Annotated in this window: 55 protein-coding genes (1 of these 55 running past the window's edge); 52 read left to right on the plus strand and 3 right to left on the minus strand. The window is 48.0% G+C overall.

Going from position 1 to position 57,671, the window contains the following annotated elements; translation table 11 throughout:
- The first annotated feature begins 406 nt into the window (after positions 1–406).
- From J0X21_RS07305 to J0X21_RS07450, 30 genes are all read left to right on the plus strand, one after another.
- Positions 407–1,291, plus strand: a complete 885-nt coding sequence (locus J0X21_RS07305) for a branched-chain amino acid ABC transporter permease (RefSeq protein ID WP_206811538.1) — start codon at positions 407–409, stop codon at positions 1,289–1,291.
- On the plus strand, positions 1,278–2,324 hold the full coding sequence (locus J0X21_RS07310) for a branched-chain amino acid ABC transporter permease (RefSeq protein WP_206811539.1): 1,047 nt from the start codon (positions 1,278–1,280) through the stop codon (positions 2,322–2,324). Before J0X21_RS07305 ends, J0X21_RS07310 begins: the two co-directional genes overlap by 14 nt.
- Complete coding sequence (locus tag J0X21_RS07315) at positions 2,305–3,039, plus strand: ABC transporter ATP-binding protein (protein WP_206811540.1); 735 nt, start codon at positions 2,305–2,307, stop codon at positions 3,037–3,039. Before J0X21_RS07310 ends, J0X21_RS07315 begins: the two co-directional genes overlap by 20 nt.
- On the plus strand, positions 3,023–3,727 hold the full coding sequence (locus tag J0X21_RS07320) for an ABC transporter ATP-binding protein (protein ID WP_206811541.1): 705 nt from the start codon (positions 3,023–3,025) through the stop codon (positions 3,725–3,727). Before J0X21_RS07315 ends, J0X21_RS07320 begins: the two co-directional genes overlap by 17 nt.
- Positions 3,728–3,737: 10 nt before the next feature.
- A complete protein-coding gene (locus tag J0X21_RS07325; RefSeq protein WP_206811542.1) occupies positions 3,738–4,595 on the plus strand; it encodes an isocitrate lyase/PEP mutase family protein in 858 nt (285 codons plus the stop codon).
- 57 nt (positions 4,596–4,652) lie between these two features.
- Positions 4,653–5,912 (plus strand): 3-isopropylmalate dehydratase large subunit, encoded by a 1,260-nt coding sequence (locus J0X21_RS07330; RefSeq protein ID WP_206811543.1) that lies wholly within the window; start codon positions 4,653–4,655, stop codon positions 5,910–5,912.
- A gap of 5 nt (positions 5,913–5,917) precedes the next feature.
- Complete coding sequence (locus J0X21_RS07335) at positions 5,918–6,412, plus strand: 3-isopropylmalate dehydratase small subunit (RefSeq protein ID WP_206811544.1); 495 nt, start codon at positions 5,918–5,920, stop codon at positions 6,410–6,412.
- Positions 6,412–7,398 (plus strand): electron transfer flavoprotein subunit alpha/FixB family protein, encoded by a 987-nt coding sequence (locus tag J0X21_RS07340; RefSeq protein WP_206811545.1) that lies wholly within the window; start codon positions 6,412–6,414, stop codon positions 7,396–7,398. Before J0X21_RS07335 ends, J0X21_RS07340 begins: the two co-directional genes overlap by 1 nt.
- A complete protein-coding gene (locus J0X21_RS07345) occupies positions 7,376–8,269 on the plus strand; it encodes an electron transfer flavoprotein subunit beta/FixA family protein (RefSeq protein ID WP_206811546.1) in 894 nt (297 codons plus the stop codon). The genes J0X21_RS07340 and J0X21_RS07345 overlap by 23 nt, the downstream gene beginning before the upstream one ends.
- 114 nt (positions 8,270–8,383) lie before the next feature.
- Positions 8,384–9,745 carry an FAD-dependent oxidoreductase gene (locus J0X21_RS07350; protein ID WP_206811547.1) on the plus strand — a complete coding sequence of 454 codons (1,362 nt, stop codon included), beginning with the start codon at positions 8,384–8,386 and terminating at the stop codon, positions 9,743–9,745.
- Positions 9,746–9,840: 95 nt separating this feature from the next.
- Positions 9,841–10,530, plus strand: a complete 690-nt coding sequence (locus J0X21_RS07355) for an isochorismatase family protein (protein WP_206811548.1) — start codon at positions 9,841–9,843, stop codon at positions 10,528–10,530.
- A 20-nt stretch (positions 10,531–10,550) separates the two neighbouring features.
- Positions 10,551–11,924: a dihydroorotase gene (locus J0X21_RS07360; protein WP_206811549.1), complete on the plus strand. Its 1,374-nt coding sequence runs from the start codon at positions 10,551–10,553 to the stop codon at positions 11,922–11,924.
- Positions 11,925–11,979: 55 nt separating this feature from the next.
- Positions 11,980–13,935, plus strand: coding sequence for an oxidoreductase (locus J0X21_RS07365; RefSeq protein WP_206811550.1), 1,956 nt, complete (start codon positions 11,980–11,982; stop codon positions 13,933–13,935).
- 65 nt (positions 13,936–14,000) lie between these two features.
- Positions 14,001–14,318: a hypothetical protein gene (locus J0X21_RS07370; RefSeq protein ID WP_206811551.1), complete on the plus strand. Its 318-nt coding sequence runs from the start codon at positions 14,001–14,003 to the stop codon at positions 14,316–14,318.
- Positions 14,319–14,339: 21 nt separating this feature from the next.
- On the plus strand, positions 14,340–16,295 hold the full coding sequence (locus J0X21_RS07375; RefSeq protein ID WP_206811552.1) for a heterodisulfide reductase-related iron-sulfur binding cluster: 1,956 nt from the start codon (positions 14,340–14,342) through the stop codon (positions 16,293–16,295).
- Between the two features lie 189 nt (positions 16,296–16,484).
- Positions 16,485–16,670, plus strand: coding sequence for a hypothetical protein (locus J0X21_RS07380; RefSeq protein WP_206811553.1), 186 nt, complete (start codon positions 16,485–16,487; stop codon positions 16,668–16,670).
- A 166-nt stretch (positions 16,671–16,836) separates the two neighbouring features.
- Positions 16,837–18,015, plus strand: coding sequence for an MFS transporter (locus tag J0X21_RS07385; RefSeq protein ID WP_206811554.1), 1,179 nt, complete (start codon positions 16,837–16,839; stop codon positions 18,013–18,015).
- A gap of 60 nt (positions 18,016–18,075) precedes the next feature.
- Positions 18,076–18,561, plus strand: coding sequence for a type I glutamate--ammonia ligase (locus J0X21_RS07390; protein WP_206811555.1), 486 nt, complete (start codon positions 18,076–18,078; stop codon positions 18,559–18,561).
- Positions 18,497–19,036, plus strand: a complete 540-nt coding sequence (locus J0X21_RS07395) for an acetamidase/formamidase family protein (protein ID WP_268939357.1) — start codon at positions 18,497–18,499, stop codon at positions 19,034–19,036. Before J0X21_RS07390 ends, J0X21_RS07395 begins: the two co-directional genes overlap by 65 nt.
- Positions 19,037–19,309: 273 nt before the next feature.
- On the plus strand, positions 19,310–21,010 hold the full coding sequence (locus tag J0X21_RS16060) for an aldehyde ferredoxin oxidoreductase family protein (RefSeq protein WP_206811557.1): 1,701 nt from the start codon (positions 19,310–19,312) through the stop codon (positions 21,008–21,010).
- Positions 21,011–21,219: 209 nt separating this feature from the next.
- Complete coding sequence (locus tag J0X21_RS07405; RefSeq protein WP_206811558.1) at positions 21,220–22,002, plus strand: IclR family transcriptional regulator; 783 nt, start codon at positions 21,220–21,222, stop codon at positions 22,000–22,002.
- A 313-nt stretch (positions 22,003–22,315) separates the two neighbouring features.
- Positions 22,316–23,695 (plus strand): MFS transporter, encoded by a 1,380-nt coding sequence (locus J0X21_RS07410; RefSeq protein WP_206811559.1) that lies wholly within the window; start codon positions 22,316–22,318, stop codon positions 23,693–23,695.
- Between the two features lie 85 nt (positions 23,696–23,780).
- Complete coding sequence (locus tag J0X21_RS07415; protein ID WP_206811560.1) at positions 23,781–26,051, plus strand: pyruvate formate lyase family protein; 2,271 nt, start codon at positions 23,781–23,783, stop codon at positions 26,049–26,051.
- 23 nt (positions 26,052–26,074) lie between these two features.
- Positions 26,075–26,350: a glycine radical domain-containing protein gene (locus tag J0X21_RS07420; RefSeq protein WP_206811561.1), complete on the plus strand. Its 276-nt coding sequence runs from the start codon at positions 26,075–26,077 to the stop codon at positions 26,348–26,350.
- Positions 26,351–26,477: 127 nt separating this feature from the next.
- Positions 26,478–27,422 carry a glycyl-radical enzyme activating protein gene (locus tag J0X21_RS07425; protein WP_206811562.1) on the plus strand — a complete coding sequence of 315 codons (945 nt, stop codon included), beginning with the start codon at positions 26,478–26,480 and terminating at the stop codon, positions 27,420–27,422.
- Between the two features lie 37 nt (positions 27,423–27,459).
- The gene (locus tag J0X21_RS07430) at positions 27,460–28,692 is read left to right on the plus strand and encodes a CaiB/BaiF CoA transferase family protein (RefSeq protein ID WP_206811563.1); all 1,233 of its coding nucleotides are present in this window, start codon (positions 27,460–27,462) and stop codon (positions 28,690–28,692) included.
- 34 nt (positions 28,693–28,726) lie between these two features.
- A complete protein-coding gene (locus J0X21_RS07435; protein WP_206811564.1) occupies positions 28,727–29,515 on the plus strand; it encodes an enoyl-CoA hydratase/isomerase family protein in 789 nt (262 codons plus the stop codon).
- A gap of 549 nt (positions 29,516–30,064) precedes the next feature.
- Positions 30,065–31,081, plus strand: a complete 1,017-nt coding sequence (locus J0X21_RS07440) for a DctP family TRAP transporter solute-binding subunit (protein WP_206811565.1) — start codon at positions 30,065–30,067, stop codon at positions 31,079–31,081.
- A 96-nt stretch (positions 31,082–31,177) separates the two neighbouring features.
- Complete coding sequence (locus tag J0X21_RS07445) at positions 31,178–31,687, plus strand: TRAP transporter small permease (RefSeq protein ID WP_209011340.1); 510 nt, start codon at positions 31,178–31,180, stop codon at positions 31,685–31,687.
- Positions 31,688–31,691: 4 nt separating this feature from the next.
- Entirely contained in the window at positions 31,692–32,972 is a 1,281-nt protein-coding gene (locus tag J0X21_RS07450; RefSeq protein ID WP_206811566.1) for a TRAP transporter large permease, read from the plus strand.
- 56 nt (positions 32,973–33,028) lie between these two features.
- On the opposite strand, the gene J0X21_RS07455 is transcribed toward J0X21_RS07450, so the two are convergent.
- Positions 33,029–33,934 (minus strand): LysR family transcriptional regulator, encoded by a 906-nt coding sequence (locus J0X21_RS07455; RefSeq protein WP_206811567.1) that lies wholly within the window; start codon positions 33,932–33,934, stop codon positions 33,029–33,031.
- A gap of 231 nt (positions 33,935–34,165) precedes the next feature.
- Between J0X21_RS07455 and J0X21_RS07460 the strand changes: the two genes are divergently transcribed.
- The 4 genes from J0X21_RS07460 (at position 34,166) to J0X21_RS07475 (ending at position 37,929) form a co-directional block, all read left to right on the plus strand.
- On the plus strand, positions 34,166–35,008 hold the full coding sequence (locus J0X21_RS07460; protein WP_206811568.1) for a hypothetical protein: 843 nt from the start codon (positions 34,166–34,168) through the stop codon (positions 35,006–35,008).
- 26 nt (positions 35,009–35,034) lie between these two features.
- Entirely contained in the window at positions 35,035–35,925 is an 891-nt protein-coding gene (locus tag J0X21_RS07465) for a hypothetical protein (RefSeq protein ID WP_206811569.1), read from the plus strand.
- Between the two features lie 122 nt (positions 35,926–36,047).
- Positions 36,048–37,280 (plus strand): CaiB/BaiF CoA transferase family protein, encoded by a 1,233-nt coding sequence (locus J0X21_RS07470; RefSeq protein WP_206811570.1) that lies wholly within the window; start codon positions 36,048–36,050, stop codon positions 37,278–37,280.
- A gap of 208 nt (positions 37,281–37,488) precedes the next feature.
- Positions 37,489–37,929 (plus strand): hypothetical protein, encoded by a 441-nt coding sequence (locus J0X21_RS07475; protein ID WP_236006136.1) that lies wholly within the window; start codon positions 37,489–37,491, stop codon positions 37,927–37,929.
- Between the two features lie 236 nt (positions 37,930–38,165).
- Here the strand turns inward: J0X21_RS07475 and J0X21_RS07480 are convergent, their stop codons facing one another.
- The gene (locus J0X21_RS07480; protein WP_206811571.1) at positions 38,166–38,858 is read right to left on the minus strand and encodes a CPBP family intramembrane glutamic endopeptidase; all 693 of its coding nucleotides are present in this window, start codon (positions 38,856–38,858) and stop codon (positions 38,166–38,168) included.
- A 79-nt stretch (positions 38,859–38,937) separates the two neighbouring features.
- On the opposite strand from J0X21_RS07480, the gene J0X21_RS07485 reads away from it, so the two are divergent.
- On the plus strand, positions 38,938–39,177 hold the full coding sequence (locus J0X21_RS07485) for a hypothetical protein (RefSeq protein ID WP_206811572.1): 240 nt from the start codon (positions 38,938–38,940) through the stop codon (positions 39,175–39,177).
- Between the two features lie 2 nt (positions 39,178–39,179).
- On the opposite strand, the gene J0X21_RS07490 is transcribed toward J0X21_RS07485, so the two are convergent.
- The gene (locus tag J0X21_RS07490) at positions 39,180–39,842 is read right to left on the minus strand and encodes an HAD hydrolase-like protein (RefSeq protein WP_206811573.1); all 663 of its coding nucleotides are present in this window, start codon (positions 39,840–39,842) and stop codon (positions 39,180–39,182) included.
- A gap of 133 nt (positions 39,843–39,975) precedes the next feature.
- Here J0X21_RS07490 and J0X21_RS07495 point away from each other — a divergent pair, with 133 nt between their 5' ends.
- The 17 genes from J0X21_RS07495 to J0X21_RS07575 form a co-directional block, all read left to right on the plus strand.
- Positions 39,976–40,161 carry a hypothetical protein gene (locus J0X21_RS07495; RefSeq protein WP_206811574.1) on the plus strand — a complete coding sequence of 62 codons (186 nt, stop codon included), beginning with the start codon at positions 39,976–39,978 and terminating at the stop codon, positions 40,159–40,161.
- A gap of 177 nt (positions 40,162–40,338) precedes the next feature.
- Positions 40,339–41,421: a hydrogenase small subunit gene (locus J0X21_RS07500; RefSeq protein WP_407947634.1), complete on the plus strand. Its 1,083-nt coding sequence runs from the start codon at positions 40,339–40,341 to the stop codon at positions 41,419–41,421.
- 2 nt (positions 41,422–41,423) lie between these two features.
- Positions 41,424–43,136 carry a nickel-dependent hydrogenase large subunit gene (locus tag J0X21_RS07505; RefSeq protein WP_206811576.1) on the plus strand — a complete coding sequence of 571 codons (1,713 nt, stop codon included), beginning with the start codon at positions 41,424–41,426 and terminating at the stop codon, positions 43,134–43,136.
- A gap of 35 nt (positions 43,137–43,171) precedes the next feature.
- Positions 43,172–43,912, plus strand: a complete 741-nt coding sequence (gene cybH, locus J0X21_RS07510; protein ID WP_206811577.1) for a Ni/Fe-hydrogenase, b-type cytochrome subunit — start codon at positions 43,172–43,174, stop codon at positions 43,910–43,912.
- Positions 43,913–43,926: 14 nt separating this feature from the next.
- Complete coding sequence (locus tag J0X21_RS07515) at positions 43,927–44,442, plus strand: HyaD/HybD family hydrogenase maturation endopeptidase (protein ID WP_206811578.1); 516 nt, start codon at positions 43,927–43,929, stop codon at positions 44,440–44,442.
- 193 nt (positions 44,443–44,635) lie between these two features.
- Positions 44,636–45,295, plus strand: a complete 660-nt coding sequence (cmk, locus tag J0X21_RS07520; protein WP_206811579.1) for a (d)CMP kinase — start codon at positions 44,636–44,638, stop codon at positions 45,293–45,295.
- Positions 45,292–45,885, plus strand: a complete 594-nt coding sequence (locus J0X21_RS07525; RefSeq protein WP_206811580.1) for a lysophospholipid acyltransferase family protein — start codon at positions 45,292–45,294, stop codon at positions 45,883–45,885. Before cmk ends, J0X21_RS07525 begins: the two co-directional genes overlap by 4 nt.
- A 154-nt stretch (positions 45,886–46,039) precedes the next feature.
- A complete protein-coding gene (locus J0X21_RS07530; protein WP_206811581.1) occupies positions 46,040–48,094 on the plus strand; it encodes a bifunctional 4-hydroxy-3-methylbut-2-enyl diphosphate reductase/30S ribosomal protein S1 in 2,055 nt (684 codons plus the stop codon).
- A 186-nt stretch (positions 48,095–48,280) separates the two neighbouring features.
- The gene (gene ftsW / locus J0X21_RS07535; RefSeq protein WP_206811582.1) at positions 48,281–49,441 is read left to right on the plus strand and encodes a putative lipid II flippase FtsW; all 1,161 of its coding nucleotides are present in this window, start codon (positions 48,281–48,283) and stop codon (positions 49,439–49,441) included.
- 3 nt (positions 49,442–49,444) lie between these two features.
- Positions 49,445–50,038, plus strand: coding sequence for a hypothetical protein (locus J0X21_RS07540; protein ID WP_206811583.1), 594 nt, complete (start codon positions 49,445–49,447; stop codon positions 50,036–50,038).
- 40 nt (positions 50,039–50,078) lie between these two features.
- A complete protein-coding gene (locus J0X21_RS07545; protein WP_206811584.1) occupies positions 50,079–51,407 on the plus strand; it encodes a DUF512 domain-containing protein in 1,329 nt (442 codons plus the stop codon).
- Complete coding sequence (gene der, locus J0X21_RS07550) at positions 51,404–52,744, plus strand: ribosome biogenesis GTPase Der (RefSeq protein WP_206811585.1); 1,341 nt, start codon at positions 51,404–51,406, stop codon at positions 52,742–52,744. The genes J0X21_RS07545 and der overlap by 4 nt, the downstream gene beginning before the upstream one ends.
- The gene (plsY, locus tag J0X21_RS07555; protein WP_206811586.1) at positions 52,744–53,334 is read left to right on the plus strand and encodes a glycerol-3-phosphate 1-O-acyltransferase PlsY; all 591 of its coding nucleotides are present in this window, start codon (positions 52,744–52,746) and stop codon (positions 53,332–53,334) included. Before der ends, plsY begins: the two co-directional genes overlap by 1 nt.
- A gap of 12 nt (positions 53,335–53,346) precedes the next feature.
- The gene (locus J0X21_RS07560) at positions 53,347–54,366 is read left to right on the plus strand and encodes an NAD(P)H-dependent glycerol-3-phosphate dehydrogenase (protein ID WP_206811587.1); all 1,020 of its coding nucleotides are present in this window, start codon (positions 53,347–53,349) and stop codon (positions 54,364–54,366) included.
- A gap of 373 nt (positions 54,367–54,739) precedes the next feature.
- Positions 54,740–56,224, plus strand: coding sequence for a stage IV sporulation protein A (spoIVA, locus tag J0X21_RS07565; RefSeq protein ID WP_206811588.1), 1,485 nt, complete (start codon positions 54,740–54,742; stop codon positions 56,222–56,224).
- Positions 56,225–56,448: 224 nt separating this feature from the next.
- Complete coding sequence (locus J0X21_RS07570) at positions 56,449–57,138, plus strand: response regulator transcription factor (RefSeq protein WP_206811589.1); 690 nt, start codon at positions 56,449–56,451, stop codon at positions 57,136–57,138.
- Positions 57,135–57,671: the beginning of a HAMP domain-containing sensor histidine kinase gene (locus J0X21_RS07575; protein WP_328812506.1), read on the plus strand. It continues 996 nt past the right edge of the window; 537 of the gene's 1,533 nt are visible here — the first part of the coding sequence; it begins with the start codon at positions 57,135–57,137; its stop codon lies off the right edge, out of view. The genes J0X21_RS07570 and J0X21_RS07575 overlap by 4 nt, the downstream gene beginning before the upstream one ends.

The raw sequence follows: 57,671 nt of genomic DNA on the forward strand, positions 1-57,671 counted from the left end.
TAAACAGATTGTATGGCATAAAGCGAAGTAGCATTTTTAGACTTGGATATACTAAGCCGCATAGCAACAATCCCCTCCAATCCCTTACATTATAACACATTACGCAAAATTACGCACTAATAATTGAAGAGAATTTGACATTTTTCCAATAAAAAAAGCCCTGTTTTCAAGGCTTGTAGGGATTTCTATATAAACGCAAGTGTCAAAGACCCGAGAATATCAACGCCCAGGCAGTGCTGATCCAAATCCAAAACGGGAAGCAAGTAGTAGTTTACCCTGAAAAATATGCCCAAGCGAAGCTGATTTTCCCAATGAAGTAACACAATCAAATCCGGGAGCGGGTTGCATAGCCCGCTCCCGGATCCCACACTTAGCATAAAAAGAACAGAATGAACGGAGGGAAAAGATGAGTGGCGCGGCCATACTACAGGCAACTGCTGACGGGATTTTGATGGGTGGGGTGTATGCCGTTACGGCCATCGGATTAACACTAATCTTTGGCGTTATGGAAATTGTTAACTTTGCTCATGGAGCTTTAATGATGCTGGGGATGTATGTTACCTACTGGCTGTTTACGTTATTCGGAATTAACCCTTATTTAACAATTCCGGTAAGTATTGCAGTCATGTTTATAATAGGGTGGCTCATGCAGAGGTATTTATTAAATAAAATTATCAATGCACCTCAGCACAATCAGCTGCTCTTAACTTTAGGTGTCATGTTGTTTCTTGAGAATCTTGCCCTTTTTGTATGGTCTCCGGATTTCAGGAGCATCAATGTTCCGGGCCTTGATACCTCAATTCAGTTGGGGGTTGTGTCTATCAACAAGCCAAAACTACTGGCTTTCGCTTTCGCGCTTATTCTAACGGCGGTTTTATTTATCATTTTACAGAAAACCGTTTTAGGAAAATCTATCCGTGCCACTTCACAGGAACGAGACGGAGCAAGTCTAGTCGGGATTAAAGTAAAAAATATTAATGCGATTGCTTTTGGAATCGGTACGGCCTGCGCCGGAGTAGCAGGTTCATTGATTGTTCCGTTTTTCTTCACATCACCGGGAGCCGGTGCGGTATTTCTTCTCCGATCTTTTGTCGTGGCTATTCTAGGAGGCCTCGGTAACTTTTGGGGTGCACTGGTCGCCGGTCTGATTGTCGGGTTGGCAGAATCCCTCAGCGGGCTGTTTCTCTCAGGAAGTTGGAATGATTTAGTGATCTACGGCATTTTTGTGCTTGTACTTTTGTTAAGACCGACGGGTCTCTTCGGAGGGGGGCGTCTCAGTGGCTCGCACTAAAAAAGGCGGTTCTGTTGCTAAAAGCAAGGCGATGTTAGGCTGGGCTCTTCCCGTGATAATTATCTTATTGGTATTACCTTGGTTCGTAAACAGCTACTTGCTTAATCTTTTAATTATGGTAGCTTATGGTGCATATCTGTCCCAGTGTTGGAATGTAATGAGCGGGTACGCTGGGCAATTCTCTTTCGGGCACGCCGCTTTCTTCGGTTTAGGAGCCTACACTTCATCATTGCTCTTTGTAGATGCCGGGTTTTCCCCTTGGCTGGGGATGATCGCGGGGGCTCTGGTGGCCGGATTAATAGGGTTAATTATCGGCTACCTTTCTTTCCGCTATAAACTAAAAGGTCATTACTTCGCGCTTGCAACCTTAGCTTTCGCAGAAATACTACGGGCGATCTTTACCAATACTCCGTTCTTCAAGGGGGCTATGGGAATACTGATACCCATTTCTTCCAAGTCGACAATGTTTCAATTCAGTAAAAAAGTATATTACTTTTATGTAATTTTCGCCTTGCTTGTTTTGCTGACAGTTTTGCTGCGCTATATTTCCCGGACCCGTTTAGGCTTGTATTTTGTAGCCATTCGGGAGAATGAAGATGCGGCTGCAGCGCTGGGTGTGAATGTTTTCCGGTATAAACTGGCTGCTTTGGCCATTAGTGCCTCACTGACTGCACTGGCCGGAACATTTTATGCTCAATATTTTTCCTACATTGATCCTAATTTGGTCTTTGGATCCGAGGTTTCAATCAATGCGATTATTCCCGCCATTATTGGAGGGGTTGGCACAGTTTGGGGGCCTATTCTCGGTTCACTTGTCCTCACGCCGATTTCTGAGCTTACCGGCACCTTGCTCGCTAATTACAGCGGTATGAACTTGATGGTTTACGGCTTTATTTTAATCATCGTCATCATATTCCTTCCTGAAGGGGTAATGGGTTGGATTCAAAATAGACGTACCCAGTATAAGGTCAAGCAGGACAAATCCGCGCTGGCAAGGAAGGAAGGGAAAATTCATGAAACTCCTCTCAGCTAATCGCCTGACCAAAAAATTTCTGGGTCTGGTGGCTGTTAAAGAAGTTGATTTAATGATCAACCAGGGTGAAATCCTGGGCTTGATTGGGCCCAACGGAGCCGGCAAGACTACCCTTTTTAATATGCTTTCCGGTTACTACCGGGCCGACGGGGGGCAGGTACTGTTTAAGGGAGAAGATATTACAAACCTTGAGTCGCATCAAATATGTAAAAAAGGGTTGGCAAGAACCTTTCAGATCGTAAAACCTTTTGGCAAGCTTTCTGCTTTAGAAAACGTAATGGTCGGTGCTTTTAACCGCGCCAGAAATTACCCCGAAGCCGCTGAGATTGCTGCACATTATCTGGCATTTGTCGGGTTGGACCACAAAAAAGAAACTCAGGTCAAAGAACTGACGATTGGTGACCAGCGCAAGCTGGAAATGGCAAGAGCCTTGGCTACCGGTCCACAGCTGTTGCTTTTGGACGAGGTGATGGCCGGGCTGACTCCGACGGAAGTGAGCATGGTTATGGATTTGGTGCTAAAAGTACGGGAAAACGGGGTTACCGTTCTCATGATCGAGCATATTATGGCGGCTTTAATGAAACTATCTGACAGGGTTCTGGTCCTTCATCACGGTGAGAAACTGGCTGAAGGAACGCCTGCCGAGATTGTTAAAAATCCAAAGGTTGCGGAGGCCTACTTAGGGGAGGTGGAGATGCTTGCTAACTATCAATGACCTTTATGTAGGCTACGGTGATACTTTAGTCGTACAAGGTGTGTCGCTGGATGTAGCAGAAAGCGAACTGGTTTCCTTGGTTGGAGCCAACGGTGTAGGCAAAACCACTCTGCTCAAAACAATCTCCGGCTTGGTGCGAGCGAAATCAGGTGAAATTCTTTTTATGGGAGAAAACATTACCCGTTTGGCACCTGACGAAATTGTTGCCAGAGGTTTAATTCAGGTTGCGGAGGGCAGGAAGCTTTTTCCGGCCATGACAGTTTTGGAAAACTTAGAATTAGGTGCTTATACAAAAGAGGCTCATAAACAGAAAAAGCGAAACTTTGAACTGGTTTTTGAAATGCTCCCTGATCTTAAAACCAAGGCCCGTAACATGGCCGGCACCTTAAGCGGGGGGCAGCAGCAGATGCTGGCCATCGGAAGAGGACTCATGTCCGCCCCCAAGCTATTGATTCTGGATGAACCTTCAATCGGTTTATCTCCTTTATTAACACAAACAATGTTCGAGATTATCGGCAAAATCAAGGAGCAAGGGGTTACGTTGATGCTTGTAGAACAAAACGTGCATCACGCTTTGGGGATGGCGGACCGGGGGTATGTGATTGAACAAGGCCGGATTGTTCTCAGCGGCCCTGCTATGAAACTACTGCATGATGAACATCTAAAGAAAGCTTACTTAGGAATGTAAGGGGATACGTATGCGAACAACAACCCAACTGCGCCAATTGCTGCTAGCAGGCGAATTAATCGTAGCCCCTGGTGCTGCCGATGCACTTGTCGCCAGAATCATTGAGCAGGCCGGGTTTCCTGCCCTTTACTTGACGGGTGCAGGAGTTGCCTATACGACGGTGGGGCCGGATCTTGGCCTGCTCGGCATGAGCGAAATGGTGAACAGGCTGGAATATATCTGTGAGGCGGTCAGGGTGCCGGTTATTGCTGATGGAGACACCGGCTATGGCAATGCCCTTAATGTCATCCGCACAGTCAAGGCGTATGAAAAAGCCGGGGCGGCTGCTATTCAACTGGAAGACCAGGTAATGCCCAAAAAATGCGGCCATTTGGCAGGTAAACAACTTATCGAAGCAAGTGAAATGGTCCATAAGATAAAAGCTGCAGTCGATGCACGTCTCGACTCGGATTTCGTGATCGTGGCGCGAACGGATGCACGGGCGGTGCTGGGACTGAATGCGGCAATCGAGCGCGCCCAACTTTACCTAGAGGCCGGGGCGGATGTTATTTTTGTTGAGGCACCGGAGTCTATTGAGGAAATGAAAGAGATTAACTGCCGGCTCAATGCCCCGACTTTAGCCAATATGGTTGAGGGGGGCAAGACACCGCTGTTGCCTAATCAGAAGTTGAAGGAAATCGGGTACAACATCGTGATTTATCCGAATTCCGCGATTAGAGTGATGACGAAAGCAGTTAGCCGGCTTATGGACGCCTTAAAAGAATCCGGTACAACTCAGGGACAACTAGATCAAATGTTTTTATTTAATCAAGTAAATAACATTATAGGGTTAGACCGGTGGAAAGAACTGGAGAAGAAGTATCAATAATAACCGTAAGAGTCGAAGAAAAGTCAGGGTAATTAAATATGCAAAGGGGAAGGGAGAATGGGCTTAACAATAACGGAAAAAATCATGGCCCGGGCCAGCGGCAGGGAGACAGTACGTCCGGGTGAACTGGTCTGGGTTAATGTGGATATGGCCATGATGCAAGATTCCGGGGGGCCAAGGAGGATAGCCAATCATCTCGAGCACCTGAATGCATCGGTTTGGAATCCCGATAATATTACGATCGTCTCAGATCATTTCGTTCCGCCCAGTAACGAAACGGAGGCTCGTATTCAGGCCATAACCAGGGCATGGGTAAAAAAATACGGTATTAAGAAATTCCATGAGTTTGAAGGAATCTGTCATATTGTACCGATAGAAAAGGGTTATGTAAGGCCGGGAATTTTGATGGTGGGCGGAGACTCACATAGCTGCACCGGAGGAGCCATGGGCGCGATGGTGGTGGCTCTAGGTTCCACGGATATGCTGGGTGTTGTTGTAACCGGGAAAACTTGGCTGCGTGTTCCTGAAACAATCAAAATCGTATGGGAAGGCAAATTGCCTCCGGGGACATATGCCAAAGATATGGTTCTGGCCAATCTTAAGCAGCTCGGAACTGCCGGAGCAACCTACAAAGTGCTTGAATTTACCGGAGATACAGTTAGAAATCTGCCCCTTGATGAGAGAATTATTCTGACGAATATGTCGATCGAAATGGGTGCCAAGACCGGAATCATTGAGCCTGACGAGACAGTGCTCAAATATATGGAAGAAAAAAAAGTTGAGTTTAACCCGGTTTACAGCGATCCGGATGCGGAGTACAGTCGAATTCTTGTATGCGAGGCGGAAGAGCTTGAACCTTTGGTTGCCTGCCCTCATAGTCCGGATAATGTGGCGGCTGCGGCTTCACTCAGTGGAGTTTCTGTTGATCAAGCTTATATCGGAGGTTGCACCGGAGGCAAATATCACGATCTGGCGACGGCTGCAGGCATTCTCAAAGGGCAGAAGGTTGCGGCGGGCACAAGATTATTAGTCGCACCGGCTTCACAGAAAGTTTTGCAGCGGGCTTTAGCCGACGGAGTTCTGGAAACTCTGCTAAACGCCGGGGCAACCCTGTTGCCTCCTGCCTGCGGACCATGTGGGGGCCTAAGCATGGGTGTATTAAGCGACGGAGAGCGTTGTATTTCTTCAACAAACCGCAACTTCCGCGGACGGATGGGAAGCAGTGATTCCGAAGTCTACCTGGGATCAGCCGCTACAGTGGCTGCGTCTTCGGTGACTGGCCGTATTACTGATCCGAGGGAGTTCATAAGGAGCTGAACGAGATGGAGACAATTAGGGGCAGGGTCTGGAAATTTGGAGACGATGTCAATACGGATGTCATAGCTCCTGGAAAATATCTTAAATTGCCGAATGACGAGATGGCCAAGCATGTCTTTGAAGGAATCGATCCGGAACTGCCGGAAAAGATCAAACCCGGAGACATTGTTGTCGGAGGCGCAAATTTCGGCTCCGGATCAAGCCGGGAAAGTGCTCCGGCTGCAATTAAGTATGCCGGAGTGAGTGCCGTAGTAGCTGTGTTTTTTGCCCGAATTTTCTTCCGGAATGCCATTAATTTGGGGCTGCCCGTATTGGAATGCCCCGAGTCTGATAAGATCCAGCAGGGTGACGAATTAGAGATCGATTTGGTCAACGGGACTATCCGCAATCTTACCCGGGGTGAAGTTTACCAGGCAAGCCGCTTGCCCGAACACATTCAGGAGTTGATCAAAGTAGGCGGGCTAGTTCCGCACCTTGAACAAGAACTGGAGGATAGGTAATGCAGATCTGGGTTGTAGTAGAAGGGGATGACCATGGTCTGCGCGAAAGTTCACGAGAGGTTCTGACCGCAGCAACCACTGTTGCCGGAGGGGTTCTTGCAGCTGCTGTTGTACTGGCGCCGGATAAGGAAAATTTAGTTCAAGAAGTCATGGAATTTGGTCCGCAAACAATTTATCTTCACGAAGAGGGGTCACCCAGTGTGACAGGAGAAGATTATGCGGAGTTTCTAGGTGAATTGATTGAACGCGAAAGACCCGGGCTAGTGCTCGCGGCCGAAACTCAGTTTGGGAAGGGACTTCTATCTAGAACCGCCCTGCAATACCGGATGCCCATTTTTCCTGATTGCCTCGGTATTTCTCAAGGGCCGGAGAGCCTGCTCTTTGAACGTCTCTGGTATGGGGAACGCGTAAGTGCTTTGCTCACATCCGCAGCGGAACGACCGGTTTTGGCTACTTGGCGTGAAGGTATAGTAAATGTTAAGAAGTGTCCGGGGCTGAACAGTACGGTGCAGAAGGTACGTCCACAGGTTCAAACACTAAACTTAACTCGTTTTCTGGAAGAAGTAAAAGCTGATCCCCTAACGGTGGATCTGAGTGAAGCAGAAGTTATTGTTGCCGGTGGTGGGGGTATGGGTTCAGCAGCAGGTTTTCAGCTGATTCAAGAACTTGCTGAACTGATCGGCGCGGCTGTCGGTGGATCCAGGGTGGCCCGTGACAATGGTTGGATTCCCCTGAAGCGGCAGATCGGGCAAACCGGGAAGACTGTGGCTCCCAGGTTGATTATTTCCTGCGGAATCTCAGGTGCAACCCAACATACTTTCGGCATGCGCGATGCGAAGAAAATAATTGCTATCAATAAAGATAAGAATGCGCCCATATTCAAGATTGCCGATGCCGGGATCGTTGGGGATGTGCATGAGGTATTGCCGGAATTAATTAAGCGGATAAAGGAGGGCAAGCAGAATGCCAGGCCGGTGGGAGCATGATCTGGAAATCGCGGTCCCGGTCGGCTTCTGGCCGCACCGGGCAGGCCCCCTTACCATTGAAAATGGATGTCTCTCGGAAAAGACGGAAATCGTTTATGATTTAGGTCATTTAGACCACTATGCCTTGGAAGAGGCTCTTAAGTGGAAAGACCGATGGGGAGTAAAGGTTACGGTTGTGTCAGTCGGTCCTGAGACGCACGAAGAAGGGATGCGCCAGGCGCTAAGCCTGGGAGCCGATGAGGCTGTGCGCCTTTGGGATGAGAGTTTGGAAAGTTTTTTTCCGTCAGCAGCTGCCGTGAAAGCCCGGATGCTGGCGGCCTGGATTTCAGAGCGTGGTTGCCTGTTGGTTTTATGCGGGGACAAATCAAGTGGCAGCGGATCAGGAATGGTTGGGAGGTATCTGGCCCACTTTCTGGCCAGACCCAATTTGGTAAGCGTCATTCAAATAGACCCTTTGAGCGAATCCAAGTTAAAAGTAACGTGCAGAGGGGAAAAAGGCAGCAGGCTGATATACGAGTGCCCAATTCCCGTCGTGCTGTCTGTCGGCAGAGGTTCAGAAACGCGCTATCCCACCCTTCCGGGACGGTTGGCAGCCCGCCAAGCGGAAATTCCGGTTTTTAATTTAGCCCAGCTTCAGGTTGAACCGGCTGAGATTGGGGTGCTGGCTTCCTATGCACGCACAGCCCGCCTCGCACCGGCGCGCCTCAAACCGAAGAAAATCTTAACGCCGGACAGTTCGATGTCAGCTTCAGACAGAATGAAAATGATTCTCTCCGGCGGAGTTAAGAAAAAAAAGGGCAATGTGGCTGAAGGCAGCCAAGGTGGGGCAGCTCAAATCTACGATTTGCTTCGTCAAGAGGGGCTAGTATAGAGTTTTTTTAAGGCAGTGTTGAAAAATCAAGGGATGTTTCAGAACGTTGTTGCCATGGATGGAACGATTAGGATGAATTCCATTTGAAATCTTGAATGGATGGGAGGGAAGCTTATGAATTGGGACGCCGAGGTTGATATTGCAGTGGTGGGTGCCGGCGGCTGCGGCTTGGTAGCTGCATTGGCAGCTTCAGATCAGGGGGCTGAGGTTGTCATCTTAGAAAAAACGGAGCACGTGCTGGGCAATACCGCCAGCAGCGCGGGGATGATCCAAGCGGCCGGTACACGCTTCCAGCGAGAGCTCGGAATTGACGATTCTCCGGAGCAAATGGCGAAAGATATTTTTCATAAGAATGGACATGAGAGTGACCCGGAGTTGACCTTAGCAGTTTGCCGCGCCTCGGGGCCAATGGTGGAATGGATGGTCGACAAGCTGGGGATTGAACTTTCCCTGTTCACGGAATTCAAATGGCCGGGGCACTCCCATCACCGCATGCATGCACCCAAATCCAGAAGCGGGCTGGAATTGATCAACCAGCTGCGCCGTGAAGTGGCCAAGCGTGAAGATATTTACTTGATGCTTAAATCCCCGGTAACCCGGTTATTGACCGGGGGCGACGGGCAGATTATCGGGGTGGAAACCAGTACACCTGACGGTATTCAAAGGATTGGAGCCAAAAAGGTCATTTTGGCTAGCAATGGTTTTGGCGGTAATAAGGAGATGGTACAACAATATATTCCCGAAATGGCAGAAGTCCTGTACTTTGGGTATGAGGCAAATACTGGGGATGCTATTAAGTGGGGGCTCGAACTGGGAGCTCAAGTGGAAAATATGACTTGCTTTCAGGGGCATGCCTCAGTGGCTTCCAGCCACGGCATCCTCGTAACCTGGGGGGGAGTCATGAGCGGGGGGTTCCTGGTAAACCAATTGGGTAAGCGGTTTGGAGATGAAAGCGAGGGGTATTCCGAGTATGCCCTGGAGGTCATGAAGCAGCCGGGCAGGATTGCCAACTACATTATGGATGAGGAGATACACCAAAATCTCTTGAGTATTGAGGATTATAAAAACCTAGCCCAGCTTCATGGGCTAAAGATAGCCGATACGCCGGAGGGACTGGCGCAAAAGTTGGGACTGCCTGAAGCCGGCTTAGCAGCTACCATTGAGCAATTTAACCAAGCTGTTCAGGACGGACAGGACTCTTTTGGACGGACTTGGTTTCCGAAAAAGCTCAAACCTCCATTTTATGGGGTCAAGGTTGAGCCGGCTTTATTCCACACCCAAGGAGGTCTGAAAATCAACGTCAACGCCCAAGTGTTAAACACTAAAGGTGAGCCTATTCCAAATTTATACGCAGGTGGGGGTGCGGCCGTAGGAGTTTCAGGCCGTAAGCCTAAAGGATATATGTCAGGCAATGGACTGCTGGCAGCCTTAGGCTTCGGCTTCATCGCGGGACGGCATGCGGCAGAAAATCTTTAAGCAAACGTGATATAGGTTTGAATAGCTAAGCGGTATAGGCCTAAGAAATTGAGGCCATAAAAAACCAACTAAAACTGTCGAAGGAGGAAATGAAAATGGCAAGAGTTTGGGAAGATCTACTTACGGATGTGGACAGGTTGGTCATTGAAAAAGGCGGGTATGGCAAGAGCCGTGGTTTGGGTCAAAAACCCCTGCTCATGATTATTGATGTGCAGCCGAATTACGTGGGGGAAGATGTACCCATCGAACAGCAACTGGAACGCTGGCCTTCGGGCGGTGGCTCGGCTGCTTGGGCGGCCATCCGCAATATCCAGCGCGTGCGCGAGGCTGCCCGTGCCGCTGGAGTCCCGGTCTTTTACTCGCGCAATGTGCAAAAGAAAACCATTGCTTTTGACGGCTTTGCCACGAAAACCAACCGTGACCAGAGCAAATACCTCGACGGCCGTCCGGAGACTCAGATCGTGCCTGAGCTGGCTCCTGCGGACAATGAGCTTGTGATTGATAAGGCCTATGCCAGCGTGTTTTATGGCACCCCTTTGCAAAGCTACCTGGTGAAATTAAGGATAGATACCATTATTATTGTCGGCGGCTCCAGCAGCGGCTGCTGCCGGGCAACAGCGGTGGATGCGGTGACGCGCAACTACAATGTAGCCATGATTGAGGATGCCGTGTATGACCGGATTCAATTGTCCCATAAAGCGGCTTTGCTTGACCTGTGGATGAAGTATTGCGATGTCGTTGACAGTGATAACATTATTAACTACTTCCAAAGCCTGAAGAAATAAGCAGGAAGGAGAGTTTTGAGATGGATCTTCTAATCAAAGGTGCTCAGGTTGTATTTGCTGATAGAGTGGACATGGCCGACATCGGAGTTACGGACGGGAAAATTGCCGGTATTTTTTCGCCCGGCGCTGCCCCGCAAGCAGACCGCATCCTTGATGCCGCAGGGCTCCATGTTTTCCCCGGGGTGATTGACCCCCACATGCACCTGGGCATCTACAATAGTATGGCAACTGATTTTGCCGAGGATACCAAAGCCGCGGCCATCGGCGGTATCACCTCCATCGTCAATTATTATCGCGGCAAAGAATCATATAAGGAAAGTGTGCCTAACTTGATTGAAGTGGGAGAAAAAAATAGTCTGATAGACTTTGGTTTTAGCCTAGGCCTGCTGACGAAACAGCATGTGGCTGAAGTTGAAGAGTATGCCCGCGAGTTTGGGGTGACTTCTTACAAGTTCTATCGTAATTACCAGGATGATGTCAAAAGAATCTTTGGGGTAGAAGATCCTTTGACTTTGGATTCTGCTGATATGATGTTCATTCTGCGTGATTTTGCGAACAAGTCTCCTAAGCTTTCTTTATGTGTTCATTGTGAAGATATGGATTTGCAACGCAAAGTGGCTGCGGAAGTTAAAGCGGAGAATGCTCAAGACACCTTGGCCTTTTTCGCCCGCACCAGTCCGGATTACGCTGAAACGGTATCTGTAATGCAGGCACTCTATCTCAATCATTTAGTAAACGGCAATATGTATATTGTGCATTTGAGTGCCGGTTCAAGTGTGAATTTTATCGACACTGCCCCTGAACTAAGAGAAAAAGGAGTTACGGTGGAAACTTGTCCGCACTATCTGGTCTTAACGGAGGATTCCCCGGCGAATTTACTGGCCAAGGTTAACCCGCCGATCCACACGGCCCAGGACGCGGAGAAGTTATGGGAAGGCATACGCGCAGGACTTATTACAACACTGGGCTCTGATAACTGCCCAAGCAATCTGGATAAGAAGTACAGCAAGGGCAAGGATGTCTGGGGCACCTTGCCTGGATTCCCGGGTGCAGGCCTTATATTGCCGGTTCTGATCAGCGAAGGGTACCATAAACGGGGTATTTCACTGGAGACAGTAGCCAAGGTCAGCAGCCAAAATACGGCCCAAGCCCTGAACCTGCCGCAAAAAGGCGGGATTCGGGTCGGAGCGGATGCTGATTTTGCCATCGTTGACTTGGAATGGGAACGGGAAGTCACCCCTGAACTTTTCGGCAGCTGTGACTACACGGTTTATGAGGGCATGAAATTTAAAGGGTGGCCGCGTTACACCATCAGCCGGGGTGAAATCATTGCTCAGGATGGCAAGATTTCTGCTGAATCCGGGCGGGGCCGCTATTTAAGGCGCAGTCTTTAATTTGTGCGCCCTGAAAGTAAGGCTTTCTTGAGAGCCATGAAAAGGGGAAAAAGTGATGTCCAGTTTACCCAATCTATTTAACCCGCTTGCAATAGGCCCTGTTGTTATCCGCAACCGCATTGCCAGTTCCGCGCATGTTACTAATTTCGCGCTTGATGGTTTCCCCACGGAACGCCATGCGTACTACCTGGCGGAAAAGGCCAAGGGCGGGATCGGACTGATTATTATGGAAGCGATGTATGTGCATCCATCTACCCACGCCCGGCGTACGGCCATAGCGGGGTACGCTCCCGCGATCATTCCCGCTCTGAAACAGGTTACTGCCAAGGTGCACGAACACGGAGCCAAAATATTCGTCCAACTTTTGCATATGGGACGTCAGATGGTTAGTACGGAAAGCCGTCTGCCGATTATGGCTCCCTCGGCTATTCCCAGCCAGAGCAAGAAAGAAATTCCCCATGCTATGACCGAACGGGAAATCGAGGAGATCATTAAAGCTTTTGGCGAGAGTGCCAAAATAGCCAAAGATGCAGGCTTTGACGGAGTCGAAATCCATGGCGCCCACGGGTATTTAATCCAACAGTTTTTGTCTCCGCACACCAATAAGCGCACAGACCAGTGGGGAGGAAGTTTGGACAATCGTTTGCGCTTCGCCCTCCGGGTAATCGATAAGGTTAAGGAAGTTTGCGGCTCAGACATGGCGGTCGGGATACGGCTTAGCGGAGATGAGTTTACGGACGGCGGCCTTACCCTTGATGACATGCAGCAAATTGCGGTGCGCCTCGAAGCTACAGGCAAGCTTAACTTTATTAACGTAAGCCAGTGCAATTATGACGGACTGAGCTTTGCCACCATGATTCCGGATATGCATTTTCCGTTTGGCTCTTTTGTGTACCTTGCTGCCGGAATCAAAAGCGTAGTGGCGGATATTCCGGTATTTACGGTTGGACGTATTATTGACCCCAGTCATGCCGAGCAAATTCTGGCTGACAATCAGGCTGATGTCGTGTGTATGACCAGGGCCACTCTGTGCGACCCGGAACTGCCGAATAAAGCGAAAGAGGATCGTCTGGATGACATCCGTTACTGCATCGGCTGTAACCAGGGCTGTGTTGGCATGATGCATCGCGGTTTCCCCATTACTTGTACGCAGAATCCGACCGTGGGATTAGAACGGGAGTTGGGCAGCGGCACCCTTGCTCCGGTCCTGAGGCCCAAACGGGTCTTGGTGATTGGGGGCGGCCCGGCAGGAATGGAAGCGGCCCGGGTGGCAGCCATCCGCGGCCATCAGGTTACTTTATGGGAAAAACAAAGCGTTCTGGGCGGGAATGTGGTGTTGGCCAGTTCAATTCCGGCCCGGCAGGAACTGAGCGGGGTTGTGCGCTATCTGAGCCATGAACTGGAGCGGTTGGGAGTTCAGATTAGGCTTAACACTGAGGGAACAGCTCAGCTAATCGAGCAAGAGCAGCCTGATGCAGTAATTGTGGCCACAGGTGCCCGGCCGCTGCTGCCTGAGTTAGAGGCGGCGGAAGTAAAGAGTGTACCGGTTGAAGATGTGGTGCAAGGAAAGACCGAAGTAGGGCAGAGAGTGGTGCTGGTGGATGATGACGGCCATTACCGGGCCACCAGTGTGGCCGAGTATCTGGCTGAACAGGAAAAAGAGGTGACCTTGATTACCCCGCGTACTATCGAAGGCTCGGATATAGTGCAAATAAGCTGGATTACCCAGCATACCAGGCTTCGTTCGGCAGGGGTAACCATTATTACCGGAAGCGGTGTTAGCGGAACTGAGGGGCATTCGGTTTTAGTGGAAGATCTTTATTCCGGGGATGAGTCTGAGTTAGAGGATATCGACAGCATTGTCATTGCAGGAGTTCGTCAAGCCTGTGACGAGTTGTTCTCAGAATTGCAGGGGAAAGTTCCGGAAGTATATACCATCGGAGATGCCATGGCTCCGCGTTCAATTCTCGAAGCGGTGCGGGAAGGGCATATGCTCGCCCGCAAACTGTAGGAGCGTAGGAGGATAAGTGGTGGAAAAACGCTGCCGGGCGCAACACGATCCATCAAGCGCAAGGAATGGCAGTTGGCCTGGTTCCCTTGGTCGGGAAAGTTATCACGGAAATAGACGCACTTGCCAATTTGGCGGATGTAACATGTACGGTAATTGCCAAAGGCGGAATCGACGGAGCTGAAGGGGCGGCAACTATGGTCTTGGCCGGAGAATCGGCTGCTGTCGCTCAAGCCGCAGAGATAGTGAATCAAGTAAAAGGCAGCAGAGTCAGCGGGATGGCAGAGAGCCTGATTGAGTGCCAGCCGGGAGGCACAGGCTGCCGCAATCATAAAGGGTGTTTTTATAAAGCAGGAAAGCAGAAGTTTCAGATAGAGAACCTATAATGCTGCAGAGGAGGGAAAGTCGTGCCGGCGCGGGAAGTGTACTGGAATATAACAAACCATACTGTGATGTACCTCTTATTTGTGGTCACACTTGCCATCTTCCTCTACGGAGCAGGCAGACAAATTTTACCCATAATGAAGGGGAAAAAACAAGCCGGTTTCGGAACGGATTTATTAGCGAGGGTTAAAGTTTTATGGCTGGAGGGAATAAAGCAGAGACGTATTCGCCGGGATTCTCTAGCCGGTTTTACGCATCTTTTTCTCTTTTGGGGTTTTGCCGTTCTCTTTATCGGCACGTTGATTGTAGCCCTTCAGGCGGATTTTGGCATTCATGTTCTGATTGGCCGCTTTTATCTTTGGTTTTCTTTGGCCTTGGATTTGGCCGGTCTTGCGGCTTTGATCGGAGTCTTTGGCCTGATTTACCGGCGTGTTGTTGTCCGGCCCGCCGGGTTAACGAGCATAACTGAAGACTGGATTTTACTGGTCTTGGTTGCACTGATTCTCGTGAGCGGTTTTTTGGTGGAAGGAGTGCGTCAAGCTGCCACGGCTGATCCATGGGCAGTTTGGTCGCCGGTGGGTTTTGCTTTTTCCCTGATGCTTAGTTCCTTCGGTGTTAATTTAGGAGTATTACACAAATTTTTATGGTGGCTCCATTTAACATTAGGGATGGGTTTACTGGCATACCTCCCGTTTGGTAAATTTCGGCATGTACTATTTGCGCCCGTTAATATATTGTTGTCTGCAAACAGCGAAACGGGCAGGATTCTTGCCTTAGATGTAAACACCCCCAGCCCGGTGTTCGGAGCGGGCAAGCTTGAAGGTTTCACGCGCAGGCACCTCCTGGCAAGCCTTGCTTGTACCCGCTGCGGCCGGTGTGAGCAAGGTTGCCCGGCTTTCCTGACTCACAAGTCCCTGTCGCCGAAAGAAATAAATGTGTCGTTAAGGGATTTCCTTTCCGGTAAAGAAGGGAAAGGAGAGAAGATTTATGAGCCTCTAGGGCCGTTAGCGACGGAAACGATTTGGTCCTGTACAACCTGTGGTTATTGTGAAAATCAATGCCCGGTTTTAATTGAGCAAGTGAGCCGCACGGTGGAAATGCGACGGAGTTTGGTTTTAGAGGAAGGCAGAGTCCCGGTAGAGATGCGGCAGGTTTTACGCAATCTTGACAAGCAGGGAAATCCCTGGGGTGAATGGAGCGGCTCCCGAGGACAATGGGCTCAAGGATCCGGCGTTCCCCTGCTGAAAGATAAAGGGAAAGCGGATGTGCTCTATTGGGTTGGCTGTATGGGCTCATTTGATGAGCGCTCCCGGAAGATTTCGGAGTCAATGCTTAAACTGCTCAAAGCCAGTCAAGTTGATTTTGCCATCTTGGGTGATGAGGAGAACTGCTGCGGAGATGCGGTCAGGCGAGTCGGAGAAGAGTATCTCTTTCAACAACTGGCCCGGGAAAACATTAAGACTTTAGAAAAGTATGGGGTGAAGAAAATAATTACGGCTTGTCCCCATTGTTATAATACGCTTAAAAACGATTACAGTTCGGGAATGGGTGCTCAGTTTGAGGTTCAGCATCATTCCGAGTTTGTCTTAGAGCTTATCCGCACGGGTTCTTTACCGATCACTGGGGAGTTAAGCAAAGCGGCAACTTACCATGATCCTTGTTATCTTGGACGTTATAACGTTGTTTATGAACAGCCGCGCCAGGTGCTCAACTGCATTCCCGGCCTGGAATTAAATGAGATGGAACGTCACGAGGAAAAAAGCTTTTGCTGCGGGGCCGGGGGCGGGCATATGTGGATGGATGAAGGATCAGGCGAGCGTGCCAGCCACCTCCGCGCCCGGGAAGCTATGGCTGCGGGCGTCAATACCGTTGTAACAGCTTGTCCCTTTTGCTTAACGATGATGGAGGATGGTACCCGTTCCAACGCGGATGAGATCGAAGTTTTAGATTTAGCGGAATTAGTGGCGAAAGTAATTTAGTGTTCAGGGCCATTCCCCCGGGAAAAGAATATTCTTTGAAGGGATGTGGCCCAAATTTATTATTCTTGGTGCAACATCTGTACAGGTCGCATTGTTAGGATTTAGATCGGTTCGGAATAGGTAGAGTATCGGGGAAAGTAAACCTGATGTCCCAGACGACAGGTGCATCCGGGGTCAGAACAGTTACGGTTGTCGGTTGGCCCGAAACTCGCCGCCTCCCTAAGCCTTGCTTCCGCTTGGCCGAATGCCCTAGAAGGGGCAACTGTAAGAAACATTTACACGGGTCTGAGCAATCAATTAGGTTTACTGGCAACTGATTTAGCCAAGGCTGGAGTGACTGCTGCCCAAGGTGCTGTCGATTGTGTTTTTGGGTAGCGGCTTGGACGAGAAAGGTATATTGGAAGGAGTTGAAAAAATAGTATAAGTCACCATAAAGAATATTCGGGTAGTTAAATCTGTGGTAAGATTAAGATGGTCTTTTACTACTTTTACCCAAGATAGACAGTCTTGTTTATAATCAGTATTATAAGGTGAACAGCCAATGACTTATACCGATAAAATCTTTACCCGCAACTACATCCTTACTTTCTTAGCAACCTTGTTTGTGTTCGGTTCGATTAATTACCTCATCCCGATCTTGCCGGTATATTTTCAGAACTTGGGCTATAACAACTCTGAGATCGGTTTAATTGTTAGTTCGTACTCTTTTTCGGCCATTTTTCTCAGACCGTTGATTGGGAAGTATGCTTCACTTTACGGCAGCAAGAAATTAATGCTGGCAGGCACAGTTATATTAACCCTTGCCAGCCCATTGTATTTATTCGCCAAAGCCATGTTGGCCTTGATCATCGTAAGGATCTTAAACGGGGCGGGTACCGCCAGTTTTGCGACCTCGTCTTCAATATTTGTTTCATATATTGCTCCTAAGAGGCGGCTGGCTCAGGCAATCGGGATTTATGTTACTTCCATCAGTTTGGCGACAGGACTCGCACCTACCCTGGGTTCTTGGCTCATGCAGGAATATCCTATTAAGATTGTATTACTGATCCCTGCTGTGGCGGCTTTGGCTGCCGTGATTTTCACGACTAAGATCGATTATCAGTTCTCACCGGCTCAGGAAAGCAGTACGAAATCATTTAAGGAAATTATCAAAGACAAAAATGTCATCATACCAAGTGTTACCTGGATCACTGCTTCTTTTACCATAGGGGTTGTGATGGCTTTTTTGCCTTTATATGTGCTCACGGTTCCGGGTACGAATGCCCCGCTCTTCTTTGCGGTTTATTCAATGACGCTCATTTCTATAAGATTTATCGGCGGCGGGTTGTCTGACCGCTTCGGGCGGATGAAAGTTATTGTCCCGTCCATGATGCTAATCGTCTCAGGTATTTTAGGACTGGCTTTTATCAGGGGGCCGCTGTCCCTGGCAGTATGTGCTATTGTCTATGGGCTGGGGTTCGGGCTTGCTTACCCGAGCATGGCGGCATTGGTCGTCGACAATTCAGATACCGCCAGCAGGGGAATGGCCCTTGGAATTTTCTCAGCATCTGTTGATGCCGGGCAATTTCTGGGGCCCTTTTCAATGGGAATAGTGAGTCACCTGGCAGGGTTTGAAGTCATGTTCGCGCTTACGGCACTGGTGCCGTTGCTGGGAGTGGCGTTTTTTTGGGTAATGTATGGCTTGCTGCCGCAGATTAAACGCAAAAATAAAGAGGAATAGCCCGGCTCACGGAGAATTATAAAAGTGTGGGGTTCTGTAGGTGGGCAGGAGGAGAAAGTAATGTTGAAAGAAATCCTTCGCACTGTCGCGGACAACGATATACGTTATCTGCAACTGCGGTTTGTAGACACTTCGGGAATTCTGCGCACGAAAGTAGTGTTAAAGCCGGCTTTTGAGGCTGCATTAAAGTACGGAGTCAATTTTTCCAAAGCTATTATGAGCTTCACTGCACTTGACCGGCTTGTGGATGAACCCTACTACAATGCTGCGGATGGAGATTTTTGGGCTGTTCCGGATCTCGGATCGTTTGCCTTGTCTCCGCTGCAGGCGGATACGGCCTATGTGTATTGCAACCTGCTGGAGCCCGATGGTTCTCCTTTTCCCGGGTGTTACCGGACTTTGCTAAGTAAGCTCCTTGCTGAAGTGGAGTCTGCCTGGGGTGGTTCGGTTGTGGGGGCCTTTGAACCTGAGTTTATGGTGATTGACGCCGAGCCAGCGGTTCTGGGACAGGGGGCTCAAATCTTTTGGCACCGCTCCCCCGAATGAGGATATCCCCTGCGGCACTCCAGGCCGCCACGGAGGGAATATGGATACCCGGCATATTGGCCCGGGAAGCAGGCTGTACCTGCCGGTGTTCGTGTCGGGGGCGAATCTGGCCATGGGGGATCTCCATGCGGTAATGGGCGATGGTGAAGTCTCGATCTGCGGGGTTGAAATTGCCGGAGAAGTTACGGTAAAAGTGGATCTGATTAAAGGAAAACAGTCGAAATGGCCTGTACTGGAGACCGCGACCGATTGGTATCTCATTGCCTCAGGGCAAGATTTGGATGAAGCGGCCCTTTTTGCCATGGAAGAGGCGACTGCATTCTTAATGAGACGAACCCAACTGCCCCTCAATGACGTGGTGTCTTTGCTCAGTATTGCCGGGAATCTTGAGATCAGCCAAGTGGTTGATCCCTTAAAAACGGTGCGCATGCGGCTGCCGAAGAAGGTTTATGAGCCCTATCAGCTGGCCTTTTAGGAACTGGATTGTTAAAGCAAGTCCCGGGGAGGAAGTCTTTCCGGGGCTTGTTTTGTTTAGAAAAATATTTCTTTTTAAAATTTTTCTTCGAAATTTTGATCTAATTTGTTACAATAGATAAAGAACATGTTTTGGCTAATTCTAAAATAAGCGGTTGAGAGGTCATTAAATAATCACCCAATCTTTACAGACTGCGGTGTATAATGATAATGAGCCTTTGCGAAGCTATTGAATTTTAAGGCGGATGCAGCCGCCTGAAGGAGAGGGAAGAGAGTGAACAAGATACTAAGAATTAACATGGCCTCTTTGGAGCAAAAGCTGGAAGACGGGAACAAAGATTACGAATTGCTTGGAGGCCGGGCTTTTATCGCCAAGTTTTTACTCGATGAAGTGAAGCCGTCATGCGAACCTCTTGGACGCCATAACAAACTCATCTACACCCCTGGTTTATTGGGCGGAAGCAAAGTCTTTAGTTCGGGAAGAATTTCAATAGGAGCGAAAAGCCCGCTGACCGGCGGCATCAAGGAGAGCAACGGCGGCGGTGTCGTCGGGATTAAACTGGGCCGGTTAGGCTATAAGGCAATCGTTATTGAAGATCTCCCTCAAAATGATCAGAAGTATATTATCAAAATCAGTGCTGAGGGTGTAGAAATTCTGCCGGGTGAGGAATACTGGGGCTTAAAGGTCTATGAAACGGCGGCCAAGCTCAGGGAGCGCTTTGGCAACAAGGTTGCGGTTTCTTGCATCGGGCCGGCCGGAGAAATGAAGTTCTTCTCGGCCGGAATTGCGAATACCGATGCGGAAGGCGTACCGAGCCGCTACAGCGGCCGCGGAGGCTTAGGGGCGGTAATGGGTTCGAAAGGGATTAAAGCCTTGGTTATTGACGATTCCGGGGCTAAAATGCATGAGCCTGCCAACAGCGCGGAATTCAATGAAGTGATGAAAGAATACGCCAAGATCCTCAAAGAATCCCCGGTGGTTGAAGCTTACAACACCTATGGCACCTCAGCCATGGTGCAAGTGACCAATGCCGTAGGAGGCTTGCCGACCAGAAACTTTTCCGCCGGTAAATTTGAAGGCGCGGAGAAGATTGATGCTGAGCGCCTGTATGACACCATCACCAGCCGTAATGGGAATCCAACCCATGCCTGCATGCCCGGCTGTATGATTCGTTGCTCCAATGTCTATCCGGACGAACAAGGCAATACCGTCGTTTCACCTCTGGAGTATGAGACTATTGCCCTCATGGGTTCCAACTTGTCCATTGATAACCTGGATGTGATTGCCAAGCTGAATTACCTGTGCAATGACTACGGGATTGACACGATTGAGACTGGAGCTGCAATAGGAGTTGCTATGGAAGGCGGAGTGATTCCGTTTGGGGATGCTCAAGGTGCCATTGAATTAGTGCACGAGATTGGGAAAGGCTCCTTAATTGGCCGCGTCTTAGGGATGGGCGCTGCCATTACCGGCAAAGTCTTAGGGGTGACCAATGTTCCGGTCGTGAAGGGACAGTCCATGCCTGGTTACGAACCCAGAGGGATCAAAGGCTTAGGGGTAACCTATGCGACATCTCCCATGGGGGCGGACCATACGGCGGGTGCCACAGCCCGGGCAAAGGTTGACCATAATTCACGGGAAGGACAAGCTGCTTTATCGAAAAAAATGCAGTACACGATCCCGATCTATGATGACCTCGGCCTGTGTATGTTTGTCTCAGCAGCTCTCGGTGCTTACCCTGAGGTGCTGGCTAAATTGGTAAATACTCAGCTAGGGACCAATTATAGCTCGGATGATTTATTTAAACTTGCTCAAGATACAGTCCAGTGGGAGCGTGAATTCAACCGGCGGGCAGGCTTTACCAATGCGGATGACCGCCTGCCCGAGCATTTCTATGAAGAGCAAAATCTTTCCACCGGCACCGTGTTTGATGTCAGTGACGAAGAGTTGGATGAAGTGCACAAGCTGGGATAAGTTGCGGAGTAAGAGTTTGAAACCTCTAAAGGGAGACCTTTGGAGGTTTTCTTACATGTTCGCCGTTCGCTCTTAATAATATGCCGTTCACCCTTAAATAGATACCGTTTGGGTTAAATTTATACTTTTCGCAATTCTTTTATATTAATATGTTACTAGAAAGGAAACTAGGTTCCCTAGAAGTGAACAGCCTGAAAGGAAGACAGCGAATGAATGATGTTGACACTTCTACCCGTAACAGCGGTTGTATAGATAAAGTGGTTGAAATCTTAGGGTGTTTTTCCTATGAACAACCTGAGCTTGGTGTGACCGAAATTGCAACGAAGCTGGAGATGTATAAGAGTACCATATTCAGAATTCTCAAGAATATGGAAAGAAACGGCCTTGTCAGCCAAAATCAACATAACTTAAAATATCGCCTGGGATTTAAACTCTTAGAGTTAGGAAACATAGTCTTGTCTGGATTGCAAATCAGGCATATCGCCCTCCCCAAAATGCGAGAGCTTAATGAGTCAACGCGGGAAACGATTACACTGAATGTGGTTGAAAATAACATGCGCGTTTGTATTGAAAAGTTAGAGAGTCCTGAACCTGTCCGTAATTTCGACCAAAGCGTCGGCGGCAGAAATCCTTTGTACTTAGGAGCTGCGGGCAAGGTGCTCTTGGCATTTTTGCCTGATCAGCAAATCAATTTGATTCTAAAACAAAAAAACTTGGAAGCAACCATTCTGGGACTTGCAGTAACCCCTTCAATTCTGCGTGAACAAATAGCTCGAATCAGGCAGCAAGGATATGCGCATTTCTCAAATGAACGCAGTAAAGGAGCAGCTTCGGTTGCCGCGCCCATTCGCAATCATGAAGGGAATGTAGTTGCAGGAATAAGCCTTTCCGGTCCGGAATATCGTTTTGTAGGGGAACGGTTGGATAGTTTGATTCGAGATGTTATTAGCGGTGCCGAAGACATTTCCGCAAGACTGGGTTGGAGAAAATAGCTTTTTTTTTACCCATTGACGGGAACTGCGTTCACTCTAAAGCAACAGACTTAAGAGTCGGAAAATCTTGAAAAGAGAAATAAGGTTATATTTTTTAATCATTCAAGGGAACAGAGTTTCGCTAGAGGGAACGAGAATGATCCTCAAGTAAAAAACCTCAACAATGGACAAGGAGGTGAGTAGGTCCGAGAGCACGTTGTGGATTAACTGCTAAGGAGGTGAGGGCAAAATAAAATTCTCAAGTCCAGCCCATTAAAAAATCCCTTATAACATCCCATCCCATTATATTTTTTGGAAGGAGATGAATTGAATTATGGAAGCACAAGTCCAAGCTAATGTATCAGTCAAAAAACACGGAATTATACCTAAAGCTCCGGGAGTATCTTGGTGGGCCTTGCTTCTTTTGTGGGCAGTTTTCGGCATTAATGCCATTGGCCGTGAAATGATGAATCGGGTGACTCCGGCGATTGTCGCTGAATATCATATTGACGCAACCACGTGGGGGCTTATTGCCGCGTTAGTCATGATCGCAAATTCCGCGCTTGCCCTTCCGGGCGCAAGATGGTCTGATGCAGGTGGTCATGGCTGGGCCAGAAAATATAGACATTTACCAGTTGTAATCGGTTATACTTTATTTTGTGTATTAACTGGATTAAATGTTTTTACGGTTAGTCTTGGTGGATTCATTATTTTACAAATGTTAAAGAGTGGGTTTAGCGGTTGGGGTGAGTCAATCGAAGTTACTTCCGTCGCAGAATGGTGGCCGGAAGAGTACCGCGGATTTGCACAAGGAGCGCACCACGCAGGCTATCCTTGGGGTTCTCTTATCGGTGGTGCTTTAATTGCCTTGATTCTTGCCCAATATGGCGAGGAAAATTGGCGTTTAACTTTTCTGCTGATTCCTTTGCTGCAGATCCCAGTATTTGCAATTTATTGGATATTCGCAAATCCAAGGAATTTCAAAACATTCCAAGAAAAGTCCAGAAAGATGGGACTTACACCCACAATTCAAGAGGATGCCACCGAAGCAGTCGCTAAGCCCGGTGCTATGGGCAGAGCATTAAAAAATCCTAATATTGTCATGGCTGCTTTTGGCTCTTTCTTAGGGATCGTTTCTTATGCCGGTCTCGGTTTTTGGCTGGCTCCGTACCTTTCCTTCGTAGGTAAAATGAGTATTTCCGCAGCCGCAGGCTGGAGCGTTATCTTTACTATTACAGGCGGTATCGGTCAAATTTTCTGGGGAACCTTATCAGATAAAATCGGCCGTAAAGTAACTTTGATTATTACCTTCTTGTGGCTCGCTGTTGGCTTGTATCTCATGCAGTACACTGTAAACGGTTTAGGTTGGCTGATCGGAATTCAACTGTTTGCCGGCATGGCCACAAACGCCATTTTCCCGGTGCTCTATTCTTTGGCGACCGATTCTTCCGAACCGGGAGCTGCGGGAATCGCGAACTCGATCAACCTTTTTGGTCTCTATATCGGTGGTATCTCCCCGTTCGTCTTAGGCATATTTATTAATTTAGGCGGCGGCTGGAACACGCAAACGGGTTATGTCTATGGTCTTTGGTTCTTGTCCGCTTGCATGGTTATTGCAGCTTTGGCGATCCTGCTCTTCACCAGAGAAACCCGTGGTCCTTGGAAAGGCCGTGACTTTAGCTTAGTCAGTATGGAAAAATGCAACGTTAAATAGTTTTATAGGGAATTGCAATTTGTCCATGTGAAAAGTTGCAATTCCCTTGTATCAAACAGGATTTAGAAAGAGGGAGGTAGAATCAATGTCAGTGCAGGAAAAAGAAGTCGAGCAAATCAACGAAGTTGGCAGTAAATTAGGCATGCAATGGAGAGACGGCACCAGTGCTGAAGTTGGAAGCACCTACCGCATTCAGCAGTTGAACAAACTGCTGCACGCCAACAGGCCAAATTTGGAAATTCATCGGACCAGATGCTTTACCAAAGTCTTTCAAGAAACCGAAGGCCAGCCCTACCTTAGAAGACGATATTTAGCCAGTGCCGAAACTTACGCTACGCTCCCGGTGCAAATTTACAATCATGAGCGGATTGTCGGCTGGCAAGGCCGCAAACCCAGAAGCGAAAACTTTAATATCGAAATCCATGCGGATTGGCTGGGCAATGAAATTGACGAAATGCCTGAGCGCCGCTTTGACCCTTTCCAAATTAGTCCGGAAGATATTGAAGAATTAAAAACTGTTCACATTCCGTATTGGAAAGATAAAACATTGACTGCAGTATGGAAGCAGCAAGTCCCTAATCCTGATAAAATGTTCTTCTGCGGAGTCGCAGACTGCATTAATTACCTTTCCAATCCCGGGTCGCACTTTCTGCCGGATTATCAAGTTCTGATGAAGACAGGCTACAGAGGATATGCCCGGCTGGCGGAAGAATATTTAGCCAAAGTAGATGACAATAACCCGGAAGACATTGGGAAACGGGACTTTTATGAGGGGATCATTAAAGTTCTTGAAGCCGTACGCATTATGGCCAATAATTATGCGGTGAAAGCCGAAGAGCTGGCGGTCGCTGAAAGCGATCCGCAGCGCAAAGCGGAGTTGTTGGAAATAAGCGATGTTTGCCGTCATGTACCCTGGAATCCTCCCCGGACCTTTAGAGAAGCGGTTCAAACCGCGTGGTTCACCCAGATGCTCTTAAACATTGAAGGCGCCGGTCCTAGCATGTCCTACGGCCGTTTTGACCAGTACATGTATCCTTTCTACAAACGGGATCTTGAGGCCGGGATCCTGACTCCGGAAGGAGCTATGGAGTACCTTGAAGAACTCTATATTAAAACCACCAATATTCCTTGGTTCCAGCCGACTCAATTAGCCTATTATTTCGGCGGATATTATAAATTCCCACAGCTTGGGGTCGGCGGGTTAACCAAAGAAGGCCGGGACGCTTCCAACGAAGTTTCTTACCTCTGCCTGCGTGCAATGCGGCATGTGCGTACGACCGCACCGTCTGTGGCGTTATATTTGCATCAGAAAACACCGGAGTCTCTGTTAATTGAAGCATGTAAACTCAGTGCCGAAGGCATGGGCCATCCCTCATTTTTCAACGTGGATACCTACTCCAAAATGCTGGAATACCGCACAGGCGGGTTGAACGGAAAAAGTCCGTACACCATGGAACAAATCTTGGAAGGCGGCTGTCCCATCGGCTGTGTTGAGCCTGGGGTCATGGGACTGCAATATGGACATACTGATTCGGCCATTGTAAACTTGGGCGCAGTTGTAAGCCTCGTTATGACGAATGGGATAAAACCGGCCGCACTCCCTGGATGGGGTGCAGGTCAGCAGGTTGGCCCTCAAACCGGTGAGCCGCATGTCATGGAAACTTATGAGGACTTTAAGGCGGCTGTCAAAAAACAACTTGAATATCATATCAAGGAAGTCCATGCCCATATGATAGTGGCCGAGAAAATCATTGCTGAGCAACATCAAGTCCCTCTGTTCAGTGCACTTTCGCGCGGGGTTATTGAGAAGGGCAAAGACGTTAGCGGCGGCAGCGCTTATTGTAATGTGGGCCCGACGATTCAGGCAGTAGGTCTGGCGGATATGTCTAACTCGCTCGCAGCCGTTAAGAAATGCGTCTATGACGAAAAGACGGTAACCATGAACGAGCTGTGCCAGGCGCTGGATGCAAATTTCGAAGGGTACGAAGATCTGCGGCTCAAACTGCGCAATGCTCCGAAGTACGGCAATGACGATGATTATGTTGACGACATTGCCGCCGAGATGTTCCAATTCTTCTCGGATACAGTCCGCTCCTTGAAATGCTATCGGGGCAACTATTCCGATCCGGCGGTGCAAATGGTTCAGGCGCACGTCGGATTTGGTGAAATGACCTGGGCACTGCCCAATGGCCGCCTGGCCATGAAACCGTTGGCCGATACCATGTCGGCTGAACAACAGACAGATGTTTACGGTCCGACAGCAGCTGCCAAAAGTTATGGCAAACTGAATTTCCCGGCTTTTACCAACGGAACACTGTTAAACATGTGGATCAGCCGCTCTGAGTTAGTAAAGTAAGACTCTTAAGGAGGTAATGAGCGATGTCTAAAAAAAATCAATCAACTTATCAGGAACCTGAATATAAAGACGCCGGACTAAGGAATTTCGCTAACCTTATCCGTACCACCCTAAACGATTACGGAGTCGAGCATATCCAGTTTAATACGATTAATAAAGAAACTTTGCTCGATGCCCAAAAACATCCGGAGAAATATCCAACCTTGATGGTGCGGGTCGCGGGTTATAGTGTCTACTTTACCGACCTCAGTAAACGGGTTCAGGATGATGTTATATCCAGAACGGAGCACAGATTCTAGACCTTTGAAAAAGCGGGCGTACGGTGAATTCTCTTTCCCCTGCGCCTTCTTTTCTTCCTATAACAAGACACCCGTTATTTCTTCTAAATGCCTAGTTATCCATTATCCCAGTGCCGGAGGGAAACTTATGCCAATAAAACAAAACGCCTTAGTATTCGATATATCCAGATATCGAATTGAAGACGGCCCCGGCATTAGAACCGCCGTGTTTTATAAAGGGTGTCCTCTTCGGTGTAAGTGGTGCTCCAATCCTTTTGGTTTTCAAACAAAACCGGAACTTGCATATAACAAAAACAAGTGTGTTTCCTGCCTGACCTGTGTCCATGTCTGCTCGCGCCAGGCCATCAAGGTGATCGATGGGAAACCGGTTATTAACAGAAATGAGTGCGATGCTTGCGGATTATGTGCTACTGCCTGTCCCAACAAAGCCCTGGCCATTGTCGGCCAGCTCTATACGCCCGCTGAACTATTTCGCCAGATTCAAAGGGACCGGATGTTTTACCGACGCAATGAGGGTGGAATCACTTTGACGGGTGGGGAGGTTTTACTTCAGGCTCAAGCAGCTGCTGAACTTTTGCGCCAATGCCGTTCAGAAATGATGCACACAGCGATCGAGACTTCGGGGTATGGCCGATGGGAAGACCTCGAAAAACTACTCTCTTTAAGTAATTTGGTTTTTATGGACATTAAGCATATGGATTCTGAGATTCACCGGGAGCTAACCGGTGTTCCCAATGAACTTATTTTTGACAATATTAAGCATGCGGTGGAATATAGCCTTAAATACGGAACGCCTAAAATTATTCTTCGAGTTCCCATTATCATGGGACTGAATGACCAGGAAGATAACTTATTAAAAACCGGTGCGTTTTTTCATTCACTTTCGGACAAGTTGGAAATCAATATTTTGCCCTATCACCGGTTGGGTTCGGGAAAATACGAAATGATTGGTTTAGAGTATCTACTGCCGGAGCTTGAGGTTCCTTCTAAAGAACGGATGGAAGAATATCGGAGGTTGATTGAGCAGACTGGTATTAAATGTACAGTTGGGGGCAGTGAAATTGAAGCCTGACCATGAGATATAACAAATGAAAAGGGGAGTGTAGTTTATGACCAAGCCTTTGGAAGGAATTACGATCTTAGATGCAACAACATTCTTGTCAGGTCCTTATGCTACTCTCTTATTAGCCGGGATGGGCGCGCGCGTTATCAAAGTTGAGCAGCCCAAATCAGGAGATCCGTCCAGAATCAGTCCGCCTTTTGCCGGAAAGAACGGGGCGGCTGCCAAACCACTGGATAAGGAAGATTTGTCTTTTGGCATGTTGAAACGAGGCCGCAACAAAGAGAGCATTACCTTAAACCTTAAGCATGAAAAAGGCAAAGAGATTTTCAGGGAACTAGCTAAACGGGTGGACGTGGTTGTAGAGAACTTCCGTCCCGGAACCATGGATAAACTGGGCGTAGGGTACGATGTCCTTAAAGTGCTTAACCCTGGCCTGATTTATTGTTCTCTGAGTGGATTCGGGCTCTCGGGCAGTTACCGGGATCTTCCGGCCTTTGATATTGTGGTGCAGGCCATGAGTGGGCTGATGTCCATCAACGGCATGCCGGATTCTGCGCCCGTTAAAACCGGTGTCATCATGGGTGATTTGGCCGGGGGTATGTTCTCCGCCCTCGGAATTCTGGGTGCTCTGCGATACCGTGACCTGACAGGGAAAGGCCAACTGGTCGAGACCTCGATGCTGGATGCACTGCTTGCTTTAATTCTGGACGAAGCTCCCGACTTTTGGGCCTCAGAAGGACATTCCGTGCGTATGGGCAACCGCTTGCTGCGATTGACTCCGTTTAATTCCTATCCTACATTGGATGGCTACATTGTGATTGCCAGCGGCAATGACCAGCATTGGGAACGGCTGCTGAAAGCAATGGAGCGGGAAGATTTGATGGGGGACTCCCGGTTTAACAACCAGCCGCAGCGCACTGCGAACGCCGATGGGGTAGATGCGATCATTAGTGCTTGGAGCAGTACGATGACTACTCAGGATGCAGTAAACATCTTAATTCAATATGAGGTGCCCAGTGGCCCGGTTCGTGATGTAATCGATGTCCTAAAGGATCAGGAGCTGATCAAACGGGGAACGTTGGTTGACATTCAGCATCCCACAGCCGGTACCATCAAAGGCTTTAAGGCCTGGGGTTATCCGATCAAGTTTTCGGAAGCGGAGGCAGGCTTTGACCAACTGGCGCCGTTTTTAGGAGCGAATAACAAGGAAGTGTACCGGGATTTATTGGGACTAACAGATGCAGAAATCGAAGAACTGAGGGCTAACAAGGTTATTTGATGCTGCTGCACTATAAGAGAAAGGATAAAAGTCTATGGATGTTAACAACTCCATAATTCTTGAAAGATCAGGCCGGATCTGCACCCTCTACCTGAATAAACCGAATACGAGAAACGCTCTGGATTTTCATATGAGAGAAGAGTTATCGGAAGCGCTTGACTCCATCGCAACTGATCCGTCGATCAGGGTTTTGATTTTATCAGGAAAAGGTTCCGCCTTCTGCGCGGGCGGGGATTTGCGCTCGATGGATCACAAATTCAATCCCTTTGAAGGCCGTCAGCGTTTGAAGACCACGCAGCATACCTGGTTAAAAAAACTAATTGAGTTAGAGATTCCGGTTATTGCTGCCGTAAACGGGGTTGCAGCGGGAGCAGGTTTTAATTTGGCCATAGCCTGTGATCTGGTGGTGGCGGCTGAAGAAGCCAAATTCATTCAATCGTTTATCAAGGTTGGATTAGTTCCTGATGCCGGAGGTCTTTACTATTTGCCGAGATTGGTAGGACTTCATAAGGCAAAGGAGCTAATGTTCAGCGGGGGGATTATTGAAGCCCGCGAGGCAGAACGACTCGGCATCGTTAATACAGTGGTTCCGGGAAATGAACTTATGGCCTACGCCCAGGAAAAAGCAGCTGAGTTGTCTCAGCTGCCGATGAATGCTTTGGCCTTAATCAAAAAGATGTTAAACCTTAGCCTTGAGTCCAATTTAGACACGATGTTGGAATTGGAAGCAATGGCTCAAGATTTGTGTTTTGCGTCAGAGGATTTCGTTGAAGGACGGAAAGCCTTTTTCGATAAGAGAAAGCCTAAGTTCAAAAATAACTAATATACCTCAATACAACTGGGCCGGACTTGGCGAAACCTTACAGGGTGTTAGCCAAAGTCGGCCCAGTTTATTTTTCTTAAGAAGTTATTCAGCTCTTCTGACAATCTATAGCTTGAGACATGATATCAAGGACACGTCTTCTTTCACCTAAATTGTAAAGTGCAAGCCAAACTCCGTTTAGAAAATTCAAATGAAAATTTTTAATTATTGAAATCTCCAATAATTATATTAGGAAACAGAAATATTATTAATCGGATTTATGTTAATATAAAAATAAATTTAAGGACGAGTTATGTATAGAATTTTCTAAACACTAAGAATTTTGTGAAGAGGTTAGGTTTTTTAAGAAAACTCAAAGGAAGATTGCCAGACATGTTAGCAGTTAACGGAAATGTTAATAAATCATGAGAGGTGGTATAAGTCAATCTAAAAAAACATCCTCCAATTCAATCAATCAACAGTAAAACACTTGGTTAATTTATGGAATGTTTGTTCAAACCGATTCACTAAAAATTGAAAGGGCCAATCTATTTCAAGGAGGGTCATTGAATGAAAAAAACAGTGTCGATTTTATTAGTTTTGAGCTTGTTACTTACCTTAGTTATATCTGGTTGCGGAAGCTCAACAAATACTAGCGGAACGGATAATAAGCCGATAATAATTAAATTTTCTCATGTAGTCGCTGAAAGCACTCCTAAACATCAAGCAGCTCTAAAATTTAAGGAGCTCCTTGAAAAAAACTCAAACGGAAAATTCCAGGTACAAGTTTTTCCTTCTAGCCAACTTTATGGCGATAAAGAGGAAATGGAGGCTTTACAGGCTAATAATGTTCAGTTTATTGCTCCGTTGTCAAACAAAGTAGTAAGTTTCTCAAAATCATTCCAAATCAGTGATCTTCCTTTCTTGTTTCAAGACGAGAAATCCGCTTATAGTTTCTATATCGGTGAGAATGGCCAAAAATTATTGAAATCGCTGGAACCGAAAGGAATTTTAGGAGTAGCTTGGTGGTTGAACGCCCAAAAAGTCTTTACAAACTCCAAACGGCCGATTACTAAGCCGGAAGATTTCAAAGGGTTAAAGTTCCGGACTCAAAGCGGCGGGCTACTCGATGATCAGTTCAAGGCCTTGGGAGCTGGGTCGCAAACCATTGCATGGGGCGACACGTACCAGGCTCTACAAAACGGAACCGTAGACGGCCAGGAAAATACCCTGAATAATATTGATACCGCGAAACTAGACGAAGTCCAAAAATACTTAACTATTTCTAACCATGGCCGAAATGACTATGTTGTCTTAACAAACTCGAAGTTTTGGAACAGTCTGTCGCCTGAAGACCAAAAGCTTATCAACGATGCTATGAAACAGGCTACCGATTATGAAATAAAATTAGCGGGTGAGCTTGACCGGAAGAGTTTAGAGAATTTACAAAACCGCGGTAAGATAAAAATCAACACCCTTTCAGACAGTCAAAAAGAAGAGTTTAAGAAAGTGCTACAACCTGTCTATGACAAGTATGTTGATCTAATCGGAAAAGAATATATCGAAGCTGCTAAAAATAGCAAGTAACATAATGAGCGGGGGACATGTATTGGTAACGCCATTACTGTCCCCTCATTACACTACATTATTCTGAAGCTATCTAAAGGGGAGGTTGTCAGCCGAATGATTAAACGATTAGGCCGGTCTTATAAGGCATTTGAGGATTACTTTTGCGGTGGCTTAGTTTTTATTGGCTTATCGCTGATAATGCTTAATGTAATACTACGGTATTTTTTTAATCAATCCAGATCTATTTTGGATGAATTTAGCACTTATTTTATGATTTGGGGAACTCTTGCTGGAACAGCAGTGGCTTTACGCGATGACCATCATATTAAGGTTGATATGCTGTTTATCCGTTTACCGATTAAGCTACAGCGTTGGGTCAGTGTTATTGCTCATATAATCGGGATTTTCTTCGGCTTGTTTTATACTTTTTATGGATCTCAATTAGTTGGACGTTATTATACTTCCGGACAAGTATCCACAGATAGCAGCTTCCCTCTCTGGATAGTTTATCTTATCATGCCGGTCAGCGGATTGATGTTTATTTTCAGGATACTGACAAAACTCTACCTGCTCTTTAAAAACGGCGGTGCTGACTGGCATAGAGCTAACAGCGGGGAGGTTTAAGTTCATGGAAACAGCTATTTTATTTACTCTATTCATTGTTCTTTTTCTGATAAATGTGCCTATTGCTATAAGCTTGGCCCTAGCTGCTATTATCGTTCTTGGAATCGATGGCCAATTCACGATGTATATGGTTGCGCAACGGATGTTTGCTTCACTGCTTTCTAATACGCTTATGGCTATACCAGCGTTTGTTTTCGCAGGAGTGCTCATGTCCTATGGTGGTATATCTAAATATCTTATAGCGGCACTCAAGGCATGGTTTGGGCATTTACCGGGTGGACTAGCAGTAGTAACAATAATGGCTTGTGCCATTTTTGCAGCTATATCCGGATCGAGTCCCGCCACCGCAGCAGCAATTGGTTCGATCATGATGCCTACTTTAATCGAGGGCGGATATGATAAAAAATATGCGATGGGGTTAATTGCGGCAGCCGGTACCTTGGGAATTCTAATTCCCCCGAGTGTCCCAATGGTTGTCTTCGGAGTTACAGCCGAAGAATCCATTGGCAAATTATTCATGGCCGGTTTGCTTCCTGGTCTTTTCTTGACATTAATTCTCATCGTAACTTCCGTGGTATATGCAAAGGCTAAAGGATTCGGCAGAAGTGAGCGTGCATCATGGAACACACGCTGGCGTACAACCATTAAAGCTCTGCCCGGCGCTTTTCTCCCGGTCTTTATTTTAGGAACAATCTACTTAGGCGTAGTTACTCCGACTGAGGCAGCCACTCTTTCCGTATTTTACACGCTTATTGTATCCACTCTAATATATAAAGAGTTTAAATTAAAAGATGTAAGAACAGTATTTAGAGAGTCGATAAATATTTCGTCCATGATCTTTTTGATCATTGCTGCGGCCCAAGTTTTTGCTCTCTTTCTCACCGCCAATCAAGTACCGAATCAAATTTCAATGTGGATTGCTGATCATCATCTTAGTAAGTATGCATTCTTTTTTGCCACAAACTTAATGTTTTTCGTTATGGGTACGTTCTTGGAAGCTGTCTCCATAATTCTCATTACTCTGCCTTTGTTGTTGCCGATAATCCATGCCCTGCATATTGATCTAATTCATTTTGCTGTGGTTATGACAGTGAACATGGAATTGGCAATGATTACACCGCCGGTGGGGTTAAATTTATTCGTAGTCAGTGCAATGGCAAAAGAGCGGGTGGAGAGTGTTGTAAAAGGTGTGGCCCCGTTTTTAGTAATCATGATTCTTGGGTTAATCACGTTTATTTTCTGGCCAGGTATTTCTCTGTACATTCCAAGAGTATTAATGCAGTAAACAAAATTTAAAGGCCTCAGGGTAAAAACCCTGGGGTCTTTATCTATATTGTCCGATCAGTGACAAGAGACGGTTTGTTTGCATATAAAGTTTTTAAAATTTTGTAAAGCTCCGGTTAAAATTAAGTCTTTTCTATGAATAAAAGTGGAATAACGTTTTATGGGCTCACAGTCAATAATCGGCAATGTAATTAAGGTTTTGTCTTTAATCTCGTCTTGGACTGCGATGGAGGGTAAAAAAGCGATACCCATGCCCCGTTTTACCATTATTTTTACTGAATGAATATCATTTAACTCCATAATAACATTTGGTTCTAAACCATAACGTTGAAAAGAACTTTGTATCTGGGACCAAAAATTAGTTTTGACAGCAAATGCGATCAATTTTTCTGTACTAATGTCCTTCAAGCTTACATTTTCTAATTTTCTAATTCTATGCTCCGGGGAGGCAACCAAGATAGATTCATCGGAATGAACAATTTTCGATACAAATCTGCGGTCACTAAAGCTTGGGGAGGGCAATCTGATTATTGCAAAATGGGCCTCTTGTTTTAAGAGCATTTCTATACCATATGGAGAGAAATCGGTATTTAATATTATCTTTACCATTGGGTATTGCTGGTTAAATTTATGAATAATGTCGGGTAAGAGCCAGTTACAGATAGTATGGGTCGAAACAATACTGATTGTACCATGAAAGCCCTCTTTATAATCAGCAACGTTTTTTTTAGCCTCATCAACTAAGGCAAGAATCTGATCTGTGTATTGTAAAAAAACCTGGCCTATCGGTGAAACTTCAACACGTGTTTTTTTACGTATAAATAAGTCTATACCTAATTCGTTTTCTAATGTTTTAATGTGAGTGCTGAGAGTAGGTTGTGAAAGGTACAAGTCACGTGAGGCTAGAGAGTAACTCTTTACGGCTGCAATTTTCTGAAATATTCTTAGATGTTTTAGCTCCAAATTATTTCACCTACCCTGATGTTATCGATATTTTCAATAAATATATCACTAATCCAAAATATTTTCAATAAATTTAATGTTAAAATTTATTTAACAAGATAAAAACCAAGTATTTTGTTGTCTATCAAGATTAAAAGAGGGAGGTTACGGTTTAGCTTTTGAAAGAGTAGTTTAATTAAGTTGCGAAATAATCAATGTTAAGGACTAATCAATAACAAGGAGGATACAAGAATGGGAATAAAAGAGGAACTTCAAAAACTGGCCGAAGCAAATGAGATGGAGTACTTCGGCGTTTCCCCTGCTGAGAGATTAACGAACTTACCTGAAGGCCATCGTCCTACAGACCTATTACCAGGTGCAAAGTCCGTAATTGTATTGGGAAAGAAAATACCACAGGGAGCAATTACGGCTCACAAACAGGCTTTTGCCGGTGAGAGACATCAGTACTTCTCATATACGATTTATGGCTACCTTAAAGTCAACGATATGCTCAATAATGCTGCTTTTCGAGTAGTTAGATATATCGAAAAAAACTATAAAAGGGTAGCATATCCTATACCTTCGAGTCAACCACGTGATGAGTATCTATACATGGGGGCTATGTCGAACCGGTACGCCGCTGTTTGTGCTGGTCTGGGAGAGTTTACTTGGAGCGGCTTTGTTGCGACGCCCAAAGATGGTCCTCGTGTGCGTTGGGTTTCCGTTATCACTGACGCAGAAATCGAGCCTGACAGTCTTTACACAGGTTCTAAGCTTTGCGATCACACAAAATGCAATTTATGTGTTGAAATTTGTCCGGTAGGTGCTCTAAGTGAGGATCAGGCTGTTGAAGTACAAATTGGCGACTTCCGTACTAGCTATTCCCTGCGTCAGAAGGCACTTTGCCGCTGTGCGACAACAGGGTTGGTCAAAGGTACTCCCGGACGTTTGCAAGCCGATATCCCTGCTCAAATGAAAAGCATGGACGACTGGTTCGAGATGAACAAAAAGGATGATCCATGGCAAAGAATGGAGTTTAATCACGGCAATTATTGTCATCGCTGCATGATTGAGTGTCCAATTGGAACGAATTAGACCAGGCGAAAGGGAGAAGGATGCACATGAATCTGAAAGAAGATCTGCGAAAGATGGCATTGGACAATGGTATGGATTACTTCGGTGTCGGATCAGTTGATCGTTGGGCTAATGCACCTGTAGGGCATCGTCCAAATGATCTCCTGCCAGAAGCCAAATCAGTGATTGTCATGGGTGTGCGCGTTCCAGAAGGTTGTACGCAATCTAATCATAGAGCGTATGAGGGCATGAGACACGGTATTTTTACCTACATGCTTTTTGGTTATAACTTGATTAATAGCTACATGGAGGATGTTGCACTGAAACTTGCTGAATATCTGAACGAGGCTGGTTCGAAGGTATTTCTGCCACCTTCTAGTGTGGGGCGTGACGAATACTTAATGCGAGGAGTAATCTCAAACAGGCATTCAGCTGTATGTGCTGGTCTGGCGGAGTTTGGATGGAATGGTTTAGCCCTCACTCCTGACGCAGGCCCCAGAGTTCGCTGGGTGGTTATCGTCACTGAAGCAGAGTTGGAGGCAGATCCTTTATACAGCGGGCCTCCATTATGCAAAAAGTGCAAAAAGTGCGTCAAAGAATGTCCAACTGAAGCACTTAGCGAAACAGAGAGTGTTGACTTAAATATTAGTGACAGAACCTACATCTATGGTAAGCTGATTAAACCGATCTGCAGAAGCGGTGTAACCGGCCTAGCGGCTGGTACGGCCGGCAGATTGCAGGCCCAGAATGTACAACAAACGGTTACTAAGGTGGAGGACTGGTTTAAGCTTGCAAAATCGGACAACAGATGGAACCGGTTAGAGCGGGTTGCCGCAATGTGTGGACGATGCATGATATTGTGCCCTGTGGGACGGAATCAAATAGGTGAGAATGCGTCTGCCCCTACCGACCTTACCCAGACAAAGTCATTCGCCTAATTAATTAGCTATGATATCGAGATTTTGATCTCCCGAGGCTGCTGATAAAAAGTCTATCTCGAAGAGCGTCATATTAATGGCTTAGAGATTAGGATGCGACAGGGAAAAGGAGAGTGAAGTTCGTGACCAAGCCTTTAGAAGGAATTGCAATTTTAGACGTTACATCATTTCTGTCCGGTCCTTATGCTACCCTCTTATTAGCTGGGATGGGCGCAAAAGTAATTAAAGTGGAGCAGCCTAAAGTGGGAGATCCGGCCAGGATAAGTCCACCCTTTGCTGGGAAGAATGGGGTTGCAGCTAAACCTCTGGATGAGCAAGATTTATCATTCGGTATCTTAAAACGGGGTCGGAATAAACAGAGTATTACCTTAAACCTTAAGCATGCTAAAGGTAAAGAAATCTTTAAGGACTTAGCAACACATGTTGACGTAGTAGTTGAAAACTTTCGGCCCGGTACAATGGATAAATTAGGGGTAGGCTATAATGAGTTAAAAAAGCTTAATCCGGGTTTGATTTATTCTTCGATTTCCGGATTCGGGCTTTCTGGGAAATATCGTGATCTTCCAGCCTTCGATATCGTTGTACAGGCAATGAGCGGACTAATGTCTATTAATGGGATGCCTGATTCACCACCGGTTAAAACTGGAGTTCTGTTAGGTGATTTAGCCTCTGGGATGTTCGCGTCGATCGGGATCCTGGGCGCATTGCATTTCCGTGAAGTTACAGGAAAAGGACAACTGATTGAGACTTCTATGTTGGATGCTTTACTTGCACTAATGATGGACGATTCGCTTGATTTCTGGGCGTCACAAGGGCATTCGGTGCGTATGGGCAATCGATTATTAAGGCTCACCCCCTTCAACTCCTATCCGGCAAAAGACGGATATATTGTAATTGCCAGCGGCAGCGACCAGCATTGGGAGCGGCTACTCAAGGCGATGAATCGGGCAGAGCTAATTGGCGATCCCCGGTATAGCAGCCAGTCTCAACGCACTGCTAACGCCGATGAGGTTGACGCGCTCATTGCTGCCTGGAGCCGACCCATGACTACTCAGGAAGCAGTAGATATCTTAATTAAATGTGAGGTGCCTAGTGGCCCAGTTCACAATTTCTTAGATATATTGCAGGATGAGGAACTTGCCGAACGGGGAACTTTAGTTGATATTCAACATCCAACAGCAGGAATTATTCAAGGCTTTAAGTCCTGGGGTTATCCGATCAAGTTTTCGGAAGCGGAGGCAGGCTTTGATCAACCGGCGCCGTTTTTAGGAGCGAATAATAAGGAAGTGTACCGAGATTTATTGGGATTAACTGATGCAGAAATACAGGAACTGAAAACAATGAATGTTATATAATCTCGAAAGGAAAAAGGCAATTGAGTTCAAATAACTAAATATAATCTGTAACTGGGTCGGAGTTCGCGCGTATAAAATGGGGCGGTCGAAGTCCGCCCAGTTCATTTTTTTTCTGTTCCAAAGCATAAAGCCTCCTCTTTTTTCCAAATACAACCAATATGTATATTGTGTACGTTGTGTACATAGTATATAATTGGAGGTGAAGAATATGGCGTTAGCTAAGGAGAGTGTAATTATGCGTGAGGTGATGAATGCCACAGACGTTAGGAAGGAATGGGGCAATTTTATCGACAGTGTAGTTCGGTATAAACCATCTGTAATTAAAAGAAATAGAGATTACATGGCGGCCATGTCTCTTGAACAGCTGGATTTTGTTCTATCACCTTACCGGTTTAATTTAGCATATGAAAAAGAGGCTGATGGCAGTTATAGCGGCTCATTGAGAGAGCTTGACTTATTGGCCAATGCATCTAATTTAGAGGAATTAAAAACGGAAATCATTGAAGAACTAGTTGAATATGCTAACGAGTATATGAATGAATTCCAGAAATACTATAATGCTCCCAATAGAAAGTCGCATTTTCCCTATGTCATGCGAGTGGTTATTCAGAAAGATAAAGAAGCATTAAGAGGTCTGATCGATGCCTAGCTGGAGAGAGTTAAAACGTTTCTGCGAACGAGACGGATGGGAGCTTTTTAAGGATACAGATCATTATTTCTACAGGAAAATGATGCCTGATGGGAGTATAAAACGTACAAAGGTGTCTAAAGGAACAGGTGAAATACCCAAGCGACTATGGAAAGATATTTTGAAAAGGCAATTACAGGTCGAGGAAGCGTATTTCAATAAAATGATTTGAGCTTGAATTTGCTCGTAAAATTGTTTTACATCGACAACCCTGCTAAGAGCGCAGTTGCCACAAAATTGTTCAAAGCGTGCAAGGCCATGGAAGGGTAAAGTGAGCGGTTCTTTTCGTACATGTGGGCTAAAATCAGCCCTAACATAAAGCGCGGCAAAAACCCGTAAGCTTGGAAGTGAAGCAGGGAAAACAACGCGGAGCTGATGGCGGCGGCCGTCCACTTGCCGAGATAGGTGTGCAGGCTGCCAAAGATCACTCCCCGAAACAGGGTTTCCTCCGTGAGCGGGGCCAGAATACTGGCGAGCAGGAAGTTGAGGAGAAAGGTTAGAAGCGTCGCTTGTCCGAAAAGCTGGGAGTACACATCTGTTTCCGGCGGGGTAAATCCGCGGCTGAGTAAGAACAAGCCGTACATGAAATTAATAGACCATGCAAAGATATACAACCCGATAATACTGGGCCAGACTTGGCGGAACTTTACCGGACGCCAGCCAAAGTCGGCCCAGTTCCATTTTCTGAAGGTTTTTATAACCCAAATTAAAAAGAGGAAAGCAAGCTGGGTGAGAAATCCATTTAAGTATAAAAGCAGTTGTTCATGGGGCCAGCGGGCGGCAGCCCATTTGGTGGCAAGCACCAGTAGCACAAACAGTACCCCGATCCCAAGCACGGCAGCTATGAGGTCAACCCAGTTGAGGGTTTTTACAGGTTTAATTTCTTCCATTATAAACTCCTAATTTTAATAACGTACGATGGATAAAGATGTGGTCGTACTTCCACACTAGTTTTAGGAGGGATGATCTTTGATTACTTTACAAGTCTACCATCAGCGTTATAAAGTGCCTTTGCGGGAATATCTGGATACAGTCCAGGAATTTTCGGATCCCTGGGATGAACGGGCCTATCAATATTATACTATTAAGCAGCTTGAACAAGTCAATGATCATGGAATCGTAGGTATGGTCCGGCAGGAGCATGATCATGAGTATGTATATCTTGATGCTGCTGTCCGTTATCCGGTGGCGGAAGAAGAACAAGGTTAAATTTATTTATCCTCGAATAGAATGGTTCGTAGCTCAGTCAGGCCTTTAGCAATATAATCCGGTTTATTTTCTTCCAACTCATGCATCGTGCCGTACCCGTACGCCACGGAGATTACATCCAAACCATTGCGCCTGGCCCCTTCAATGTCGAAGCGCCGGTCTCCGATCATGACCGTCTGTTTCCAGGATATGTCCTGTGGCAGCCGGCGCAGGATTTCCTGGATTAAATCCCCTTTATCTACCAGTTCTCCGTTTAAATTGCTGCCCATGATGAGGTGAAAATGCCGGCTCAAGTTAAAGTGCCTGAGGATTTCTTCAGCAAACGGCTTTGGTTTTGAAGTGGCCAGAACATTCAAGCAGCCTGCTTCTTTTAAGTCTTGAAGGAGCTCCGGGATTCCAGGATAGATTTTATTTTCGTACATCCCTTTTTCTCGGTAGCGCTCCCGGTAGAACTCCAAAGCCTTGGAAACAAGTGTTTCGTCCGTGCTTTTTAGAAGGATCTCGAAACTTTTGCTTAAGGCCGGACCGATGACCCATTCAAGCTCATCTTGGGTTGGAACAGGCGCATTCAATTTTTCCAGAGCATATTGGACGGATTTTGTAATCCCTTCTTTAGGGTCCGTTAGTGTTCCATCTAAATCCCATAGTACTACCTGATATTTCATAAATTCAGTCCCCTCTTATCTAAAGTGTTTAAATAAACAATTAAATAATGGATGTCTCAAAATGAATTCCCCTTTTTCCCAGGAGTAATTTTTGCTGTTTTGACAGATTCTAACCATAAAAGGGGGAGTTAAAATGTTTAGGATGAACCGTCGGCGTCAACAAAATCGGAGCTGGCTTTGGAGCATGATTGGATTAACGGGGGCGTTCCTGGTCGGAAGGGAAGCAGGTAAACGCATGGGTCCCAATCCGCACCATGAACATCATCAACACCGTCATCGCTCGTCTTGGAACCATGAACAAGGTATAGGTCAGGAATAATAGCTGTTAAGCCTTCGGGGAATTCCCGGGGCTTTCTTTTTTATTTTCAAGATAAATTAAGATTACCTTCTCCAACTTTATAGTGGATGAAGAGGAAGGTCAAGAGCGTTCATGAATAAATGTGGGCTATCCACTAAACAATAAGGATGATAAATGGGAAAGCAAGGAGGGGTTAAGTTGCCTTCATCCGATAGTTTTTACCGTTGGGCCCGCAGTAAAGGCGTAACTCGCCGGGACTTTCTGAAGTTTTGCACCTTGGCGGCAGCCATGCTGGGGTTGGATGCTGCGGCGGTGCCCAAAATCGTTCAAGCCCTGGAGACAAAGCCGCGCATGCCGGTGATATATCTTAATTTGCAGGAATGCACCTGTTGCGGAGAATCCTTTCTGCGCTCAGCCCATCCTTTGGTGGCTGATTTGATACTCAATATGATTTCACTTGATTACATGGAGCCGCTTATGGCTGCGGCCGGGGAGCAGGCCGAGGCCGCTAAAGCCAAAACCATGAAAGATTACAACGGTAAATATCTCTTGGTGGTTGAAGGCAGTCCAACCCTGGGGGACGGCGGGATTTACTGCACCATCGGCGGGAAAACAGCGACCAGTATCCTTGAAGAAGCGGCCGCAGGAGCGGCGGCGGTGATTGCTTATGGATCCTGTGCCACCAATGCCTGTGTCCAAGGAGCCTATCCCAATCCAACCCAAGCCGTGCCCGTACGCCGGGTTGTCACCACTAAACCGGTGATTGATGTTCCCGGCTGCCCGCCGATAGCCGAGGTGATCACCGGAACGATTGTCCATTACCTGACCTTCGATAAAATTCCTGAGCTGACCAATCAAGGGCGCCCGAGGGCTTTCTATGAGCACCGGGTGCACGACGGCTGCAACCGGCGCGCCTTCTTTGACGCCGGCCAGTTCGTGGAGAGTTTTGACGATGAGGGAGCCAAACAAGGCTGGTGTCTCTATAAAATGGGGTGCAAAGGTCCAACCACCTATAATGCGTGTGCGGTCACCCAGTGGAATGACGGGGTGAGTTACCCGATTAAATCCGGTCACCCCTGCATCGGCTGTTCCGAAAATAATTTCTTCGACAATACCCCTTTCTACACGCATTTAGCTGACATCCCCAATGGGGCGATTGGGTTTAATCCGGATAAAGTAGGGGTAGGAGCCCTCGGCGTAGCCGGAGTAGGGGTGCTGGCCCATGCGGCCGCCACCGGAGCGATTAAAGGCAGAGAGAAAGAAGAGAAGAAAGGATCTTGATTATGCCAACAAGAATCGTAGTCGATCCGATAACCCGGATTGAAGGACATTTGCGGATTGAAGTGGTTTTGGAAGGGAACAAGATTACGGACGCGTTAAGCTCGGGTACCCTATTTCGTGGGATTGAAAAGATTGTGGAAAACCGTGATCCCCGGGATGTATGGGCTTTTGTGCAGCGGATCTGCGGGGTCTGCACCCACATCCATGCCATCGCCTCCGTGCGTGCAGTGGAAGACGCACTTGATTACCGTATCCCCAAGAATGCCAACTATATCCGCAACATCATGACTTTAACCCAGTTTGTTCAGGACCATGTGATTCATTTTTATCACTTGCACGGCTTTGACTGGATCGATGTCGTGAGCGCGCTTAAGGCTGACCCCGCGCAAACCAGCGCTCTGGCCCAATCCATCTCCGGTTGGCCGCTTTCTTCCGCCGGATATTTCCGGGATGTGCAAACTAAGGTGAAGACCCTGGTTGAAAGCGGGCAGCTCGGGATTTTTGCCAACGCTTACTGGGGACACCCGGCCTACCGGCTCCCGCCCGAGGCCAATTTAATGGGCGTGGCGCACTATCTGGAAGCGCTCAATTGGCAAAAAGAAATTGCCAAAGTGCATGCCGTCTTTGGAGGCAAGAATCCTCACCCTAATTATTTAGTGGGCGGGATGGCTTCCGCCATTAACATCAATGGCAACAACACGATTAATATAGAGCGCTTGAACCTGGTCAAAACGAAAATCGAGGAAGCTCAAACGTTTGTTGACCAGGTGTTAATGCCGGATATTCTGGCCATCGCCAACTTCTATAAAAAAGATCTTTACGGCGGCGGGGTCCGGAATTACCTGGCATATGGCGGCGTACCCACAGTCGATGTCAGAAACCCGGACAGCTACCTGTTTCCTGGCGGAATTGTCTTGGACCGGGATTTAAGTAAAGTATATGACATTGATCTCAAAGATCCCAAACATATTCAAGAATTTGTCACTCATTCCTGGTACCGCTATGACGATCCCCAGGCCGGACTTCATCCCTGGCAGGGGCGGACGGAAGCCCAGTATGACGGACCCAAACCGCCCTACGAAAATCTGGATGAAAACAAGCGCTACAGTTGGATCAAGACGCCGCGCTGGCAGGGGAAACCGATGGAGGTCGGACCGCTGGCTCGTTTTATTATTGGGTACGCGCGCGGCAATCAGAGAATGCGTACTCTGGTCGATGATGCTTTGAAAAAATTAGATCTGCCGCTGAGTGCGCTCTTTTCCACCTTGGGCCGGACGTTGGCCCGGGCTTTAGAAACAAAATACTCGGTAGATCACTTAGCCGGTTTTCACGCAGACCTGGTTGCGAATATCAAGGCCGGAGACAGCGCGGTATTCAATCCTGACAAGTGGGATCCTAGCACCTGGCCGGCCACAGCCCAGGGAGTCGGGTATTGCGAAGCCCCGCGAGGTGCCTTGGCCCATTGGATTAAAATCAACAAGGGAAAAGTTGAATCCTATCAGGCCGTGGTCCCAACAACTTGGAATGCGTCCCCCCGCGATGCCCAAGGACAAATTGGTCCTTATGAAGCATCCCTGCTTGATACCCCTTTGGCTAACCCAGACCAGCCGCTGGAACTCCTGCGCACCATTCATTCCTTTGACCCTTGTTTAGCCTGCGCGACTCATCTGCTTAACCGCGAGGGAGAAGAGATGCTGAATCTTCGCGTTATTTAGCTGTTTTAAGAACAAAGAAGGGGGGCTTATGGGTTATGAATGATTCATCCGTTTCCCGGTCCGAACATCAAGCCTTGAGAAAGCAGGTCTACGTATGGCAGTTTCCGGTCCGGCTGTTTCATTGGATTAATGCGTTGGCGATTACTATCCTGTTTCTTACCGGAATCTATATCGGGAATCCCATCCTGACTCCGAGGGGTGAAGCTTATCAAAATTTTATCATGGGGCAAATCCGGGCCTGGCACGGGATTTTTGCCTTCATTTTCATCGCCAATTTGCTCTTCCGTTTGTACTGGTTCTGGGCCGGGAACGAGTACTCAAAGCTGCGTTTATGGCGCAAAGAGTTTTGGGGGGACTTGGTTGCAACGTTCAAATATTATACCTTTATGACCCGTGAGCATACCCTCCACTTAGGGCACAATGCCTTGGCCCAGTTAATGTACTTTCTGTTTATCTGGCTGGCCGGTGCCCTCATGATTCTTACCGGATTGGCGATGCGCAGCGGCGAGGATCCCGGGGGCGTGCTCTACTCCATTTTTGGCTGGGTAATTCCGGGTTTCCGAGGGGAGTATCAAGTGCGTAATCTCCACCACCTTTTTGCCTGGAGTTATCCCTTGTTTTTGCTGGGGCATCTCTATATGGTGTTCCGCCAGGATATTCTCGATGACGATGGAACGGTATCATCCATGATCAACGGGTATAAGTTTGAACTGGTCGGGAGCGGGGAAAGCGATAACTCAAGTCTACCCGAAGACATGCTTTCAACAGCAAAGTAAGGAGAAGTGTCTCAATGTACCAAAATGACCAAATCGGAATCCTGGCTGTAGGCAACCTCCTGCGGCGCGACGAAGGAGTCGGCCTCCATCTCTTGGAATTACTTAAAGACAGGGTTCCTCCGGAAGTAGAGCTTTTGGACGGGGGGACGTCCGGCCTGTCTCTGCTCAGCTTTATCGAAAGCAAGAAGCATCTCATCATCTTGGACGCCGTCGATGACGGGCGCGCCCCCGGAGAAGTCGTGGTGTGGCAGGGGGATGACGTACCGAAATACACGAAGGGCAAGTTATCTCTTCATGACATGAGTTTTGCTGAAGTTCTATACTGGGCACATTTTACGGGCAACATGCCGAAAGAGATCGTGGTGGTCGGAATCCAGCCGGAAAAACTCGATTGGGGGACAGAGTTGAGTGAAGCGGCCCATCAAAGCCTGCCCGAGGCCGTGGCAAAAGTCATAAAGTATTTAGAACAATGGCAGCCAGACAATAGCGGGTACCGGTATAATGACGGGCATGATACGATGAAAGCTTAGGTATGTGGGGAATGAAATGAAGGGAATGAAAGCCTTAGAATAGTAAAAGAATGAAGTGAATGAAGCTAAGGTGAATGAAGCTAATGAAGCTAATGAAGCAGCAAAGAATGTACGTTACCCGTAAAGTTTGCTATAATGTACTTTGTATTTACTGATTCCTGACTACTCTAATACTTAAAGGAGCCTCTAAAAAATGCAAATTGCCATCGACGGCCCGGCCGGTGCGGGAAAAAGTACGGTTGCCAAAGCGGTAGCCAAGCGCTTGGGGCTTTTTTACCTTGATACCGGGGCGATGTACCGGGTAGTGGCGTATAAGGCCTTAAATAATAAGGTAAACATTCAGGCGGAAGAAGAGGTTGAGCGCTTAGCGGCAGAGACCACGGTTCGCTTTAATCATGCCCAGGGGGACAGGGTTTGGTGTGACGGAGAGGATGTGACGGAAAAAATCCGGACTCCGGAGGTTAGCCGGGCGGTTTCGGTGATCGCAGCTTATTCCAAAGTGCGCGAGCGCCTGGTAGCCTGGCAGCGGGAGGAAGCAAAGCAGGGTGATGTCGTCATGGATGGCCGGGATATCGGAACCCAGGTGCTTCCTCAGGCAGAGCTGAAGATTTTTCTCACAGCGTCTGCTGAAGAGCGGGCCCAGCGGCGTTGGCTGGAATTAAAGGCCGCGGGACAAGAAATACCCCTCATAGAGATTGCGAAGGACATGGAGCGGCGGGATCGTCAGGATCGCGAACGGGCCGTGTCCCCTCTCAAACCGGCACCGGATGCCGTGATTCTGGATACGACCGGGCTCACGGTTGAACAAGTAATCTCTAAGATAGTAACTATGGCTCAGGAGGAACGAAGATGACCTTTTATGATTTTGCTAAAGCCGTGATGTCGCTTCCTTTTCGCATCATGGGTTGGAAAATTAAAGGGATAGAAAACCTTCCGACCGAGGGACCGGTAATCCTTGCCTCCAATCATGTGAGCCTCTGGGATCCGGTTCTGATTGGCTGCAGCGTCCCCCGCCAGGTTTGTTATATCGCGAAAGATGAACTTTTTCACGTACCTTTATTTGGCTGGGTGTTAAGACATCTGGGTGCTTTTCCGGTAAAAAGGGGCCAGGGAGATACCAGTGCAATCCGCCAATCCCTGGCAATTCTTAAAGAACAGAGAGTTTTGGGGGTCTTTCCGGAAGGAACCCGTTCCAAGACCGGACAACTTCAGAAAGCCCTCCCGGGAATTGTCATGTTTATGGAAAAAAGCCAGGCGCCGATTGTGCCGGTTCGGGTGAGCGGCACGCGCAAGCTATTTAGCCAAGGATGGGGTAAAGTAGGCATTGTAATCGGAAAACCCCTGACGCCGGAGATGCTTAAACCCCCTGCCGGGGTCGAAAACCGGCGGGAGTGGGTGGCCCAAAAAATTATGGAAGCACTCGAACAATTGCCGGAGATTTAAGCCGCATGTTTTTTAGCGCTTAGGGAACCTTATACATGAAAAGTAGTCACTAAAGCAGGAATTTCGCGCCTAAGCAGCGAAATGTTTACTTTAGCTATTCAGGTGAATTCTAGGCTGAATTACTCTCCCTATCCGCTTGGGAGGAGGTTTTGAATTGAAGGTTATACGAGCGGATAAAGCCGGATTTTGTTTCGGAGTCAAACGCGCGCTCGATTTAACTGAAAAATCCGCTGCGACCAAAGAGGTAGCAACCCTGGGACCCTTGATTCATAACCGTCAGGTCGTGGAGCGCTTGGCTGAGCGCGGAGTGCGAGATGTGCCCACCCTTGACCATGCCGGGGCTAAGACCTTAATTATCCGCTCTCATGGTGTCCCTCCCCAAGTTTACCGGGAAGCGGCTGCCAGAGATATCGATCTGATTGATGCCACTTGTCCTTTTGTCTGGAAGGCCCAGAAGTTGGCGGCCAAAGCCGCTGAGAGCCGTCAGGTCATTGTGGTTGGGGATAGAGAACATCCCGAAGTTCAGGGAATCCTCGGCTGGGCCGGGGGACAAGCATTAGCCATAGAAACCCTCGAAGAAGCCCGTGCGCTTCCACAGTACCCCAGTTTGGCGGTATTGGCTCAAACCACGCAGCCCGCAGCTAATTTTCAGCTGATTGTGGAAGAACTGCGCCGCCATACAGAGGATTTAACGGTTTACCATACCATTTGCAATGCAACCCAGGAACGTCAAGAGGCTGCACGCGAGCTCTCGGCCAAAGTCGATGTCATGGTGGTGGTCGGGGGAAAGAACAGTGCCAATACCCGTAAATTAGTGGGGATCTGTGCAGACCAAGTACCTACTTATTTAGTAGAGACTGCTTCGGAATTAGAAGAAATCTGGTTTGTAGGAGCTAAGACGGCTGGACTCACAGCCGGTGCTTCCACGCCGGATTGGATAATCGAGGAGGTTTATAGAAAGATGTCGGACATGAATGAAAAGGAACCGGTAACACAAGCTGCTGAGGAATCAAATCAGGATAGCATGAACATGGAAAGCTGGGATCAAGGACTGCAGGAACTTCACCGCGGAGCTGTGGTTACGGGCACCGTGGTTAAAATGACGGATGATGAGGTTTTTGTAGATATCGGGTGGAAGTCTGAAGGGGTAATCACGCGCCGGGAATTGGCGGTCGGCAATGTGGAAAAACCGGAGGATGTGGTCGCCGTCGGTGATCAGATTTCCGCAGTCGTACTAAGGGTGGAGAACGAAGAAGGATATCCCGTTCTGTCAAAACGGCGGGCCGATGAGGCCGGGGCAGTCGATCATTTAGCTGAATTGGCTGAGAGCAACGAAGAGATTCAAGCAAAAGTGATTGAGGTTGTAAAGGGCGGACTGTTAGTTAATGTTGGTATGCGTGGCTTTGTCCCGGCATCCCAAATCCAATTTGGGTTTGTAGAAGATTTGAATCAGTTTTTGGGCCAGACTCTGCGTCTGAGAGTGATTGAATTTGATCCGGCCCGCAAGAAAGTCGTACTCTCACAAAAAGCGATTCTGGCGGAAGAACAACAAAGCAAACGCAAACAATTAATGGAGTCCTTGCAAGAAGGAGATATCGTGAAAGGGGTTGTACGCCGCCTGACCAATTTCGGTGCCTTTGTGGATATCGGCGGCGTGGACGGACTGCTGCATGTGTCTGACATGGCCTATTCCAGGGTAAAGCATCCCTCCGAATTGCTCAAGGTAGGGGATGAGGTCGAGGTTCAGGTTCTGAAAGTGGACCGGGAGCATGAAAAAATCGGCCTTGGCTTAAAGCAGCTTAAGGCAAGCCCATGGTCAGAGGCGGCAGATAAATACCCGGTTGGATCATTGGTTTCAGGTAAAGTCGTGCGGATCGCTCCCTTTGGTGCCTTTGTCCAATTAGAAGACGGAGTCGACGCCCTGGTTCATATTTCCCAGCTTGCAGACCGCCGGGTGGGCAAAGTGGAAGAGGTCGTGCAAGTCGGAGATATGGTCAGTGCCAAAGTGATTGAGTGCAAGCCGGAAGAAAAACGCATCAGCCTAAGTATCCGGGAAGCGGCGGCTGAAGCCAAGGCAGCGATTGCCCAAGAAGAACTCGCCGCTCAGCCTGAAATCCCGGAGGTTACCATCGGAGAGGCTGTAGGAATTCCAAACGGCGAAGACGATCACGGTAAGAACACGGATAACGACAACAGCGACAATGGCTGATGCCAGATTTAGAACGGTATGAGCAGAAGGAAGCTCTTGCGCTGACATTTTGATGAAATGGGTGACTTCTTACTCAAGGAGTAGGAAGTCATTTTCCGTTCCGACAAATTCGCAAATGAAATCGAAAAAAGAAGCTTCAGTGAATTTCCCTGTAAATGGAACATTTGCAGTAAAGGGCTGGGGAACATGCGGAAAGTGGGACCCATAGATTTTAAGCTTTTATTTTTTGCCGTGGCTATTTTAATCTACGGATTAATCATGGTATTAAGCTCAGGCGCGGTTCAGGGATATAATGCCACCAACACGCCCTACTTCTATTTTTTGCAGCAGCTGAAATGGGCTATCCTTGGAGTCGCAGGAGCATTAATTGCGCTCTTGGTGCCGTATAAGTTTTGGCGCCGGTTCGCGGGAATTGGGATAATCCTTAGCTTTATTCTGCTTTTCGCGGTTCTTTTCAGTGAAGCGTCCGTAACCTTAAAAGGGTCGGCCCGCTGGTTAAAAATCGGAGAATTTTTTAGCTTTCAACCTTCGGAAATTGCCAAACTGGCCTTAGTACTCTTTTATGCCCATATTCTTGACCGTTACCCGGTACGCCACTTGAAGGATCTGGCTTTGCCGCTGGGCGTGCTTCTGCCGTTGTTGGCCTTAGTTTATAAACAGCCGGATTTGGGCACCACCATGGTTTTGCTGTTGACGGCCGCGGCGATGTTATTGCGAACAGAACTGCCGCTTAAATATTTTTTCATGGCTGTCCCTGTCTTCGGTCTTCCCTTGTTCTATCTTGTTCGTCATATGGAATACCAGTGGACAAGGATACTCGTCTGGTTAAACCCCTGGGCTTATGCTTCGGACGATGGGTATCAAATCATTAATGCCCAGATTGCTTTCGGCTCGGGCGGGCTTTTTGGGGTCGGTCTGGGTCAGAGCAGGCAGAAGTATGGATTCCTGCCGGAGAATTTTACAGATATGATCTTTGCCATTATCGGAGAAGAGCTCGGATTATGGGGGACATTGCTTCTGATGGGATTGTTCATCGGCTTGTTCGTTCGCGGGTACAAGACGGCAAGAGAATGCCCGGACCGTTTTACGCAGTTATTTGCTTTTGGGCTCACGTCTACCTTAGCGATTCAGACCGCAATCAACCTGGCTGTGGTAACCGGGGTTTTTCCGGTAACGGGTATTACCTTGCCTTTAATCTCATACGGGGGGAGTTCCCTGTTTGTGACCATGGTGGAAATCGGACTATTGCTTAATTTGTCGCGTTGGCGCAAAGCCGGGGTGGATTCCGGTCTAAAGTCGGCGAAGCGGGGAATACTAGGGAGAGCCAAAGAAACCCTGGGAGGGTAATGGATGTTACCTTACGGTGAGTGGATTCTCTTTTCTCTCGCTTTTGGATTTTGGGCTGAGAAAATACCCGGGCAACGCCTGTTAATGTTCCTGGCGGCGGGCTGGCTGGGAGGCAGGGCCATGGAAGTATTTTTTACTCCATATGCCCCTTGGAATTGGCACTATGCCCGTCTGGCAGTGATCTTTCTTTTTTGGATCATTGCCTGGCGTCAGGCCAAACGGCGCGTGCTTCCGCTATTTTTGGTCGTGGTCGCCCTGATTAGCCAGGATCTCTTTATCGTAAATGAACCGGGTATCTTTTTTGCTGACCAGTGGCTTTTTGCTGGAGTGTTCGTGTTGGCCGCTTTGATTAGCACGCATGGATATTGGGATTTGGCAGCCGCGATTAGCGGCGGTTTATTGCTAAACCAGGTGATTTTCGTTTTTCTATTTGATGGGGTCTTGAGGTTGGCTGAGCTTCCGAATGATTTTACCTGGAATTTCTGGGTGGTCTTTTTTGCGCTGGGGGGGTTAGTCAGGGCCTGGAAACAGGCTCGGGCAGCTCTGCCTGCTCAGGAGTCAGGAGTCAGGAGTCAGGAGTCAGGAGTCAGGAGTTAAACCTGAGCAAAGGTTTCAGAAATAGTTTGGAGGGTGTCTTTTGGCGAAGGGGCTTGTGGTTGCCCGGGTGGAAGCGGGTGGAATTGCCGAAGAAATGGAAATTGCGCCTGGGGATAAAGTGCTGGCGGTAAGCGGCCAGGAACTTCGGGATATTATTGATTTTCAGTTCTTGACGGCAGATGAAGAGTTTACTATGCTGATCGAAAAGCCGGATGGAGAGGTATGGGAGATCGAGATCGAAAAAGACCCGGGAGAGTTTTTAGGGTTAGAGGTAGAAAAAGTCAGTGCAGGGGGTCTCAAATACTGCACCAACAACTGTGTATTCTGTTTTGTGGCGCAAATGCCTAAAGGAATGAGGCCCTCCCTATATGATAAAGATGATGATTACCGGCTTTCCTTAAGCCAAGGGAGCTTTGTGACGCTTTCCAATCTGTCCGAGGCGGAGTTTCAAAGAATCCTGGATCTGCACTTAAGCCCTTTGTACATCTCTGTGCATGCCTGGAATCCTGAGGCCAGAGTCAGGCTGATGACCAATCAACGGGCCGGGGATGTGCCCACCCAGATCCGGCGGCTGGCTGAAGCCGGCATTCTGATGCACACGCAGATTGTCTTGGTTCCCGGGTATAATGACGGGGAGGTGCTGCGTGACACCGTAACGCACCTGGGCAGCTTTTATCCCCAGGTTCAGTCGATTGCGGTGGTCCCGGTCGGACTGACAAAGTACCGGGAACGTCTCACTCCTTTGCGCCCGTTTACCGGCGCGGAGGCGCGTACCCTCCTTAAAGAGGGACACATGTGGCAGGATAGCTTTGCCCGTGAAACCGGACGCCGTCTGGTCTATTTTGCCGATGAGTTCTATGTCCTGGCCGGAGAGGAACTCCCGAAGGCTGAAGACTATGACGGCTTTCCCCAATTGGAAAACGGGGTGGGCATGGGAGCGAAGTTCCTGGCGGAGCTTGCCGAGGGCTGGGACCAGCTGCCGGCGGAAATTCCACCGCGCATGCTCCATCTTGTGACCGGTACGTCGGCTGCAAGCTTTTTCCATGAGCTTAAGCACAAGCTTGAAGCCAGGGTTCAAGGACTATCCCTTATTATCCACTCCATCCGCAATGATTTCTTCGGCAGCACGGTTACGGTCGCGGGACTTTTGACCGCTCAGGACATCGCTGCCCAGATCGAGGATCTTAAAGGGCAAGAATTTTTACTTCCAGAGATTATGCTGAAGCGGGATGAGGATATTTTCCTTGATGACCGCAGCGTGGGGTGGCTCGAGCAGAAGATCAACGGCCAAGCCGTCATTGTTGAAAATCATGGGCTCAGATTCTTGGAAGCACTGATTAGATCGAATACGGGGGGTGTAAAACATTGAGTAAACCGGTCGTAGCCATCGTTGGCCGGCCAAATGTCGGCAAATCCACGCTTTTTAACCGGATTGCCGGGGGCATGGTCGCGATCGTTGAGAATAAACCCGGAGTCACCCGCGACCGGCTCTACCGTGAGTCGGAGTGGCTGGGGCGCAAATTTACCTTAATTGATACCGGGGGGATTGAGTTTAAAGAAGAGACCACCCCGATATCCGCGCAAATCCGGCGGCAGGCTGAATTAGCCATAGAGGAAGCAGATGTTATAATTTTTTTGGTCGATGCCAAGGCCACTCTTACTCCGGATGATGAGATGATTGCCCGGACTTTGCGCCGTTCCGGTAAACCGGTGCTGCTGGCTGCCAATAAAGTCGAGAATTTTGCCAAGGCTGAAGCCGAGGGAGAATTATATGAGTTCTTGCAGCTTGGCCTGGGGGAACCGATCCCGATTTCAGCTGTCCACGGGATGAATACCGGGGATTTACTAGACGCGGTCGTCTCCCGCTTCCCGGAAGAAGATGAAGAGGAGTACGCTCCGGATGTTATCCGGATTGCGGTTATCGGCCGGCCCAATGTCGGGAAGTCCTCCTTGGTCAATAAACTGATCGGCGAGGAACGGGTCATAGTAAGCAATATTCCGGGCACTACCCGGGATGCCATTGACACTCCCTTTACCTATGAAGGCAAAAGCTACGTGCTGATCGATACTGCAGGCATGAGGCGCAAAGGGCGGATCGAGGAAGTGACGGAGTATTACAGCGTGGTGCGTTCCCTTAGGGCAGTGGACCGCTCGGATGTGATTCTGATGCTGATCGACGCCCAGGAGGGGGTTACGGAACAGGACAAGAAAATTGCCGGATATGCGCATGAAGCCGGGAAAGGGATTGTCTTAATCGTTAATAAATGGGATATTGTTGAAAAAGATGAAAAGACCATGAATAAGTTCGAGCGGCAAATCCGGGAAGAACTCGGGTTTATGCAATATGCTCCTACTCTTTTCATCTCTGCCAAAACAGGGCAGCGGGTTAACAAAATTATTGAGCTGGTGGATTTTGTGGCCGAGCAGAATTCCACCCGGGTGGCCACGTCCACTTTAAACGGCCTGGTACGGGAGTGGGTGCACTTAAATCCGCCCCCTACGGATAAAGGCCAGCGCTTGAAAATCCTGTATCTGACTCAAGTGGGGGTAAAGCCGCCAACCTTTGTCTTCTTTGTGAATGATCCGGAACTGATGCATTTTTCTTACCGCAGGTATCTGGAAAACCAGCTGCGGCAAAGCTTCGGGTTTGAAGGGTCGCCCATTCGCATTGTGGTGCGCCAAAGAGATGAGGAGAGGGAGAAGTAATGGAGTACGCATTATTTGTGGTGGCGTATTTTCTGGGGGCGATTCCGTTTGCTTACCTGGCCGGGCGTTTAAAGGGAGTTGATGTGCGCAAGGCCGGCAGCGGCAATATCGGGACGACCAATGCTTTCCGCCTGTTAGGAGCCAAATTGGGAATAGGGGTACTCCTTGGCGATGCGCTTAAAGGTGCCTTGGCAGCCTGGCTGACGTATCAGGCTTTTGGCTCCTGGGGCGGAATTATCGGAGGCCTTTTGGCGATGACCGGACACAGCTGGAATCCTTTCTTTGGTTTTAAGCCAAGTGGAAAGGGTGTGGCTTCGGGTCTCGGAATTATTAGTGTCTTAATGCCAAAAATCACATTGTTAGCCGTAACGTTATTCATTTTAGTAGTAGCAATCACTCGTTATGTTTCCTTGGGATCGGTAGTCGGAGCACTGACGGTGGCGATTTCCGTTTTTGTGTTGCCGGAGCCCCTGGCCTACCGGACGTTTGGCCTGGTTGCAGCCCTGGTTGTGGTTATCAGGCACCGTACAAATTTTCAACGGATCCTTAAAGGGACAGAACATCGCTTTGGGAGTAAGAAAATTTCCTGAGGGGGTTAAGGGATGGCCAAGATTGCGGTCTATGGAGCCGGCAGCTGGGGGACGGCCCTGGCGGTGATGCTCTCAAAAGCCGGTCATGAGCTTACGCTCATTGGACGGAATCAGGAGCAAATCACCCAGATGCAAGAACGCCGGGAAAATACAAAATATTTACCGGGCGTGGAATTGCCGCCCGCACTCAAACTGACAACAGATGTGCAGGCTTTGGCGGCCGATCTCGTCATCTTTGCCGTGCCGTCGCACGGTGTGCGGGGAGCGGGGCGTTTAGCCAGGCCCTATGTCCGTGAAGGCAGTATTATTGTCAATACGGCTAAAGGGCTGGAGGAAGGTACGCACCTGCGCTTATCCCAAGTGCTGAGTCAGGAGCTTCCGGGGAACCGGGTAGCCGTTTTATCCGGACCGAGCCACGCGGAGGAAGTCGGGCGCGATATGCCGACAGCGGTGGTGGTTGCTTCGGATTTGGATACGGCCGCGAGTGTGCAGGACCTGGTCATGACTCCGAACTTCCGGGTATATACCAATCCTGATCTGATCGGGGTTGAGCTGGGGGGCGCCTTAAAAAATGTCATTGCCCTTTGTACAGGAATTGCGGACGGTCTGGGATTTGGAGACAATACCATGGCAGCCCTGATGACCCGGGGCTTGGCCGAAATCGCCCGCCTCGGGGTGGCTATGGGGGGGCATCCCCTGACTTTTGCTGGTTTGGCCGGCATCGGGGATCTGATCGTGACTTGCACCAGCATGCATAGCCGCAACCGCCGTGCCGGGGTTGCCCTGGGTCAGGGCAAGCCGCTGGCCCAGGTTTTGGAAGAGGTGGGTATGGTCGTGGAAGGAGTGCGCACCACTAAAGTGGCCTATGAACTGAGCCAGGATAAAGGCATTGCCATGCCAATCACGGAGCAGGCGTATAAGATCCTGAATGAAGGGGCTGACCTAAAGCAGGCGGTATCTGAACTCATGCTGCGCGGCAAGCGCCATGAGATGGAGGAAGTGGCAGCGCTTACGCTGAGTAAGACTAAGTAAAAGCTTATCCAGCTTAAATAGCCATAAACAATGGATCCAAGCAAGATTCCTTGCCGAACAATTCTTAGCAATGATTAAGGCAATAAGGTTTAAGAAACGGAAAGCCATGGTAAATCCTGGCTTTCTCTTTTTTACGAATATTTCGCTAAAACCGTGCGTAAATCTCAGAGAGTGAATACTTTTTTTAGGATTGTACAAAAGTTTCTTGCGCTTGCTTGGCATATTCCTCCAAGAAGATCAATATATTTATACTGCTTAATGTGCTAGTCCAGGCAGCCGATGATCATCAACCGATTAGGGGGTGGAAGGGAGATAAGGTGGGGACCCTTCCCCAATTGTGGGACAGCACTCAAAAGGGAGGGAATATAGTAAGATGGAAAAAGTGGACATTTTTAAAGATATCGCTGAACGCACCAATGGCGATATCTACCTCGGTGTCGTTGGGCCGGTCCGCACAGGGAAGTCCACCTTTATCAAACGTTTCATGGACCTCCTGGTTTTGCCCAATATTATGGACGTATTCGAGCGGGAGCGGGCGAAAGACGAGCTGCCGCAAAGCGGGGCAGGCCGGACGATCATGACCACCGAACCCAAATTCATTCCGTCGGAAGCGGTAGAAATTATCGTGAGAGACGCGATCCACATGAATGTGCGCCTGGTAGACTGCGTCGGCTATGCGGTAGAGGGAGCGCTCGGCTATACCGATGAGGATGGGGAAGAGCCACGGATGGTGAATACTCCTTGGAATGAGGAATCAATTCCATTCCAAGACGCGGCTGAGATTGGAACGCGCAAAGTAATTAATGATCATTCCACGATCGGAATCGTCATCACGACGGATGGCTCAGTTACGGAAATCGGGCGGGAAGCCTACCTGGATGCTGAAGAACGGGTGATTGCCGAACTAAAACAGCTCGGGAAACCCTATGTTGTAGTGCTTAACACAACCAGGCCCTATGCCGAACATACCCTGGAACTCTGCCGCTCCCTGGAGGAGAAATATGGAGTGCCGGTGCTTTCTGTTGATTGTCAGGAAATGACGACGGAAGATATTATGCAGATTCTGGAAGAGGTTCTCTATGAATTCCCAGTGGCCGAAGTAAATATTGAGCTGCCCAAGTGGGTTGAAGAATTAGACCAGAGCCACCCCGTGCGTGCCAGCTTTGAAGCGACCGTACGTCAGGCTGTGGAGGAGATTCAAAGGCTGAGGGATATCGACAGTGCTCTGGACGCTCTGGCTGAATGCCCTCATGCCCAAGACGTTGTGCTTAAGGAAATGAATCTCGGGACAGGGATCGCCAATATTGAAATGACAGCCATTGACGGCCTCTTTAAGAAAGTCTTGCAAGAACTTACGGGTGTCGATATTGACGGAGAACACAATCTGATGCGCATGGTGATAGACTACAGCAAAGCCAAGCGCGAGTGGGACAAAATCTCCTCAGCGATTGAGGAAGTTCAGACCAATGGCTACGGTGTAGTAACCCCACAACTGGAGGAAATGTTCCTGGATGAGCCTGAGCTGGTAAAACAAGGCGGCCATTATGGAATCAAGCTTAAAGCCAGCGCTCCCTCTCTGCACATCCTGCGTGCAGATGTGACCACGGAGATTACTCCTTTGATCGGTACGGAAAAACAGGCCGAAGAACTGGTGCGCTATATTCTGGATGAGTTTGAGAGCGATCCGAAGAAGGTTTGGGAATCCAATATTTTCGGCAAATCTCTCCACGACCTGGTGCGCGAAGGCATTCAGAATAAGCTCTACCGTATGCCGGAAAACGCCCAGCATAAGCTTCAGGATACCCTCCAGCGCATTGTAAACGACGGCAACGGCGGCTTGATCTGTATCATTATCTGAGGTATTGCTTTTAAGTAGAATTCAGTAGTCAGTAGTCAGGAGTCAGGAGTCAGTAGGAGATAAAAGAGTTGTCTAAATGAAAAAATTAGACGACTCTTTTCTTTTTCTCTAATAATTATTCTACTCCAATTTTTCTTCACAAAATCTTAAAAACTTCCTGAGAATGTTTACATATTTGGACGTTATAATAATGTTAATTGCTTGTATGAAAGTAGGTATCAGACATGGAACCTAAAATACTGTTGGTTGACGATGAACCGGAAATTCAGTCCCTAGTGCGCGATTATTTAGAACGTGAGGGTTTTCGCGTCTTAACGGCCTCCGGCGGATTGGAAGCAATGCACTTATTTGAAACGGATGCTCCGGACTTGATCGTTTTGGATTGGATGCTGCCGGACATGAGTGGATTGGAAATATGCAAAACATTGCGCAAGACCAGCTCGATCCCCATTATTATGTTGACGGCCAAGTCTGAAGAAGTGGACCGGGTGCTCGGGCTTGAGGTTGGGGCGGATGACTATATCGTAAAGCCCTTCAGTTTGCGCGAAATGCTGGCCCGTATCCGCAGTGCACTCCGCCGTTCCGGCATCGATAAAACAGATGTACCTCAGAATCTGGTGCGAGGGGAATTGAATATTGATCCTCTCAGCCACCGGGTTTGGAAAAGAGGTGAAGAAGTTCAGTTAACCCGCACGGAATTTAATATTTTGCAAGTGCTCGCAGCCCGTCCGGGTATTGCATACAGCCGGTTGCAGCTTCTGAGCCGGGCTATGGGGGAAGAGTATTTGAATTACGAACGCTCAATTGATACGCATATATCTAACCTGCGTAAAAAAATTGAGGACAACCCTGCCGAGCCTGTTTATATTCAGACGGTGTTCGGGGTTGGATATAGGTTTGGTGACGTGCGGTGACCTTAAAACGCAAGTTCTTAATTGCTTTAATCGGCATGGTTGTCTTTATGTCCTTGGTGTTCGCGGCCATTTCTTTGACGTCCGTGGAATTTCTCATGGGGCACGCCGTCACTTACGTGCAGCAAGGGTTTAATCAACAATGGAACAGCTGGCTTTCCTCTTATTATTCGGAACATCAAAGTTGGGACCATGTCCAAGATTATGTCCTGCGCCTTATGGAAGATTCCGACCGCCGGGAACTGGCGGTTGAGCGCAACAGCGACAGGCTTTATGTCTTCGATCTGGAGCATAAAATCGTGGCAAGTTCCCGGCCAAGTGAGGTAGGTAAAAGTCTCGCGGACTTGCCCCAAACGTCCAGACTTACTGGGCATTTGTCGGAAGTTAAGGTCGGAAACCAGACCGTGGGTTATTTTTGGCTGGATGACAAGCTGGTTGTGCGCCAGAGCCGGTTAGCCCGCTCAGTCGGACGTACGATCATCAATTCCATGATTGTGGGACTGGTTCTAACTACGATTTTGGCCTTAATTCTGGGT

Source organism: Paradesulfitobacterium ferrireducens (assembly GCF_017310645.1).
In the GTDB taxonomy this organism is placed as follows: Bacteria; Bacillota; Desulfitobacteriia; order Desulfitobacteriales; family Desulfitobacteriaceae; genus Paradesulfitobacterium; species Paradesulfitobacterium ferrireducens.

Excerpts from the sequence above, each read along its gene's own strand:
- J0X21_RS07385 (WP_206811554.1), top strand. The coding sequence starts at position 16,837 with ATGACTTATACCGATAAAATCTTTACCCGCAACTACATCCTTACTTTC.
- J0X21_RS07360 (WP_206811549.1), top strand. The coding sequence starts at position 10,551 with ATGGATCTTCTAATCAAAGGTGCTCAGGTTGTATTTGCTGATAGAGTG.
- J0X21_RS07405 (WP_206811558.1), top strand. The coding sequence starts at position 21,220 with ATGAATGATGTTGACACTTCTACCCGTAACAGCGGTTGTATAGATAAA.
- J0X21_RS07335 (WP_206811544.1), top strand. The coding sequence starts at position 5,918 with ATGGAGACAATTAGGGGCAGGGTCTGGAAATTTGGAGACGATGTCAAT.
- cmk (WP_206811579.1), top strand. The coding sequence starts at position 44,636 with ATGCAAATTGCCATCGACGGCCCGGCCGGTGCGGGAAAAAGTACGGTT.
- J0X21_RS07440 (WP_206811565.1), top strand. The coding sequence starts at position 30,065 with ATGAAAAAAACAGTGTCGATTTTATTAGTTTTGAGCTTGTTACTTACC.
- J0X21_RS07570 (WP_206811589.1), top strand. The coding sequence starts at position 56,449 with ATGGAACCTAAAATACTGTTGGTTGACGATGAACCGGAAATTCAGTCC.
- J0X21_RS07560 (WP_206811587.1), top strand. The coding sequence starts at position 53,347 with ATGGCCAAGATTGCGGTCTATGGAGCCGGCAGCTGGGGGACGGCCCTG.
- J0X21_RS07330 (WP_206811543.1), top strand. The coding sequence starts at position 4,653 with ATGGGCTTAACAATAACGGAAAAAATCATGGCCCGGGCCAGCGGCAGG.
- J0X21_RS07540 (WP_206811583.1), top strand. The coding sequence starts at position 49,445 with ATGTTACCTTACGGTGAGTGGATTCTCTTTTCTCTCGCTTTTGGATTT.
- J0X21_RS07340 (WP_206811545.1), top strand. The coding sequence starts at position 6,412 with ATGCAGATCTGGGTTGTAGTAGAAGGGGATGACCATGGTCTGCGCGAA.
- cybH (WP_206811577.1), top strand. The coding sequence starts at position 43,172 with ATGAATGATTCATCCGTTTCCCGGTCCGAACATCAAGCCTTGAGAAAG.
- J0X21_RS07490 (WP_206811573.1), bottom strand. The coding sequence starts at position 39,842 with ATGAAATATCAGGTAGTACTATGGGATTTAGATGGAACACTAACGGAC.
- J0X21_RS07425 (WP_206811562.1), top strand. The coding sequence starts at position 26,478 with ATGCCAATAAAACAAAACGCCTTAGTATTCGATATATCCAGATATCGA.
- spoIVA (WP_206811588.1), top strand. The coding sequence starts at position 54,740 with ATGGAAAAAGTGGACATTTTTAAAGATATCGCTGAACGCACCAATGGC.
- J0X21_RS07475 (WP_236006136.1), top strand. The coding sequence starts at position 37,489 with ATGGCGTTAGCTAAGGAGAGTGTAATTATGCGTGAGGTGATGAATGCC.
- J0X21_RS07410 (WP_206811559.1), top strand. The coding sequence starts at position 22,316 with ATGGAAGCACAAGTCCAAGCTAATGTATCAGTCAAAAAACACGGAATT.
- J0X21_RS07315 (WP_206811540.1), top strand. The coding sequence starts at position 2,305 with ATGAAACTCCTCTCAGCTAATCGCCTGACCAAAAAATTTCTGGGTCTG.
- J0X21_RS07495 (WP_206811574.1), top strand. The coding sequence starts at position 39,976 with ATGTTTAGGATGAACCGTCGGCGTCAACAAAATCGGAGCTGGCTTTGG.
- J0X21_RS07525 (WP_206811580.1), top strand. The coding sequence starts at position 45,292 with ATGACCTTTTATGATTTTGCTAAAGCCGTGATGTCGCTTCCTTTTCGC.
- J0X21_RS07415 (WP_206811560.1), top strand. The coding sequence starts at position 23,781 with ATGTCAGTGCAGGAAAAAGAAGTCGAGCAAATCAACGAAGTTGGCAGT.
- J0X21_RS07505 (WP_206811576.1), top strand. The coding sequence starts at position 41,424 with ATGCCAACAAGAATCGTAGTCGATCCGATAACCCGGATTGAAGGACAT.
- J0X21_RS07370 (WP_206811551.1), top strand. The coding sequence starts at position 14,001 with ATGGCAGTTGGCCTGGTTCCCTTGGTCGGGAAAGTTATCACGGAAATA.
- J0X21_RS07345 (WP_206811546.1), top strand. The coding sequence starts at position 7,376 with ATGCCAGGCCGGTGGGAGCATGATCTGGAAATCGCGGTCCCGGTCGGC.
- plsY (WP_206811586.1), top strand. The coding sequence starts at position 52,744 with ATGGAGTACGCATTATTTGTGGTGGCGTATTTTCTGGGGGCGATTCCG.
- J0X21_RS07450 (WP_206811566.1), top strand. The coding sequence starts at position 31,692 with ATGGAAACAGCTATTTTATTTACTCTATTCATTGTTCTTTTTCTGATA.
- J0X21_RS07355 (WP_206811548.1), top strand. The coding sequence starts at position 9,841 with ATGGCAAGAGTTTGGGAAGATCTACTTACGGATGTGGACAGGTTGGTC.
- J0X21_RS07465 (WP_206811569.1), top strand. The coding sequence starts at position 35,035 with ATGAATCTGAAAGAAGATCTGCGAAAGATGGCATTGGACAATGGTATG.
- J0X21_RS07390 (WP_206811555.1), top strand. The coding sequence starts at position 18,076 with ATGTTGAAAGAAATCCTTCGCACTGTCGCGGACAACGATATACGTTAT.
- J0X21_RS07515 (WP_206811578.1), top strand. The coding sequence starts at position 43,927 with ATGTACCAAAATGACCAAATCGGAATCCTGGCTGTAGGCAACCTCCTG.
- J0X21_RS07325 (WP_206811542.1), top strand. The coding sequence starts at position 3,738 with ATGCGAACAACAACCCAACTGCGCCAATTGCTGCTAGCAGGCGAATTA.
- J0X21_RS07305 (WP_206811538.1), top strand. The coding sequence starts at position 407 with ATGAGTGGCGCGGCCATACTACAGGCAACTGCTGACGGGATTTTGATG.
- J0X21_RS07480 (WP_206811571.1), bottom strand. The coding sequence starts at position 38,858 with ATGGAAGAAATTAAACCTGTAAAAACCCTCAACTGGGTTGACCTCATA.
- J0X21_RS07460 (WP_206811568.1), top strand. The coding sequence starts at position 34,166 with ATGGGAATAAAAGAGGAACTTCAAAAACTGGCCGAAGCAAATGAGATG.
- J0X21_RS07350 (WP_206811547.1), top strand. The coding sequence starts at position 8,384 with ATGAATTGGGACGCCGAGGTTGATATTGCAGTGGTGGGTGCCGGCGGC.
- J0X21_RS07435 (WP_206811564.1), top strand. The coding sequence starts at position 28,727 with ATGGATGTTAACAACTCCATAATTCTTGAAAGATCAGGCCGGATCTGC.
- J0X21_RS07365 (WP_206811550.1), top strand. The coding sequence starts at position 11,980 with ATGTCCAGTTTACCCAATCTATTTAACCCGCTTGCAATAGGCCCTGTT.
- J0X21_RS07430 (WP_206811563.1), top strand. The coding sequence starts at position 27,460 with ATGACCAAGCCTTTGGAAGGAATTACGATCTTAGATGCAACAACATTC.
- J0X21_RS07445 (WP_209011340.1), top strand. The coding sequence starts at position 31,178 with ATGATTAAACGATTAGGCCGGTCTTATAAGGCATTTGAGGATTACTTT.
- J0X21_RS07420 (WP_206811561.1), top strand. The coding sequence starts at position 26,075 with ATGTCTAAAAAAAATCAATCAACTTATCAGGAACCTGAATATAAAGAC.
- ftsW (WP_206811582.1), top strand. The coding sequence starts at position 48,281 with ATGCGGAAAGTGGGACCCATAGATTTTAAGCTTTTATTTTTTGCCGTG.